The organism is Streptomyces sp. NPDC048295 (assembly GCF_040652135.1).
Taxonomy (GTDB): domain Bacteria; phylum Actinomycetota; class Actinomycetes; order Streptomycetales; family Streptomycetaceae; genus Streptomyces.
The window spans coordinates 113,624-169,455 of record NZ_JBEZLL010000007.1; the positions used below are offsets into that span (position 1 = coordinate 113,624).

The 55,832-nt window shown below is 72.2% G+C and carries 53 protein-coding genes (2 of these 53 running past the window's edge); 33 read left to right on the forward strand and 20 right to left on the reverse strand.

All coding sequences use genetic code 11. The features are described from left to right. On the reverse strand, positions 1-855 hold the 5' portion of the coding sequence (gene glnA / locus AB0D53_RS12715) for a type I glutamate--ammonia ligase (protein WP_072483343.1). 507 nt of this gene lie to the left of the window's left edge; only the first 855 of its 1,362 coding nucleotides appear in the window; the start codon lies at positions 853-855; the stop codon falls past the left edge of the window. Positions 856-1,143: 288 nt separating this feature from the next. On the opposite strand from glnA, the gene AB0D53_RS12720 reads away from it, so the two are divergent. The 6 genes from AB0D53_RS12720 (at position 1,144) to AB0D53_RS12745 (ending at position 7,006) form a co-directional block, all read left to right on the forward strand. After that, positions 1,144-1,827, forward strand: coding sequence for a DUF3105 domain-containing protein (locus AB0D53_RS12720; protein WP_362444191.1), 684 nt, complete (start codon positions 1,144-1,146; stop codon positions 1,825-1,827). A gap of 5 nt (positions 1,828-1,832) precedes the next feature. Next, positions 1,833-2,540, forward strand: coding sequence for a DUF305 domain-containing protein (locus AB0D53_RS12725; RefSeq protein ID WP_362444194.1), 708 nt, complete (start codon positions 1,833-1,835; stop codon positions 2,538-2,540). 127 nt (positions 2,541-2,667) lie between these two features. Continuing rightward, positions 2,668-3,093 (forward strand): CBS domain-containing protein, encoded by a 426-nt coding sequence (locus AB0D53_RS12730; protein ID WP_362444197.1) that lies wholly within the window; start codon positions 2,668-2,670, stop codon positions 3,091-3,093. Positions 3,094-3,254: 161 nt separating this feature from the next. After that, a complete protein-coding gene (locus tag AB0D53_RS12735; protein WP_362444200.1) occupies positions 3,255-3,425 on the forward strand; it encodes a hypothetical protein in 171 nt (56 codons plus the stop codon). A 67-nt stretch (positions 3,426-3,492) separates the two neighbouring features. After that, positions 3,493-5,160, forward strand: coding sequence for a multicopper oxidase family protein (locus tag AB0D53_RS12740; protein ID WP_362444203.1), 1,668 nt, complete (start codon positions 3,493-3,495; stop codon positions 5,158-5,160). Positions 5,161-5,251: 91 nt separating this feature from the next. Continuing rightward, positions 5,252-7,006, forward strand: coding sequence for an NAD+ synthase (locus AB0D53_RS12745; protein ID WP_362444206.1), 1,755 nt, complete (start codon positions 5,252-5,254; stop codon positions 7,004-7,006). A 51-nt stretch (positions 7,007-7,057) separates the two neighbouring features. Here AB0D53_RS12745 and AB0D53_RS12750 read toward each other — a convergent pair whose 3' ends face one another. The 4 genes from AB0D53_RS12750 to AB0D53_RS12765 all read right to left on the reverse strand — a co-directional run bounded on the left by AB0D53_RS12750 (position 7,058) and on the right by AB0D53_RS12765 (position 12,118). Beyond that, complete coding sequence (locus AB0D53_RS12750; protein WP_362444209.1) at positions 7,058-8,278, reverse strand: MFS transporter; 1,221 nt, start codon at positions 8,276-8,278, stop codon at positions 7,058-7,060. Between the two features lie 243 nt (positions 8,279-8,521). Next, on the reverse strand, positions 8,522-9,562 hold the full coding sequence (locus AB0D53_RS12755; protein WP_362444212.1) for an endonuclease/exonuclease/phosphatase family protein: 1,041 nt from the start codon (positions 9,560-9,562) through the stop codon (positions 8,522-8,524). A 235-nt stretch (positions 9,563-9,797) separates the two neighbouring features. After that, positions 9,798-10,448 carry a TetR/AcrR family transcriptional regulator gene (locus AB0D53_RS12760; protein WP_362444215.1) on the reverse strand — a complete coding sequence of 217 codons (651 nt, stop codon included), beginning with the start codon at positions 10,446-10,448 and terminating at the stop codon, positions 9,798-9,800. A 53-nt stretch (positions 10,449-10,501) separates the two neighbouring features. Continuing rightward, a complete protein-coding gene (locus AB0D53_RS12765; protein ID WP_362444218.1) occupies positions 10,502-12,118 on the reverse strand; it encodes an MFS transporter in 1,617 nt (538 codons plus the stop codon). Between the two features lie 193 nt (positions 12,119-12,311). Here AB0D53_RS12765 and panB point away from each other — a divergent pair, with 193 nt between their 5' ends. The 3 genes from panB (at position 12,312) to AB0D53_RS12780 (ending at position 15,196) form a co-directional block, all read left to right on the forward strand. Next, positions 12,312-13,199, forward strand: a complete 888-nt coding sequence (panB, locus tag AB0D53_RS12770; RefSeq protein WP_362444221.1) for a 3-methyl-2-oxobutanoate hydroxymethyltransferase — start codon at positions 12,312-12,314, stop codon at positions 13,197-13,199. 123 nt (positions 13,200-13,322) lie between these two features. Beyond that, positions 13,323-14,345, forward strand: coding sequence for an ATP-binding cassette domain-containing protein (locus AB0D53_RS12775; protein WP_362444228.1), 1,023 nt, complete (start codon positions 13,323-13,325; stop codon positions 14,343-14,345). Next, positions 14,342-15,196 carry an ABC transporter permease gene (locus tag AB0D53_RS12780; RefSeq protein ID WP_329816150.1) on the forward strand — a complete coding sequence of 285 codons (855 nt, stop codon included), beginning with the start codon at positions 14,342-14,344 and terminating at the stop codon, positions 15,194-15,196. Before AB0D53_RS12775 ends, AB0D53_RS12780 begins: the two co-directional genes overlap by 4 nt. A 9-nt stretch (positions 15,197-15,205) precedes the next feature. On the opposite strand, the gene AB0D53_RS12785 is transcribed toward AB0D53_RS12780, so the two are convergent. Next, entirely contained in the window at positions 15,206-18,514 is a 3,309-nt protein-coding gene (locus tag AB0D53_RS12785) for a BTAD domain-containing putative transcriptional regulator (RefSeq protein ID WP_362444232.1), read from the reverse strand. A 204-nt stretch (positions 18,515-18,718) separates the two neighbouring features. Here AB0D53_RS12785 and AB0D53_RS12790 point away from each other — a divergent pair, with 204 nt between their 5' ends. After that, complete coding sequence (locus tag AB0D53_RS12790; RefSeq protein WP_362444235.1) at positions 18,719-19,525, forward strand: site-2 protease family protein; 807 nt, start codon at positions 18,719-18,721, stop codon at positions 19,523-19,525. A 12-nt stretch (positions 19,526-19,537) separates the two neighbouring features. Here AB0D53_RS12790 and AB0D53_RS12795 read toward each other — a convergent pair whose 3' ends face one another. After that, entirely contained in the window at positions 19,538-19,711 is a 174-nt protein-coding gene (locus AB0D53_RS12795) for a hypothetical protein (protein WP_176729203.1), read from the reverse strand. 124 nt (positions 19,712-19,835) lie between these two features. Beyond that, positions 19,836-20,546 (reverse strand): NADPH-dependent F420 reductase, encoded by a 711-nt coding sequence (npdG, locus tag AB0D53_RS12800; protein ID WP_362444238.1) that lies wholly within the window; start codon positions 20,544-20,546, stop codon positions 19,836-19,838. A gap of 155 nt (positions 20,547-20,701) precedes the next feature. Here npdG and AB0D53_RS12805 point away from each other — a divergent pair, with 155 nt between their 5' ends. Beyond that, the gene (locus tag AB0D53_RS12805; protein WP_362444241.1) at positions 20,702-21,301 is read left to right on the forward strand and encodes a hypothetical protein; all 600 of its coding nucleotides are present in this window, start codon (positions 20,702-20,704) and stop codon (positions 21,299-21,301) included. A 69-nt stretch (positions 21,302-21,370) separates the two neighbouring features. Beyond that, entirely contained in the window at positions 21,371-22,672 is a 1,302-nt protein-coding gene (locus AB0D53_RS12810) for an MFS transporter (RefSeq protein ID WP_362444244.1), read from the forward strand. 46 nt (positions 22,673-22,718) lie between these two features. Here AB0D53_RS12810 and AB0D53_RS12815 read toward each other — a convergent pair whose 3' ends face one another. Continuing rightward, complete coding sequence (locus tag AB0D53_RS12815; protein ID WP_072483357.1) at positions 22,719-22,949, reverse strand: hypothetical protein; 231 nt, start codon at positions 22,947-22,949, stop codon at positions 22,719-22,721. A 58-nt stretch (positions 22,950-23,007) separates the two neighbouring features. Here AB0D53_RS12815 and map point away from each other — a divergent pair, with 58 nt between their 5' ends. Both map and AB0D53_RS12825 read left to right on the forward strand, forming a co-directional pair. After that, the gene (gene map / locus AB0D53_RS12820) at positions 23,008-23,865 is read left to right on the forward strand and encodes a type I methionyl aminopeptidase (protein ID WP_362444249.1); all 858 of its coding nucleotides are present in this window, start codon (positions 23,008-23,010) and stop codon (positions 23,863-23,865) included. Between the two features lie 278 nt (positions 23,866-24,143). Beyond that, entirely contained in the window at positions 24,144-24,809 is a 666-nt protein-coding gene (locus tag AB0D53_RS12825) for a biliverdin-producing heme oxygenase (protein ID WP_362444252.1), read from the forward strand. A gap of 15 nt (positions 24,810-24,824) precedes the next feature. Here AB0D53_RS12825 and AB0D53_RS12830 read toward each other — a convergent pair whose 3' ends face one another. The 3 genes from AB0D53_RS12830 to AB0D53_RS12840 all read right to left on the reverse strand — a co-directional run bounded on the left by AB0D53_RS12830 (position 24,825) and on the right by AB0D53_RS12840 (position 28,616). Further along, entirely contained in the window at positions 24,825-25,511 is a 687-nt protein-coding gene (locus tag AB0D53_RS12830) for a PhzF family phenazine biosynthesis protein (protein ID WP_362444255.1), read from the reverse strand. A gap of 78 nt (positions 25,512-25,589) precedes the next feature. Continuing rightward, the gene (locus tag AB0D53_RS12835) at positions 25,590-27,164 is read right to left on the reverse strand and encodes an HtaA domain-containing protein (RefSeq protein ID WP_362444258.1); all 1,575 of its coding nucleotides are present in this window, start codon (positions 27,162-27,164) and stop codon (positions 25,590-25,592) included. Positions 27,165-27,212: 48 nt separating this feature from the next. Next, a complete protein-coding gene (locus AB0D53_RS12840; RefSeq protein ID WP_362444261.1) occupies positions 27,213-28,616 on the reverse strand; it encodes an HtaA domain-containing protein in 1,404 nt (467 codons plus the stop codon). Between the two features lie 179 nt (positions 28,617-28,795). Here AB0D53_RS12840 and AB0D53_RS12845 point away from each other — a divergent pair, with 179 nt between their 5' ends. The 7 genes from AB0D53_RS12845 (at position 28,796) to AB0D53_RS12875 (ending at position 36,257) form a co-directional block, all read left to right on the forward strand. Next, a complete protein-coding gene (locus AB0D53_RS12845) occupies positions 28,796-29,830 on the forward strand; it encodes an ABC transporter substrate-binding protein (protein ID WP_362444816.1) in 1,035 nt (344 codons plus the stop codon). Positions 29,831-29,871: 41 nt separating this feature from the next. Continuing rightward, positions 29,872-30,924, forward strand: coding sequence for an iron ABC transporter permease (locus tag AB0D53_RS12850; RefSeq protein ID WP_362444819.1), 1,053 nt, complete (start codon positions 29,872-29,874; stop codon positions 30,922-30,924). Then, positions 30,921-31,763, forward strand: coding sequence for a heme ABC transporter ATP-binding protein (locus tag AB0D53_RS12855; protein WP_362444264.1), 843 nt, complete (start codon positions 30,921-30,923; stop codon positions 31,761-31,763). Before AB0D53_RS12850 ends, AB0D53_RS12855 begins: the two co-directional genes overlap by 4 nt. A gap of 190 nt (positions 31,764-31,953) precedes the next feature. Continuing rightward, a complete protein-coding gene (efeO, locus tag AB0D53_RS12860) occupies positions 31,954-33,090 on the forward strand; it encodes an iron uptake system protein EfeO (protein WP_362444267.1) in 1,137 nt (378 codons plus the stop codon). A 20-nt stretch (positions 33,091-33,110) separates the two neighbouring features. Further along, entirely contained in the window at positions 33,111-34,385 is a 1,275-nt protein-coding gene (efeB, locus tag AB0D53_RS12865; RefSeq protein WP_362444271.1) for an iron uptake transporter deferrochelatase/peroxidase subunit, read from the forward strand. 29 nt (positions 34,386-34,414) lie between these two features. After that, positions 34,415-35,386 carry an iron uptake transporter permease EfeU gene (gene efeU / locus AB0D53_RS12870; protein WP_329816166.1) on the forward strand — a complete coding sequence of 324 codons (972 nt, stop codon included), beginning with the start codon at positions 34,415-34,417 and terminating at the stop codon, positions 35,384-35,386. Further along, complete coding sequence (locus tag AB0D53_RS12875) at positions 35,286-36,257, forward strand: hypothetical protein (RefSeq protein WP_362444822.1); 972 nt, start codon at positions 35,286-35,288, stop codon at positions 36,255-36,257. The genes efeU and AB0D53_RS12875 overlap by 101 nt, the downstream gene beginning before the upstream one ends. Before the next feature lie 185 nt (positions 36,258-36,442). Here AB0D53_RS12875 and AB0D53_RS12880 read toward each other — a convergent pair whose 3' ends face one another. Continuing rightward, positions 36,443-37,189 (reverse strand): bifunctional DNA primase/polymerase, encoded by a 747-nt coding sequence (locus AB0D53_RS12880; RefSeq protein WP_362444274.1) that lies wholly within the window; start codon positions 37,187-37,189, stop codon positions 36,443-36,445. A gap of 143 nt (positions 37,190-37,332) precedes the next feature. Then, positions 37,333-37,947 (reverse strand): TetR/AcrR family transcriptional regulator, encoded by a 615-nt coding sequence (locus AB0D53_RS12885; protein WP_362444277.1) that lies wholly within the window; start codon positions 37,945-37,947, stop codon positions 37,333-37,335. Positions 37,948-38,072: 125 nt separating this feature from the next. Here AB0D53_RS12885 and ddaH point away from each other — a divergent pair, with 125 nt between their 5' ends. Further along, positions 38,073-38,930: a dimethylargininase gene (gene ddaH / locus AB0D53_RS12890; protein WP_362444280.1), complete on the forward strand. Its 858-nt coding sequence runs from the start codon at positions 38,073-38,075 to the stop codon at positions 38,928-38,930. A gap of 72 nt (positions 38,931-39,002) precedes the next feature. Here ddaH and AB0D53_RS12895 read toward each other — a convergent pair whose 3' ends face one another. Beyond that, a complete protein-coding gene (locus tag AB0D53_RS12895; protein ID WP_362444283.1) occupies positions 39,003-39,998 on the reverse strand; it encodes a small ribosomal subunit Rsm22 family protein in 996 nt (331 codons plus the stop codon). A gap of 141 nt (positions 39,999-40,139) precedes the next feature. Here AB0D53_RS12895 and AB0D53_RS12900 point away from each other — a divergent pair, with 141 nt between their 5' ends. Both AB0D53_RS12900 and AB0D53_RS12905 read left to right on the forward strand, forming a co-directional pair. After that, positions 40,140-41,447, forward strand: coding sequence for a hypothetical protein (locus tag AB0D53_RS12900; protein ID WP_362444286.1), 1,308 nt, complete (start codon positions 40,140-40,142; stop codon positions 41,445-41,447). 73 nt (positions 41,448-41,520) lie between these two features. Further along, positions 41,521-42,186, forward strand: a complete 666-nt coding sequence (locus AB0D53_RS12905) for a hypothetical protein (RefSeq protein ID WP_362444289.1) — start codon at positions 41,521-41,523, stop codon at positions 42,184-42,186. A 40-nt stretch (positions 42,187-42,226) separates the two neighbouring features. Here the strand turns inward: AB0D53_RS12905 and AB0D53_RS12910 are convergent, their stop codons facing one another. Beyond that, positions 42,227-43,546: a multidrug effflux MFS transporter gene (locus tag AB0D53_RS12910; RefSeq protein WP_362444292.1), complete on the reverse strand. Its 1,320-nt coding sequence runs from the start codon at positions 43,544-43,546 to the stop codon at positions 42,227-42,229. Between the two features lie 86 nt (positions 43,547-43,632). On the opposite strand from AB0D53_RS12910, the gene AB0D53_RS12915 reads away from it, so the two are divergent. Further along, positions 43,633-44,661 (forward strand): Gfo/Idh/MocA family oxidoreductase, encoded by a 1,029-nt coding sequence (locus AB0D53_RS12915; RefSeq protein ID WP_362444295.1) that lies wholly within the window; start codon positions 43,633-43,635, stop codon positions 44,659-44,661. Here AB0D53_RS12915 and AB0D53_RS12920 read toward each other — a convergent pair. After that, positions 44,648-46,276, reverse strand: a complete 1,629-nt coding sequence (locus AB0D53_RS12920; RefSeq protein WP_362444298.1) for an alkaline phosphatase D family protein — start codon at positions 46,274-46,276, stop codon at positions 44,648-44,650. The two genes, AB0D53_RS12915 and AB0D53_RS12920, sit on opposite strands and share 14 nt — an antisense overlap. 261 nt (positions 46,277-46,537) lie before the next feature. On the opposite strand from AB0D53_RS12920, the gene AB0D53_RS12925 reads away from it, so the two are divergent. The 6 genes from AB0D53_RS12925 to AB0D53_RS12950 all read left to right on the forward strand — a co-directional run bounded on the left by AB0D53_RS12925 (position 46,538) and on the right by AB0D53_RS12950 (position 50,703). Next, positions 46,538-47,311 (forward strand): SDR family oxidoreductase, encoded by a 774-nt coding sequence (locus AB0D53_RS12925; protein WP_362444301.1) that lies wholly within the window; start codon positions 46,538-46,540, stop codon positions 47,309-47,311. Positions 47,312-47,438: 127 nt separating this feature from the next. Then, entirely contained in the window at positions 47,439-47,906 is a 468-nt protein-coding gene (locus tag AB0D53_RS12930) for a lamin tail domain-containing protein (RefSeq protein WP_362444304.1), read from the forward strand. A 69-nt stretch (positions 47,907-47,975) separates the two neighbouring features. Continuing rightward, a complete protein-coding gene (locus AB0D53_RS12935) occupies positions 47,976-48,857 on the forward strand; it encodes a PhzF family phenazine biosynthesis isomerase (protein ID WP_362444307.1) in 882 nt (293 codons plus the stop codon). 23 nt (positions 48,858-48,880) lie between these two features. Continuing rightward, a complete protein-coding gene (locus AB0D53_RS12940) occupies positions 48,881-49,309 on the forward strand; it encodes a MazG-like family protein (protein ID WP_362444310.1) in 429 nt (142 codons plus the stop codon). A 65-nt stretch (positions 49,310-49,374) separates the two neighbouring features. Then, on the forward strand, positions 49,375-50,277 hold the full coding sequence (locus AB0D53_RS12945; protein ID WP_362444313.1) for a glycosyltransferase: 903 nt from the start codon (positions 49,375-49,377) through the stop codon (positions 50,275-50,277). 60 nt (positions 50,278-50,337) lie between these two features. Further along, entirely contained in the window at positions 50,338-50,703 is a 366-nt protein-coding gene (locus AB0D53_RS12950; RefSeq protein WP_362444316.1) for a VOC family protein, read from the forward strand. On the opposite strand, the gene AB0D53_RS12955 is transcribed toward AB0D53_RS12950, so the two are convergent. After that, positions 50,681-51,604 carry a metallophosphoesterase gene (locus tag AB0D53_RS12955; protein ID WP_362444319.1) on the reverse strand — a complete coding sequence of 308 codons (924 nt, stop codon included), beginning with the start codon at positions 51,602-51,604 and terminating at the stop codon, positions 50,681-50,683. The genes AB0D53_RS12950 and AB0D53_RS12955 overlap by 23 nt on opposite strands. 201 nt (positions 51,605-51,805) lie before the next feature. Between AB0D53_RS12955 and AB0D53_RS12960 the strand changes: the two genes are divergently transcribed. After that, positions 51,806-54,214 carry a SpoIIE family protein phosphatase gene (locus tag AB0D53_RS12960; RefSeq protein WP_362444322.1) on the forward strand — a complete coding sequence of 803 codons (2,409 nt, stop codon included), beginning with the start codon at positions 51,806-51,808 and terminating at the stop codon, positions 54,212-54,214. A 13-nt stretch (positions 54,215-54,227) separates the two neighbouring features. Here the strand turns inward: AB0D53_RS12960 and AB0D53_RS12965 are convergent, their stop codons facing one another. Continuing rightward, complete coding sequence (locus tag AB0D53_RS12965) at positions 54,228-55,034, reverse strand: SGNH/GDSL hydrolase family protein (RefSeq protein ID WP_362444325.1); 807 nt, start codon at positions 55,032-55,034, stop codon at positions 54,228-54,230. Continuing rightward, positions 55,021-55,590, reverse strand: a complete 570-nt coding sequence (locus tag AB0D53_RS12970; RefSeq protein ID WP_362444328.1) for a PadR family transcriptional regulator — start codon at positions 55,588-55,590, stop codon at positions 55,021-55,023. The genes AB0D53_RS12965 and AB0D53_RS12970 overlap by 14 nt, the downstream gene beginning before the upstream one ends. A gap of 124 nt (positions 55,591-55,714) precedes the next feature. Here AB0D53_RS12970 and AB0D53_RS12975 point away from each other — a divergent pair, with 124 nt between their 5' ends. After that, on the forward strand, positions 55,715-55,832 hold the 5' end (the start) of the coding sequence (locus tag AB0D53_RS12975; protein WP_362444825.1) for a nuclear transport factor 2 family protein. 320 nt of this gene lie beyond the right edge of the window; the window shows 118 of its 438 coding nt (coding positions 1-118); it begins with the start codon at positions 55,715-55,717; its stop codon lies off the right edge, out of view.

A 55,832-nucleotide genomic window follows, 5' to 3' on the forward strand; every position in this document is an offset into this window, starting at 1 on the left:
GGCGGAGATCTCCGCCGCGTGGGTGAGCAGGCCGGCGATGAAGGAGCGGCCGACCTTGGAGAGCTGGTACTCGGCCCCCGACTCGTAGAAGGCGTTGCGGTCGCCCTCGAAGAGGGAGAGATGGGTGTGCATGCCCGAGCCGGGGTACTCGGAGAACGGCTTCGGCATGAACGTGGCCTGCACGCCCTGTTCCAGCGCGACCTGCTTCATCACCAGGCGGAAGGTCATGATGTTGTCGGCGGTGGAGAGCGCGTCCGCGTACCGCAGGTCGATCTCCTGCTGGCCGGGGGCGCCCTCGTGGTGGCTGAACTCGACCGAGATGCCCATCGATTCGAGCATGGTGATCGCCTGGCGGCGGAAGTCCATGCCGACGTTCTGCGGGGTGTGGTCGAAGTAGCCGGAACTGTCGGCCGGGGTGGGGCGGCTGCCGTCCACCGGCTTGTCCTTCAGCAGAAAGAACTCGATCTCCGGGTGGGTGTAGAAGGTGAAGCCCAGGTCGGAGGTCTTGGCGAGGATGCGCTTGAGGACATAGCGCGGGTCCGCGAAGGACGGCGAGCCGTCGGGCATGAGGATGTCGCAGAACATCCGGGCCGTACCGGGGGCCTCCGCGCGCCAGGGGAGGATCTGGAACGTGCCGGGGTCCGGCTTGGCGATCATGTCGGATTCGTAGACCCGGGCGAAGCCCTCGATGGCCGAGCCGTCGAAGCCGATGCCCTCGTCAAAAGCCTGTTCCAGCTCGGCGGGGGCCACGGCGACGGATTTGAGGTAGCCGAGGACATCGGTGAACCACAGCCGTACGAAGCGGATGTCGCGCTCCTCAAGGGTCCTGAGGACGAATTCCTGCTGCTTGTCCATAGCCACATCCTTGCAGTTCAGACGGTCCGTGCACCACCGCCCGGGGTAGGGGAGAAGCTCCAGTATCACGACCCGGGATTTCACCCAGATTACGCACACGGAGTGGGATGGAGCACCCGGCCACCCACTACGATCGGCGCCCATGGCGCACCGGGGGTGGAGCGGCCTCGCGACGGCCCCGCGCACGCCGGTTCTCCCAGGGTCTCCCGTTCCGGTCCGGCCGGATCGCAACGACGGGCCCCGGCCTCCCGCCAGCCGTTCCCGCCCCTTCCCGAAGGACCTGACGACATGAGCTTCGACCCCAGGGCCCCCATGGCTCAGCAGCACGACGCCCACCGCGCGCGGCAGCGCCGCGACCGTGCCCTGGCCATAGGCCTGAGCGTGCTCGTCGTCGTGGGTCTGGCCGGCTTCGGCACCTACATGGTGCTGGAGACGTCCGAGGCGTCCGAGCCGAAGCAGGCCGCCCCGGCGGAGGACGCCAAAGCGCCCTCGGAGCGGCAGAAGCAGGAGAAGCCCGCCGACGGGTCGATCGCGGGGCTGCGGACGTGGGACGCGACGAAGCTGACCCGCAACCATGTCACCGGGACCGTCGCGTACCCGATGAAGCCTCCGGTCGGCGGTGACCACAACCCCGTATGGATGAACTGCGACGGCGAGGTGTACACCAAGGCCCTGCCCGATGTGAACGCCGTGCACTCGCTGGAGCACGGATCGGTGTGGGTGACGTACACGGACAAGGCCCCGGAGGCCGATGTGGCGAAGCTCGCCGAGCGGGTCGGCCGGACGCCGTACTCGCTGATGAGCCCGTACGAGGGCCAGTCGGGGGCGATCATGCTGACCGCCTGGGGCAAGCAGGTGACGGTGGACGGTGCCGACGACCCGCGGGTCGACGGGTTCTTCTCGCAGTTCGTGCAGGGGCCGCAGACGCCCGAGCCCGGTGCGCCCTGCACGGGCGGGCTGGGGGCGCAGTGACCGGTGTGGAACGTGTCCGGCGCGTGCGGTGGGCGGCCGGCTCCGCCGTGGCGCTCGCGCTGCTGCTCGCGGGCGTGGCGACGGTCGCCTCCGCGCGCGAGGACGGGGGCGGGGCGGACCGCGGCGCCGCCGCGCCGCGCACGCCCGCGGTGGAATCGGCGGACGCCGGGTTCGCCCGCGACATGGCGGTCCACCACCAGCAGGCCGTGGAGATGTCCTTCATCGTCCGGGACCGCACGAAGGACGAGGAGGTGCGCCGGCTCGCGTACGACATCGCCAATACGCAGGCCAATCAGCGCGGCATGCTGCTCGGCTGGCTGGATCTGTGGGAGCTGCCGAAGGTGGCCGCCGGGCAGGAGCCGATGGACTGGATGAGGGCCGGGCACCCGGGGCACTCGATGAAGGGCATGGACGGGACGGACGGCATGGCGGCCGGCCACCGGGCCCATGACGGCTCCCTCATGCCCGGCATGGCCACCAGGTCCGAGCTGGACCGGCTCCGTTCGGCGAGCGGCAGGGCGGCCGAGGTTCTGTACCTCCGGCTGATGACCGCACACCACAAGGGCGGCATCGACATGGCCCGCGGCTGCGCAGGGCTGTGCACCGTGCCGGCGGAGAAGCGGCTCGCCCGCACCATGGTCGAGGCCCAGCAGTCGGAGCTGGACGCGATGGCCGGCATGCTGGCGGCGCGAGGCGCGGGGCCCCGGTCCTGAAAGATTCCCCCCGGGCCGCAGTTGCACCCGAACGGGTGATAGCGGTCGCGTCCCCCGAACGGGCCCATGACGATGGGTTCGCTCGGGGTCGTACAGCATGCCCATCGGCACGCAGGAGGAATCCCCCATGACCACCGCCAAGGACATCATGCACACCGGGGCCACGTGGATCCCCGCGCACGAAACGCTCGACCGGGCCGCGCAGCTGATGCGCGACCACAAGGTCGGTGCACTGCCCATCTCGGCCAATGGCGAGCAGGACCGGATGATCGGCATCCTCACGGACCGGGACATCGTGGTCGGCTGTGTGGCCATGGGCCACGACCCGTCGAAGATGACGGCGGGCGACCTCGCCCACGGCACCCCTCGCTGGATCGACTCGGAAGCCGATGTGGAGATGGTGCTGGAGGAGATGCAGACCCATCGCATCCGCCGGCTTCCGGTGATCGAGAACAAGATGCTGATCGGCATGATCAGCGAAGCCGACCTGGCACAGCACCTCACCGAGGAGCAGATCGCCGGCTGGGCGGAGCAGGTCTACGCGCGCGGCTGACCGCCCGCGCCGACCCGGCCCGCAGTCCTGCGCCGATGGCCCGGTGCCCCCTGTCCGAGGGGTGCCGGGCCATTGCGTCGCCCGCCCCCGCCGGAGCCCGTACCGCTGTGGCGAAACGTCTCCGCGCGCGCCGGATACCCGGCGGGGGTAGGGTGCTCGGCATGACCCTGAGTGGATGTGCGACATACGGACAGTTGCTGCTGTGTGTCTCGCTGCTCGTCGGGATCCTCCACCTTCTCAGGGGCGTCGCGGTCCGGGTCGCTCCCCTGCCGGGGCCGGGGCCCCGGCAGGACGGCGTCGGTCCCGCCCCGTTGTCGGTGCTGCGCATATAGAAGGGGGCGCGCCTCCCCCTCTCCCAGCAGACCGAAATACCGACAACACCCCGAGGTGCACTCCGCCATGCGCACTCCACCCACCCGACGCGCCGTGCTCGGCGCCGCTTTCGCCACCGCCGGCACGGCGGTACTGGCCGCCTGCTCCGACGCATCCGACACCGGCCACGGCCACGGCGGCAAGAAGACCGGCAGCGAGAACGCCGGTGGTACGAGCCACGGCGGCGTGAACCACGGGACCCCGCCCCGCAGGAAGTCCGATGACGGGTACGTCTCCCCCGACGGGGAGGAGGTCGCGGCGGCCGAGGCCGAGCGGGGCTCCGGCCCCGTACGGAAGATCGACCTCGTCGCCACCCCGTCCCGGCTCGATCTGGGCGACGGGCTCACCGTCGGCTCCTGGGCGTACGACGCCCGGCTGCCCGGCAAGGAGCTGCGGGTCACGATGGGCGACACCCTGGCCGTCAACTTCGCCAACCACCTGCCTGCGGAAACGACTCTGCACTGGCACGGGCTCAATGTGCGCAACGACATGGACGGGGTGCCCGATCTGACCCAGGCGCCCATCAGACCCGGCGCGGACTACGCCTACCGGTTCAAGGTCCCGCACGCGGGGACGTACTGGTTCCACCCGCACACGGGCGTCCAGCAGGACCGCGGACTGTACGCGCCGCTGATCGTCGACGACCCCAGGGAGCCCCTCAAGTACGACAAGGAGTGGGTCGTCGTCCTGGACGACTGGGTCGACGGGGTGGACGGCTCGACGCCCGACTCGGTGCTCCACGAGCTCAGCGGGGGCAGGGGCGGCATGGACCACGGCAGCGGCACGCACGGGGCCCCCGCCAAGCCCGCCAAGGGCCGCTCCGGACCCTCGCGGCTGACGAGAAACTCCTACAGCGAACTGCTCGAAAGCCACGGGGGCGATGTCGCCTATCCGTACTACCTGATCAACGGCCGCACCGCGAAGTCCCCCACCTCCTTCGCCGCCAAGCCCGGCGACCGGATCCGGCTGCGCATCATCAACGCGGGCGGCGACACCGCCTTCCGGGTGGCGCTCGGCGGCCACCGGATGACGATCACCCACACCGACGGCTACCCGGTCCGGCACAGAACGACGGACGCCCTGCTGATGGGCATGGGCGAGCGGTACGACGTGATGGTCACCGCCGGCGACGGGGTGTTCCCTCTGACCGCGCTCGCGGAGGGCAAGAGGGCCTCGGCGATGGCCCTGCTCCGTACCGGCCAGGGCAAGGCGCCCACCGCGTCCGTACGCCCCCGGGAGCTGGACGGAGAGCTGGTGGAGGCGTACGGACTGATGCCGGACGAGTCCGTGAAGCTGTCCTCGCGCGAGCCCGACCGGACCATCCGGTTCAGGATGACCGGCAACATGAAGGCGTACGACTGGGCCTTCGACCACGAGCCCTACAACCCCCACCAGCGCCATCCGGTGCGGGCGGGCGAGCGGGTCAGGCTGGAGTTCTTCAACGTCACGGAGATGTGGCACCCCATCCATCTGCACGGGCACTCGTTCGGCCTGGTGGGACCGGCGGGGCCGCGCCACCGGGCCACCCGGCGGGGCTCGGTCGACTGGGCGCGCAAGGACACCGCGATCATCCGGCCGGACAGCTCCCTGGCCGTCGAGTTCGACGCGACCAACCCGGGGCTGTGGATGCTCCACTGCCACAACATCTACCACTCGGACGTGGGCATGATGACGGTCCTGGGCTACCGCCGCTGAGGGCTGCCCCGACCCGGTTCCCGGCGGGCCGCTGCCCCGGTTCCGCGGCCCGCCAGGACATTGCGTCAGTCAGACGATTACACTGGTGCGCGTGCCTCAACTACGTCTCGCACTGAATCAGATCGACTCGACCGTCGGTGATCTCTCCGGCAACTCCGAGGCGATCGTCCACTGGACCCGCCACTCCGCCGAACAGGGCGCCCATCTGGTGGCGTTCCCGGAGATGGTGCTGACCGGCTACCCCGTCGAGGACCTGGCGCTGCGCCCGTCCTTCGTCGAGGCCTCGCGGCAGGCGCTGCGCGCGCTCGCCGCCCGGCTCGACGAGGAGGGCTTCGGGGAGCTGCCGGTCGTGGTCGGCTACCTCGACCGCTCCGAGACGGCCCAGCCGCGCTACGGCCAGCCCGTCGGCTCCCCGCAGAACGCCGCGGCGGTGCTGCACCGCGGGCAGGTCGCGCTGACCTTCGCCAAGCACCACCTCCCCAACTACGGCGTCTTCGACGAGTTCCGGTACTTCGTGCCGGGCGACTCGATGCCGGTCGTACGGGTCCACGGCGTGGACGTGGCGCTCGCGATCTGCGAGGACCTCTGGCAGGACGGCGGCCGGGTGCCGGCCGCGCGGGCCGCCGGCGCGGGGCTGCTGCTGTCGATCAACGCCTCCCCCTACGAGCGGGACAAGGACGACACCCGGCTGGAACTGGTCCGCAAGCGGGCCCAGGAGGCGGGCTGCACCACCGCGTACCTGGCGATGATCGGCGGCCAGGACGAGCTGGTCTTCGACGGCGACTCGATCGTGGTCGACCGGGACGGCGAAGTGATCGCCCGTGCCCCGCAGTTCGCCGAGGGCAGCGTCGTACTCGACCTGGAACTGCCGGCGGCCGCCGCCGAGCCGCCGTCCGGTGTCGTCAACGACGGGCTGCGGATCGACCACGTGGTGCTCTCCGAGGAGCCCCTCGCGGCATACCCGGCGGAGCTGGCCGGCGGGTACGCGGAGCGGCTGGACGACGACGAGGAGCTGTACTCGGCGCTGGTCGTGGGCCTGCGGGCGTACGCCGCCAAGAACGGCTTCAGCAGTGTGCTGATCGGGCTCTCCGGCGGGATCGACTCGGCGCTGGTCGCGGCGATCGCCTGCGACGCGCTGGGCGCGCAGAACGTGTACGGCATCTCGATGCCGTCGAAGTACTCCTCGGACCACTCCAAGGGCGACGCGGCCGAGCTGGCCCGCCGCACCGGGCTGAACTTCCGCACCGTACCGATCGAGCCGATGTTCGACGCGTACATGGGCTCGCTGGGGCTCACCGGTCTCGCCGAGGAGAACCTCCAGGCGCGGCTGCGCGGCACGACGCTGATGGCCGTCTCCAACCAGGAGGGCCAGATCGTCCTCGCCCCGGGCAACAAGTCCGAGCTGGCGGTCGGCTACTCGACGCTGTACGGCGACGCGGTCGGGGCGTACGGCCCGATCAAGGACGTCTACAAGACGTCGGTCTTCCGCCTGGCGAAGTGGCGCAACCGGGCCGCCGAGGAACGCGGGCAGACGCCGCCGATCCCGGAGGCGTCCATCACCAAGCCGCCCAGCGCCGAGCTGCGCCCGGGGCAGGTCGACACGGACTCGCTGCCCGACTACGACGTACTGGACCGGATCCTGGAGCTCTACGTCGACCGGGACCAGGGGCTGGACGAGATCGTCGCGGCCGGGTTCGACAAGGCCCTCGTCGCGAAGACGCTGCGGATGGTCGACACCGCGGAGTACAAGCGGCGGCAGTACCCGCCGGGCACGAAGATCTCCCCGAAGGGCTTCGGCAAGGACCGCCGCCTCCCGATCACCAACCGGTGGCGCGAGTCGGGCTGAGCGGGGCGTGGGCGCGGTGACCGGGCGGACCGGTCACCGCGCCCTCGCGTTTCAGCGCGCGTCCGCCGGGGCGTCGTCCCGCGCGGGCCGCGCCTGCGCGCGGGCCACCACCCTCGACGCCCCCGGTGTGCGTTCCCGGTCCAGCAGACCGGCCGCGACCGCCACCGCGAGGCCCACGACCGCGAGGGCCGCGCCGACCGGGGCCGGGGAGGTCCATCCCCAGCCCGCCGCGATCGCGGCGCCGCCCAGCCACGCTCCGCCCGCGTTGGCGAGGTTGAACGCGGAATGGTTGGAGGCGGACGCCAGGGTCGGGGCGTCCTTGGCCTTGTTCATGACCAGCATCTGGAGCGGTGTGGTCGTCATGAAGCCGACCCCGCCCAGCAGCACCACCAGCACCAGCGCGGCCCACCGCACATGGACGACGAACGGGAACACCGCGAGAACGACGGCGAGCGCGCCGAGCGATCCGTACAGCGTCGGCCGCAGCGCCCGGTCCGTGAGCGGCCCCGCGGCGAGTGCGCCGAGGGTCATGCCGATGCCGAAGAGCGCGAGCACCGGCGTCACGGCGGACTCGCCGAAGCCCATCGCCTCGGTCGTCATGGCCGAGAGGTAGGAGTACACGGCGAAGACCCCGGCGAAGCCGAAGACGGCGGTGAGCAGACCGAGCAGCACCTGGCGGTCGCCGAGGGCGCGCAGCTCCCGGCCCAGGCCCCGGTGGGCGTCGAGGGGCACCTGCGGTACGAGCCGGGCGAGCGCAGCCAGCGCGCAGAGCCCGATCGCGGCGACGACCAGGAAGGTGGCCCGCCAGCCGAGGTGCTGGCCGAGCAGGGTGGCCGCCGGGACGCCGACGACATTGGCGACGGTGAGCCCGAGGAACATGGTGGCCACGGCCCGTGCCCGGCGCCCCTCGGGGACCAGCCGGGCCGCGACGACCGCGCCGACGCCGAAGAACGCCCCGTGCGGCAGCCCGGCCAGGAACCGGCCGCCGAGAAGCCAGCCGAAGCCGGGGGCGCAGGCGGAGGCGAGGTTGCCGACGGTGAAGAGGGTCATCAGCAGCAGGAGCATCCGCTTGCGCGGGATCCGGGAGCCGACGGCGGTGAGCAGCGGGGCTCCCACCACCACACCGATCGCGTACGCCGAGACGAGACGGCCGGCGGTGGGTACGGAGGTGCCCAGGTCGTCCGCGACATCGGGCAGCAGGCCCATCATCACGAACTCCGTGGTGCCGATGCCGAAGGCGCTCACCGCGAGTGCGAGCAGGGCCAGGGGCATGAGAAGAGACCTTTCCGCGGGAAGCCCGGCCCGCCCCGGCCGGACAGGGCGGACCGGTGGGCGGGAGGCGAGGAGGAAACCGGGCGGGCCGGTGCGCGGCCTGTCCGGCGCCGTCGCCGGATGCCCTTGGTTCCCGAACGGAACAAATTCTCTCAGACGCTCTGTTCCAGCGGGTGAACGGACCGTTTCGTCAGCGTTCGAAGCCGGTGGCGGAACGACTCACCGCGTCACGGGTGTCACGCGTCACAGCTCCACCCGCGCCACGATCGGCAGGTGGTCGCTCTCCGTCGCGCCGAGCGTCCACGAGGACATCGGCTCGACGCCCTTCACCAGGATCTGGTCGATCCGCGCCATCGGGAACGAGGCGGGCCAGCTGAAGCCGAAGCCGTCGCCGGCCGCGCCCTGGGTGGAGCGCAGCTGGGCGCTGACGCCGTTCAGCGCGCGGTCGTTCAGCGTGCCGTTGAGGTCGCCGAGCAGGATCACCTTGTCGAGCTTCTCGTGGGCGATGGCCTCGCCCAGGGCGTCCGCGCTGTCGTCGCGCTGGTTGGCGGTGAATCCGGCGTGCAGTTTGACCCGTACGGACGGCAGGTGGGCCACGTAGACGGCGACCTCGCCCTTCGGGGTCGTCACCGTGGAGCGCATCGCCCGGGTCCAGCCCATCTTGATGTCGACCGGCCTGGTGCCGCTCATCGGGTACTTGCTCCACAGGCCGACGGTGCCCTGCACCGAGTGGTACCGGTAGCGGTCGGCGAGGGCCTTCTCGTACGTCGCCACCTTGCCGCTCGGCAGCTCCTCCAGGGCGATGACGTCGGCGCCGGAGGCCGCGACCTTCCGGGCGGTGCCCGCGGGGTCGGGGTTGTCGGCGTTGACGTTGTGGGTGGCCACGGTGAGGTCGCCGCCGCTGCCGGACTTGTCGGTGAGCAGGCCGCCGAAGATGTTGAACCAGACCACGACCGGCAGCAGCAGGGCGATCAGCGCGGTCGCCGAGCGGCGCATCAGGCCGAGGACCAGCAGCAGCGGGACGAACACCCCGAACCACGGCAGGAACGTCTCGGAGAGGCTGCCCAGGTTGCCGATGGCGTTCGGGATCCTGGCGTGGAAGGCCATCACGAGGGTGAGCAGGACCGAGCAGAGGGCGAGGACGATGCCGCGCCGCCAGATACCCGGGTCGCCCGTCCACCTGTCGCGCAGCTCACGCAGGCGGGAGCCCGCCCCGGCGCGCTCCGGCTCCGGGCCCGGCTCCGCACGGTCGTTCCCGGTGTCCGCTCCGTACGCCTGCACCATCGCGCTGTCCTCACTGCCTTGCCGTGCATGTCGCCGCGTCCACGACCCTAGGCGATGGGCGACGGGTTTCCTGCCGTCGACGACGGCCGTACTGCCACGAGGACGAAGGGCGGGGTCCGGAGGGTTCCGGCCGGACGGGGTTCGCAGGGGCTTGTGACAGAACGATCACACTCGGGCGGGTCCGGTTCCGTTTCCGGAATTGTCGGGTGGCCGGGGGCCCGGGCGCACGGGTGTGTCAGGCGCTGTCGGCCGGGCGGGGCGCCAGGCCCTCGACCAGGATCCGCACGATGCGGTCGGCGAGGTCCTCGGGCAGCGGCGCGTCGGGCCGGTGGATGGTGCGTACGAGCATGGGCCCCAGGAACAGGTCGTCCATCAGCCCCACGTCCAGGTCCGCGCGGAGCTCCCCGGCGTCGACCGCACGCTGCACGGCGGCCAGCATGGCGACGCGGCGGGGCGCGATGACATTGCCGTGGTACTCCGCCCACAGCTTGGGGTGGCTCTTCATCTGCGCGAACACGTTGTGCAGCAGGACCGACGAGCGCTGGGCCAGGCCGCGCCTGCGCATCGAATCCAGCAGCAGCCGCAGGTCGTCGAGGCCGGCCGTGCCGGAGACGGCGGGCTCCGGCGGCTCCATGTCCTTCAGGACGTCGACGAAGAGTTCCTCCTTGCCGCTCCAGCGCCGGTAGATGGTCGCCTTGCCGACGCCGGCGGTACGGGCTATGCGCTCGATGGAGAGGCCCGCCAGGGGCTCACCGGCCTCCAGCAGTTCGACGACGGCGTCCAGGATCGCCCGCTCGGCCGCCGCACTGCGCGGCCGGCCCCGTCGCGGTTCCGGTTCCTCCCGGACCGCCCGGTTCCGGCCTTCCGCCTGTGCCTGTACCCGCACGTCGCTCCACTCCTCAATTCTCCCGGGCCGCCGGTCTCACCGGGCCGCCGGTCTCACCGGCCCGCCCCCGCCGCACGCACCGAGCGGTCGTCCTCGCCCGATCCGCCGGGCTCCCGACCGGCGGGCGGCTTCCCCGGCATGAACAGCGCGACGACGAGGGTGCCCACCAGGGCGACGCTCGCCGAACCGACGGCGGTGACGTGCATGGCCTTCAGGAACGCGTCGTTCGCCGAGGCGACCAGCGGGGCACCCGCCGGGCCCAGCTTGTCAGCAATGCCGAGCGTCGCCTCGATCGACTCCCCCGCCGCCTGTCTGGCGCCGGCCGGGACCGCGCCGAGGTGCCCCTCGATGTCGCCCCGGTAGACGGTGGAGAGCACCGAGCCGAGCACGGCGACCCCGAGCGCTCCGCCGACCTGCCGGAAGGTGTTGTTGACGGCCGATCCGGAACCGGCCTTCTCGCGGGGCAGCGCCTGCATCACCGAGACGGTGACCGGCGTCATCACATGGGCCATGCCCGTGCCCTGGACGAAGAAGAGCAGGCACAGCACCCAGACCGGTGTGGTGCCGTCGAACAGCGCGAACGAGGCCAGTCCGAGCGCGACCAGCAGCATGCCGCCGGTGCAGGTGGCGCGGGCGCCGAAGCGGTCGACGAGCAGCCGGGCCCGGGGGGCGAAGATCATCTGGGCGGCGGCCAGCGGCAGGAGCATCAGACCCGCCTGCAGCGCGCTCCAGCCGCGCACGCTCTGCATGTAGAAGGCGGAGAAGAAGGTCACTCCCATCAGCGCGAAGAAGACCAGCGCTATGGCGGCGACGGCCGCGGCGAACGACGGCTCCCTGAAGTACGAGATGTCGATGGCCGGGTGGCTGCTGCGCTTCTCGTGCCAGACGAACCAGGCCAGGACGAGCAGGCCGCCGAGGCTGGACAGCAGCACGACGGGGTCGGCGAAGTCGGCGAGCTGGCCGCCGCGGATGATGCCGTACACCAGCAGCACCAGGCCGACGATGGAGAGCGCGACGCCGAACGGGTCGGTCCGGCCCGGGTTCGGGTCCTTGGAGTCGGGGACCAGTAGCACCATCGCGGTCAGCGCCACGGCCACCACGGGCACATTGACCAGGAAGATCGAGCCCCACCAGAAGTGTTCGAGGAGCAGACCGCCGGTGATCGGGCCGATCGCGATGGCCACCCCGACGCTGCCCGCCCATATGCCGATGGCCCGGGGCTGTTCCTCGCGCTCGAAGACGTTCATCAGGACCGCGAGGGTGGCCGGCATGACGAACGCGGCGCCGAAGCCCATCAGGGCACGCCAGGTGATCAGCTGGGCGGGCGAGCCGGACATGGCGGCCAGCGCGGAGCCGACGCCGAACAGCAGGATGCCGAAGAGCAGCACCTTCTTGCGGCCGATGCGGTCGCCGAGCAGGCCCGCGGTGAACAGGAATCCGGCGAAGACGAGCGTGTAGGCGTTGATCGCCCACTCCAGCTCGCTCTGGGTGGCCCCGAGGCCCGTGGGTGCGGGGCTGGCGATGGTCTTGACCGCGACGTTCAGGATCGAGTTGTCCAGCACCACGATGAGCAGGCTGAACATCAGGACGACCAGGATCGCCCAGCGGCGGCGGTGGACCGCCTCCGGGATCTGGGGCACGGCAGCGCGAGCACCTGACGGCATCGACATGGCAAGGAGCTTATCCGATTTCGATACGGAACCGTCTCGTATTGGAAGGACGGGGCCGTTCGGGGTCGCCTTCCGGCCATGCCCGCACGGGCGTGTGCGGACCCACTTCCCGTGGAGCGCCGCGGGATGCCACCATGGAAGCGATCCGGGGACGCCGTCAGGGCGCCTCGAGATGATGAAGGAGCCGTTCGCAATGTCGCTTCAGGCTGCGCGGAATCAGTCCGCACCCTCCCCCGCGGGAGCCCCCGCCGACAGCAGCAAGGCGCTGTACGGAGGCAAGAGCACCCGCCGTGTCTCCATCCATGACATCGCCGCCGCCACCGAGCGCGGCGAGAAGTGGCCCATGCTCACCGCCTACGACGCGATGACCGCGTCCGTCTTCGACGAGGCCGGGATCCCGGTGATGCTCGTCGGCGACTCCATGGGCAACTGCCATCTGGGCTACGAGACCACCGTGCCCGTCACGATGGACGAGATCGCGATCCTCTCGGCCGCCGTCGTACGGGGCACCAGGCGTGCCCTGATCGTCGCCGACCTGCCCTTCGGGGCGTACCAGGAGGGCCCCGTCCAGGCCCTGCGCAACGCCACCCGGCTGATCAAGGAGTCCGGTGTCGGCGCGGTCAAGCTGGAGGGCGGCGAGCGCAGCCACGAGCAGATCAGGCTGCTGGTCGACGCCGGTATCCCGGTCATGGCCCATATCGGGCTGACCCCGCAGTCCGTCAACGCGATGGGCTACCGGGTGCAGGGCCGCGGCGAGGAGGCCGCCCAGCAGATGCTGCGCGACGCCAAGGCCGTGCAGGACGCGGGCGCTTTCGCCGTCGTCCTGGAGCTCGTGCCGGCCGAACTGGCCGCCGAGGTCACCCGCACCCTGCACATCCCGACCGTCGGCATCGGCGCCGGTCCCGACACCGACGCCCAGGTGCTGGTCTACACCGACATGGTCGGGCTGACCGGCGGCAAGGTGCCGCGCTTCACCAAGCAGTACGCGAACCTGCGCCAGGTGCTCGGCGACGCGGCGAAGGAGTTCGCGGAAGAGGTCGTCGGCGGGGCCTTCCCGGCCGCCGAGCACACCTTCCACTAGTTCCGCCGGTTCCGCCGGTTCGTTCCGCCTGAACCACTGCCCGCACCACCGACAGCCCGCCGACATCCCCCATCGGCGGGCTGTCGGCCCGCTGTCGGCGGACTGTCGGTGGCGTCTGGTCCCATGGTGGGCATGACGCGAATCGACAAGAACCCCAGGAGCGGCTCGAACGCCGTGGAGGTCCGGGGACTGGTCAAGCACTACGGCTCGACCAAGGCTCTGGACGGCGTGGACCTCGATGTCCGCGAAGGCACCGTGCTCGGTGTCCTCGGTCCCAACGGAGCAGGCAAGACCACGCTCGTACGCTGCCTGTCCACCCTGATCGTTCCCGACGCCGGACACGCCACCGTGGCGGGCTACGACGTGGTGAAGCAGCCCCGGCAGCTGCGCCGCACCATCGGCCTGACCGGGCAGTACGCCTCGGTCGACGAGAAGCTCTCCGGCTGGGAGAACCTCTACATGATCGGGCGGCTGCTCGATCTGCCCCGGAAGACCGCCCGGTCCCGGGCCGATGAGCTGCTGGAGCGGTTCTCGCTCACCGAAGCGGCCCGCAAGGCCGCGATGGACTACTCCGGCGGCATGCGGCGCCGGCTCGACCTGGCCGCCTCGATGATCGGCAGCCCGGCCGTGCTGTACCTGGACGAGCCGACGACGGGGCTCGACCCCCGGACCCGCAACGAGGTCTGGGACGAGGTGCAGCGGATGGTCGCGGAGGGGGCGACCGTGCTGCTCACCACCCAGTACATGGAAGAGGCCGAGCAGCTCGCCAGCGAGCTGACCGTCATCGACAAGGGGAAGATCATCGCCCGTGGCGGGGTCGACGAGCTGAAGGCGAAGGTCGGCGGCCGCACCCTGCAGATCCGGCCCTCGGACCCGGCGCAGCTGCCCGCGATGGCGCAGGCGATCCGCGAGGCGGGGCTCGACGGGGTCTCGGGTGCGCAGGCCGTCCCGGACGAGGGACTGCTGTACGTGCCGATCCTCAGCGACGAGCAGCTGACCGCCGTCATAGGCCTGCTCGGCACCCGGGGCTTCTCGCTGGCGCACGTCGCCACCGCGCTGCCCAGCCTGGACGAGGTCTTCCTGGCCATCACCGGCGAGAAGTCCGCTTCCGCCGCCGACACGATCCCCGAGGAGGTCGCGGCATGAGCACGGCGACTCTGACACCCACGCCCACGCCCGCCGAGTCCGCCCGGGCGAAGACGGTCCACGACGAGGGCCGGATAGGGCTGCGCAACAACCTGCGCCACATCGGGGCCCTGGTGCGGCGCAACATGCTCCAGATCAAGAAGGATCCGGAGTCGATGTTCGACGCGCTCCTGATGCCGGTCATCTTCACGCTGCTGTTCGTGTACGTCTTCGGCGGATCGGTCGGCGGCAGCATGGGCGGCGGCCGGCAGGAGTATCTGAACTACCTGATACCCGGGCTGATGGCGATGATGGGCATGAACATCGCCATGGCGGTCGGCTCCGGTGTCAACGACGACTTCCGCAAGGGCGTCATGGACCGGTTCCGGACGATGCCGATCGCCCGTTCCTCGGTGCTCATCGCGAAGATCGTGGTCGAGCTGGGCCGGATGATGGTCGCCACCCTCATCCTGCTGGCCATGGGCTTCGCGCTCGGCATGGAGCTCCAGGAGTCGGTGCTCGGGCTGATCGCGGCGATCGCGCTGTCGGCCGCGTTCGGCGCCGCCATCATGTGGATCTTCATCCTGCTCGGACTGACCATGAAGACGGCCCAGGCGGTTCAGGGGATGGGGATGCTGGTGCTGATGCCGCTCCAGTTCGGCTCCTCGATCTTCGCCCCGACGAAGACGATGCCCGGCTGGCTCCAGACGTTCACCGACTACAACCCGCTGTCCAATCTGGCCGATGCCGCGCGCGCCCTGATGATGGGCGGCCCGCTCGCCCACTCGGTCCTGGTGACGCTCGGCTGGACCGTGGTCATCACCGCGGTGATGGCGCCGCTCGCGGTCTCCAGGTTCCGCAAGAAGTCCTGACCGGCGGGGTCATTCCCGGTACGCGTCCACGAGGGCGGTGGCCTCCTCCAGGGAGAGGCCGCCGCCCTCGGCGTACGCGTTCGCGTAGGCCTGCGGGCCGAGCACGGCGACGGCGAGCTCCTCGGCCCTGGCCCAGTCGTCCCGCTCCATCGACGTCGGTACGTGCCCCCGGGGCAGCAGGTCCCGGCCCGCCCCCAGCAGCCGGGCCGCGGTGGTGGCCCGGCGCTCGCCGCCGATGCCGGCCAGCGAGCGGGCGAGGCAGACGAGATTGATGACGGACATCTGCGGCGCCACCAACTGCGACAGCCGGTCGTGGGACCGTTCCAGCGCCGCCAGGCCCTGGGGCAGGGCCTGCGCGTACAGCCCGTCCTGGTTGTCCAGCCAGGCCATCGCACCCAGCACGACCCCTTCGAAGATCGCCATGGTCTCGGAGTGGAACTCCCCGCGCAGCACGGCCAGTTGCTCGCGCGCCTCGCCGGTGCGGCCGGTGCGCCCCAGCCACATGGCGAGATGGAGCCGGGCGATGGACCTCGTGTCGTGCCGCCCGGCGATCACCTCGCGCAGGATCGCCTCGCCCTCGGCGCCGCGGTCCATCTCGGTGAGCACGGCCGCGTACCTGGTGCGCAGGACCGCCACCTGGGAGGGGGCTCCCAGCTTCTCCGCGTGGCCGATGGAGACCCGGAAGTCCTCGGCCGCGAGGGCGTACTCGCCCCGGCGTTCGTAGGCCTCGCCCCGTGCCGAGAGCGATTCGGCGACGCCCCAGTCGTCACGGATCCGGCTGAAGAGCTCCAGGCTCTCGTCGGCGTCCGTGCGCGCGTCGCCCGCCCACTCGGGCCGGTTGGCCAGCACATTGGCCCGCATCTGGAGGGCCGCGGCGAGCTCCCATTCGTAGCCGAACTCCCGGCAGGCGCGGACCGTTTCGTCCAGCAGCTCGCGCAGCCTCCCGGTCTCCCCGACGAGCATGACCGCGAAGAACCAGAGCGACGCCGGCACCCGGCAGGTCTGCGGCTGGCCGGCCCGGTAGGTGTCCGCGATGACCCGCAGCCGGGCCATGTTCGCCTCGTCCGTCCACCTCTCCGCGGCGTGGTCCATGCTGACCAGCCGGATCAGGCCCGCCTGGCGGCGTGCCTCCTGGAGCAGCTCGGGGCCCATCGGCGGCGGTGCGTCGGTGCAGCGTTCGTGGATGGAGGGCGCGGGTTCGGCGGGCGGGTCGAACGGGTCGGGGCCCAGCGCCGCGGCGGCGTCGGCCCAGTGCAGCGCGTCGCTGCTCAGATCGCGCATCTGCCAGTACCAGCACAGCGAGAGCACCATGCAGAGCGCCTCCTGCTCGTCGCGGGCGGCGACGGCGCTTCGCAGGGCGGTGCGGATGTTCTCGTACTCGCGCTGGAGGAGTTCGACGGCGGACCGCTGTCCGGCGCCGCGGAGCCGGGGTTCCGTGGTGCGGACCAGCTCCCGGAAGAACACCAGGTGGCGCCGGACCACGGGGCCGCGTTCCGCCGCCTCGTCGAGCCGGGCGGAGGTGTACTCGCCGACGGTCTCCAGCAGCCGGTAGCGCATCTCGCCGTCCTCGGTGGGCGCGGCGACAACGAGCGATTTGTCGACGAGGGAGCCGAGCAGCCCGGCGACCTCGCGCGCGCCCTGCGGCCCGTCCGCGCACACCGCCTCGGCCGCGGTCAGGGTGCAGCCGCCCGCGAAGACGGAGAGCCGGCGCAGCACGGCGCGTTCGGATTCGTCGAGCAGGTCCCAGGACCAGTCGACGACGGCGCGCAGGGTCTGCTGGCGGGGCAGTACGGTGCGGGCTCCGCTGGTGAGCAGGCGGAACCGGTCGTCGAGCCGGTCGGCGATCTGGCGCGGGCCGAGCATCCGCAGCCGGGCGGCGGCGAGTTCGATGGCGAGCGGCAGTCCGTCGAGGCGGCGGCAGATCTCCGCCGAGGCGGCCGCGGTCTCCTCGTCCGCGTCGGTCCGGAAGCCCGGCCGGGCGGCGGCGCCGCGTTCGGCGAACAGGCGCAGCGCCATCGGGTCGGGCAGCGGTTCGACGGGGCGGACGAACTCGCCCGGCACGCCGAGGGGTTCACGGCTGGTGGCGAGCACGGTGAGGTGCGGGCAGTGCGCGAGCAGGTGGTCGGCGAGCGCGGCGGCGGCCCCGACGAGGTGTTCGCAGTTGTCCAGGAGCAGCAGCATGCGGCGCCGGGAGCAGTGCTCGGTGAGGCGTGCGAGGGGGTCGTTCACGTTTCCCTCGGCGACCCTGAGCTCCTCGGCGCCGGCGCCGCGCAGCACGGTCTCGCGGGCGCCGAGCGCGGTCAGTACGGCCTCCGGCACCGCCTCGGGGTCGTCGACGGGGGCGAGTTCGGCCAGCCAGACGCCGTCCGGCCAGGCGGACGCGGCGGATTCGGCGGCCTCCTGCGAGAGCCGGGTCTTGCCCGCGCCGCCGGGGCCCAGGAGGGTGACGAGACGGGCGTGCGAGAGGTCCTCGCGCAGGCTCTCGATGTCGCCCTCGCGCCCGACGAAGCTGGTGAGCCGGGCCCGGAGGTTGCCCTGCCGTGCGGCGGGGGTGCCGGTGCGGGCCGGCGGCGCGGGCGGTGCGGGCGGGTGGGCCGGGTCCTGACGGAGCAGCTCGGCGTGGAGCGAGCGCAGTTCGGGGCCGGGGTCGGTGCCGAGGCGGTCGGCGAGCACGGTGCGGACCTCGTCGTAGGCGGCCAGTGCCTGTGCCGTGCGCCCGGCGTCGCGCAGGGCCCGCAGCCGCAGCGCCTGGAGGGGTTCGTCGATGGGGTGCTCGGCGCACAGGGCGACCAGTTCGGGCAGGGTCTCGTCCGCGCGGCCGAGCGCGAGGGCCGCGCGGAGCCTGTTGCGGCGGGCGTCCAGGTGCCGGGCCTCCCAGCGGGCCGCGACGGCGTCGCGGTCGGGCAGATCGGCCAGGACCGGCCCGCCCCACAGGCCGAGCGCGTCGTCGAGCACGGCCCCGGCCTTCGTCGCGTCGCCCTCCTCCAGCGCCCGCGCGCCCTCCCCGGCGAGCCGTTCGAAGCGGTGGAGGTCGACGGCGTCCGGCTCGGCGGCCAGCCGGTAGCCGCTGTCCGCGGAGATCACCGCGTCGTGGCCGACGGCGCGCCTGAGCCGGCCGACGAGCGCCTGCAGGGCGCCCACCCCGTCGGCGGGCGGCTCCCCGTCCCACACCTCGTCGACGAGCACGGCGGCGGGGACGGTGCGTCCGGGGCGCAGCGCGAGGACGGTGAGCAGGGCGCGCAGCCGCGCCCCGCCGAGGGCGACGGCCGTGCCGTCGTCGCGGAGTGCCCGGGTCGTTCCGAGAATGCAGTAGCGCACCGGCCTATTCTCCGTGACCGGGGCCGGGATGGGCACACATGTCCGGTCGCACCCCTGTGCGCCGTGTTCCGGGATCGCTCGTCATGCCCCCACCCTTTCCGGAACCACCGCCCCGGCGCGAGACGTTTGTGCCGTGTCGGCGGTACGGTCGGGCTCGCCGCCCTCCGCTCCGTCCCTTTCCGGCCGCCCGTCAGGAGTTCGCCGATGACCAGCGCAGCAGCCCGCAGCGACCGGCGGGTCAGCCCGGTCTTCCTCGTGATCGTCGCCGTGGCGGCGGTGTCGGGCTGGGCGGTGTGGACGAGTACCGGATACCCGTACGGTCTCGCGGCCTTCGTCTTCGTCACGGCCGCCTGGGTGGTCTCGCTCTGTCTCCACGAGTACGCGCACGCCCGTACCGCGCTGCACAGCGGGGACATCTCGGTCGGCGCGAAGGGGTATCTCACCCTCAATCCGCTCGCCTACACGCACGCCCTGCTCAGCATCGTGCTGCCGGTGCTGTTCGTGATCATGGGCGGGATCGGGCTGCCGGGCGGGGCCGTCTTCATCGAGCGGGGGCGGATCCGGGGGCGTTGGCGGCACAGTCTGATCTCGGCGGCGGGCCCACTGACGAATGTGCTGTTCGCGCTGGTGTGCACGGCGCCGTTCTGGCTGCATGCGCTGGACGGTGTGCCGAGGGAGTTCCGGTACGCGCTGGCGTTCCTGGCCCTGCTCCAGGTCACTGCGGCGATCCTGAACTTCCTGCCCGTCCCCGGGCTGGACGGGTACGGGGTGATCGAGCCCTGGCTGTCGTACCGGATCCGGCAGCAGGTGGCACCGTTCGCGCAGTTCGGACTGCTCGCGGTGTTCGCCGTGCTGTGGATCCCGGGGATCAACCATGTCTTCTTCGACCTGGTCCACGGGGTGCTGGGCTCGCTGGGCGTGAGCGGCCTGGAGACGGAGTGCGGCCGCGCCGCCTACCGGTTCTGGGCGAACTGGAACGAGGAGTATCCGGTCTGCGCGGTCGGCCCGTAGCGGCCGCCCGCCTCATTCGGCGGTCCGCGCCCGCTGCCGTCGCAGGTAGAACCACGCCATGTTGGACGAGAGCCCGGCCAGCAGCACCCAGACGATCCCGAGCAGGCTGCCCTGGACGAACGAGATCACGGCCGCGACGACCGCCAGGACACAGACGGCGATGGCGTAGAGAGCGAGTCGGGGCATGGCGGGCGGCTCCTGTCGGGGGTGATGCGCGGTCCCGTCCAGTGTCCCCCATGCCCCTTTTCGCTCGCCGCAGGGTGGGTCCGCGTCCGGGCCGGGCCCGGACGCGGACGGTCTCCGGTCCGGCTCAGACGTCGGTGGTACGGAGCCCGGCGTGCGCCTTGTAGCGGCGGTTGACCGAGATCAGGTTGGCGACCAGCGACTCGACCTGGTGCGCGTTGCGCAGCCGCCCGGCGAAGATGCCGCGCATGCCGGGGACCCGGCCCGCCAGCGCCTGTACGAGGTCGGTGTCGGCGCGGGCCTCGCCCAGCACCAGCACGTCGGTGTCGATCTCCTCGATGGTCTCGTCCTGGAGCAGCACCGCCGAGAGGTGGTGGAAGGCGGCGGTGACCCGCGACTCCGGGAGCAGAGCGGCGGCCTGCTCGGCGGCGCTGCCCTCCTCGGGCTTCAGCGCGTAGGCGCCCTTCTTGTCGAAGCCGAGCGGGTTGACGCAGTCGATGACGAGCTTGCCCGCGAGTTCGTCCCGCAGCGACTCCAGGGTCTTGGCGTGGCCGTCCCACGGCACGGCGACGATCACGATGTCGCTGCGGCGGGCGCACTCCGCGTTGTCCGCGCCCTCCACGCCGTGGCCGAGCTCCTCGGCGGCGCCCTTCGCACGGTCGGCGGCCCTGGAGCCGATGATCACCTGCTGCCCGGCGCGGGCGAAGCGGTAGGCGAGGCCGCGCCCCTGGGGTCCGGTGCCTCCGAGCACGCCGACGGTCAGCCCGGAGACGTCGGGAAGGTCCCAGGGGTCCTTGGCGGGGGGCTTGGCCGCGCTGTCACTGCCATTCGTAGTCATGGCTCCGACATTACTGCCCGCCACGGAGCGGGACCCGGTGTCACCCCGAGGTCTGTCCGCCCCCGGTCCGCCGGACGGTCCCCGGGTTCCCCGTTCGGCTGGTCCGCTGCCGATCTCCGGTGCCGGGCGGGGATTCTCGGGCATGATGCCGGGCCATGGATGCCGTACGCGTGGCCCTGCTCCGTGAAGTGCTCGCCGGGACCGAGTGGCCCGCCGCGACCCGGCGGTTCGCCGGGGCGCTGAGGTCCTCCGTCGTCCCGCACGGCGGCGGTCTGCTGCTGGTGGGAACGGCGGCGTACGAGCCGTGGCACCTGGCGGCCCATCTGGTCGACGAGTCCACCTGGTCGGGGCTGCCGGAGCTCGCCCCCACCCTGGTGCGCCACCGGGTGGAGCCGGGCCGCCCCGCGCATCTGGCCGTCGGTCTGGGCAGGATCGAGGCGGCCGGGCGGGGCGAGACGCTGCTGCTGGTGGCCCCGGAGCGGCCCGGAGCGGGGCTGCTGGAGCGGGTGCACGACGCGCGGCGCGCCGGGGCCACGGTGCTCTCGCTGAACGACGGCGACCCGGAGGTGCGCGGGCTCTCCCACGAGACGCTCGCGGTGACCGGCGACGACGTGGACCTGGACACCGTGCAGCATCTGGTGAGCGCGGCGGCCGGGGAGAACAGCGCCCCCGCGCCGCGCGGCGGCCGCGGCTTCCGGGACCGGCTCTCCCGGCTCGCCGACCTGCTGACGGCTCCGCCTCCCGCCCGCTGGTGACGGCCCGGGGCCGGCCCGCCGCGGAAATTCCGTTGCGGCGGCCCCCGTGGCGCCGGAGCATGGCCTTCCGTGACTTCTGCCCCGTCCCCGGCCGCCCGGCTGGCCGCCCTGCTGCCCGATCTCTCGCCCCTGCGCTCCTCCGCCGACTTCCGGCTGCTGTGGGTCCAGGGCCTGGTGACGTACTTCGGCAGCTTCATGGCGATGATCGCGCTGCCGCTCCAGATCAAGGAGCTGACGGGCTCGCCGCTGGCCGTCGGTGTGATGGGCGCGGTCGAGCTGGTGCCGCTGGTGGTCTTCGGCCTGTACGGCGGGGCGCTCGCGGACGCCGTGGACCGCCGCAAGGTGATCCTGGCCACCGAGGCGGGGCTGGGGCTGCTCGCCCTGGTGCTCCTGGTCAACGCGGCGATGCCCACCCCGATGCTCTGGCCGCTCTATGTGGTGGCGGCCGGGGTCTCCGCGCTCTCCGGGCTCCAGCGGCCCGCGCTGGACTCCCTGATGGCCCGGATCGTCCCGCACGAGCAGCTGACCGCGGCCGCCGCGCTGAACTCGCTGCGCTGGCAGTTCGGCGCGATCACCGGCCCGGCGGTGGCGGGGCTGGTGGTCGCCTACGCCGGGCACGCCACGGCGTACGCGGTCACGGTGGCCACCTTCGCCGTCTCCGTGCTCCTGTGTCTGCGTCTGGCGCCCGCGCCGCCCGCCCGGGACAGCGCGAAGCCGTCGCTGCGCGGCATCGTGGAGGGCGCGCGGTACGCCTGGAGCCGGCCGGTGCTGCTGGGGACGTACGCGGTCGACATGGCCGCGATGTTCTTCGCCTTCCCGAACGCGATCTTCCCCTTCCTGGCGGACGACCTGGGCGCCGACTGGTCGCTGGGCCTGATGTACGCCGCGGGCTCGGTCGGCTCACTGGTGCTGGGGCTGACCAGCGGCTGGACGTCGCGGGTGCGGCGGCACGGGCTGTTCGTGGTGTTCGGGGCCGCGGTCTGGGGGCTGGCGATCGCGGCGGCCGGGTGGTTCGGCAATGTGTGGCTGGTGCTGGTCTGCCTGGCGGTGGCGGGCGCGGGCGACATGCTCAGCGGTCTGGGCCGCTCCACGATCTGGAACCAGACGATCCCGGAGGAGCTGCGGGGCCGGCTGGCGGGCATCGAGGTGCTCTCGTACAGCGTCGGCCCGCAACTGGGTCAGGTGCGGGCCGGTGCGATGGCGGGCTGGACGGGGACCCGGGCGGCGATCTGGAGCGGCGGCGTGGCGTGCGTGGCCTCGGTCGCGCTGCTCGCGGCAGCGCTTCCGAAGCTGCTCACCTACGACTCCGAGACGGACGAGGACGCGCTGCGCAGGCGGGGGGCCAGGGAGTCCAGCCCGTCCGCGGCCTGAGGTACGGGCCCCCGGGAGGCGGGGGCCCGGGGGCGGGTGGCCCCGCTCAGGCCTCCGGGTCGCGCGGTGTGCCCCCGTCGTGCCACTTGGGGTCGTTCTCCCACTCCAGGTTCCGCTCCCGTGCGGTGTCCATGGCGTGCTGGGCCTCCTCGCGGGAGGTGTACGGCCCGAAACGGTCCTTGGCCGGGCACTCGGGGCCCTCCTCGACCTTGTGATGCTCCAGGCAGTAGTACCACTCGCCCGGCTTGCCGACCGTGCGCTTCTTGAACAGGGCCATCAGCGGCTCCTTCCCTCGGGGCCATGCTGCCCCAAGCGCGCTGGTTAGACTCGCTGACATGTCTGGCCAGTCGCTGCTCGCACCCGGGGAGATCACTCCCATCCGTTCCGTGCCCGGAAGGATCCGCCGCCCCGAATACGTGGGCAAGCCGGGCCCCACCCCGTACACCGGTCCGGAGATCCAGGACACCGACACCGTCGAGCGCATGCGCGTCGCGGGCCGGATCGCCGCGCAGGCGATGGCGGAGGCCGCGAAGCACATCGCCCCGGGCGTCACGACGGACGAACTCGACCGGGTCGCCCATGAGTTCATGTGCGACCACGGCGCGTACCCCTCGACGCTCGGCTACCGCGGCTTCCCCAAGTCGCTCTGCACCTCGCTCAACGAGGTGATCTGCCACGGCATCCCGGACTCCACGGTGCTGCGCGACGGCGACATCGTGAACCTCGACGTCACGGCGTACATCGACGGTGTGCACGGCGACAACAACGCCACGTATCTCTGCGGAGACGTGGACGAGGAGTCCCGGCTGCTGGTGGAGCGCACCCGGGAGTCGCTGAACCGGGCCATCAAGGCGGTCCGGCCGGGGCGGCAGATCAATGTGATCGGGCGGGTCATCGAGTCGTACGCCAAGCGCTTCGGCTACGGCGTGGTGCGGGACTTCACCGGGCACGGGATCAGTTCCTCGTTCCACTCCGGCCTGATCATCCCGCACTACGACAGCCCGCACGCGACCACCGTGATGCAGCCCGGAATGACGTTCACCATCGAGCCGATGCTGACGCTGGGCAGCCATGACTACGACATGTGGGACGACGGCTGGACCGTGGTCACGAAGGACCGCAAGCGCACCGCGCAATTCGAGCACACGCTGGTGGTGACGGAGACGGGTGCCGAGATCCTGACGCTCCCGTAACCCCCACCCGGACAGTTCCTCCCCGGAAGCGGCCGCCCCCACGGGCGGCCGTTTTCGCGTGCCCGGCCGCTTCTCCGCGCCCCTCTTCCCACGTGCCCGGCGCGGAGGCGGGACGAGGCGTATCGTTTTTACCGACAGAGCGTCGGGAAGATATTGACTTAGGTAAGCCTAAGTAGGAAGATCGGAGTTGTCGACAGCAATCGCCGCGATACGCGGTCGCTGCCGATATTTCTGTCTTTTCCAGGACTTTCCGTCCCCTCGGTCCCCGGAGGCCCGCCTTGGACGCAACCGCCGCCACCACGCCCTTCTCGACGCTCATCCGCACCGCGTCGCACGAGCAGCACACCGAGGCGGAGACCTCGACCTTCATGAGCGACCTGCTGGGCGGGCGGCTCGGAGTGGACGCGTACACGCGCTACACCGAGCAGCTGTGGTTCGTGTACCGGGCACTGGAGGACGGCGCGCAGGCGCTGCACGGCGATCCGGTCGCCGGTCCCTTCATCCGGCCCGAGCTGATGCGCACCGCCGAGCTGGAGCGCGACCTGGCCCATCTGCGGGGCGCCGACTGGCGCGAGGGCCTGGAGCCGCTCCCCGCCACCGCCGCGTACGCCGACCGGGTCGCCGAATGCGCCCGCAGCTGGCCCGCCGGCTATGTCGCGCACCACTACACCCGCTACCTCGGCGACCTCTCCGGCGGCCAGATCATCCGCGACCGGGCGGAGCGGGCCTGGGGCTTCGCGCGCAAGGGCGACGGGGTCCGGTTCTACGTCTTCGAGGAGATATCCAACCCCGCCTCGTTCAAGCGGGACTACCGCGAGCTGCTGGACGCGGTGGACGCGGACGACCTGGAGAAGCAGCGGATCGTCGACGAGTGCAAGCGCGCGTTCGCACTGAACACCGCGGTGTTCCGGGAGCTGGGCGAGGTGTTCCCGCTCAGCGCGTAGTGTCCGCGGCCCGGTTCAGTACCGGGCCCGGCCCGCGGCGAGTGCCACGCGGCCCCCGATCTCCACCGCGCCGTCGGGTGCGGGAGCGGTGAGGATCTGGGAGCCGCGTCCCTGCGTGATGTTGAGGGCGCGCCCCAGTTCCGCGCTGAGCAGCAGTGCCGCCGCGCCCGTCGCCTCGTCCTCCACGATGTTGTCGTCGCGCCGGGGGAAGGCGCGCGCCCTGACCCGGCCGGCCGACTCGTCCTCCCAGGCCCATACGTACAGCCAGCCCTCCCCCGGCGGCGGCCCGGTGAGCGCCTCGACCTCGGCGGCCGAGCCGTACCGCTCCAGCGTGCGCGGGGGCGCCCACTCGGGACGGGCGGTGATCCAGCTGAACTCGCCGTCCTGGCGGGCGAAGACCTCCCCGACCGGAAGCTCCAGGATCTCCAGGTCGAGCAGCCAGGCCGCCCCGACGAGCGGATGCCCGGCGAACGGGAGGCGCAGCCCCGGGGTGTAGATGTCGACGTGTCCGCGCTCGGGGTCGTCGACGAACACCGTCTCGCTGAAGCCCAGCCTGCGGGCCAACTCCTGCCGGGAGGCCCGGTCCGGGTACGTACGCCCGTCACGCACCACGCCGAGGGCGTTGCCGTGCCGGCCGTCGGGGCCGCAGAACACGCGCAGTACGTCGATGCCTGCGGGTACGTCGAAGTCGCTGTCGCTCACACGCGCATTCAAGCACCGCCCGGACGGCGGCCGTTCGGCCGGTCCGTCCGGGTGGTGGCGTCGTGGGACGCGGACGGGTCAGGCGGTACGGCGGCGGCGGGCCACGGCCACGGCTCCGGCGCCGGCCGCCACGATCACGCCCGAGGCGGCGAACAGGACGCCGGCCGGGAGGTCGGAGCCGGTGGCGGCGAGGGAACCCGCGCCGCCGACCGAACCGCCGACGGAACCGCCCGCCGAACCACCGACGGAGCCGCCGCCCACGCCGGCGCCACCGGTGGCCGTGGAGCCGCCCGCCTCGCCGGAACCGCCCGGGCCGCCCGGGAGTTCGGCGTCCTTGTCGAGGGCGACCGCGACGGTCAGCGCGTCGAGCTGCTCACCGGCCCGGTACATGCCGCCGAACGCCTTGGTTCCGTCGGCGGTGAGGGTCGCCGGGACGGCCGAGAGGTTCACCACGCCGTTCCTGGCGGCGAGCTGCCCCTTGGCCGGCTTCAGGTCCGCGAGGGCCAGGCCGGTGTACGTGGAGACCTTCTTGGTCTTGCGGTCCTTGGTGGAGACGTCCGCGATCAGGGTGCCCTTCGTGCCGTTCACCTGGATCTCCATGCCGGTCAGGGAGAGATCGAGGGTGTACGCCCCGTCCTCCTCGTGGCCCAGGAAGCGGACCTTGCCGTGGAATTCGGCGTTCAGGGTCTGCTTCGCGGCGTCGAAGCGGCCGGTCGCGTCGGGGAACCGGTAGCCGTCGCCGGACGCGGTGGCACCGGCCGTCGTCTCGACCTTGCCCTGGGCGATCGGGCCCGTGACGTACGAGCGGAAGGACTTCTTGACGCCCCAGTCCAGGGTGCCGTCGACGATCTCGCCCGGGGTGGCGGCCGGCTTGCCGGTGGCCGTGGCCGAGGGGGACGGGGACGCGGGCGTGGTGGGCTTCGTGCCGGGTTCGGTGGACGGGTTGCCGGTGGGCTCCGTGGACGGCGTGCCGGTCGGTTCGGTGCCGGGCTCCTCGGTGGGGTCGGTGGTCGGGGGCGTGACCGCCTTCACGGAGAGGGTGGCCGGGTCGAGCGCGTCGCCCTCCTTGTACTGGCCGTTGAAGGCCTCGGAGCCGTCCTTGGTCAGCGTCGCCGGAATGTCCTTGAAGACCATCGCACCGCCCTCGCCCTGGCCCGGCCGCACCGCCGAGAGGTCGAGGGAGGCGAACTTCACGTCGTCGCGGGTGCCCTGCGGGGTCGTCACATCGACGGTGATCGCGCCGCCGGTGCCGCTCGTGGCGAGCTTCACGTCGGAGAGGGTGATGTCGAGGACGCCGCCGTGGGCGTAGAAGTTGACGCCGCCGCCGAAGGCGGTGTCGGTGCCGTGCGTGGCCGTGTCGTACGTGCCCTTGCCGCCGGAGAAGGTGAACACTCCGTTGTCGGGCGCCTGGACGGCACCGTCCTCGACCGTGATCTTCCCGCCGGAGAACGACGAGGCGAGGTACTTGCGGAAGGACTCCTTGACGCCCCATTCCAGCGTGCCGTCCTTCAGCTCCAGCTTCGGCGCCGCGGCTCTCGTGCCGGCGGCGGTGCTGTCGGCGGCGAGTGCCGGAAGGGCGAACACGGTGGCGCCGAGAGCGGCCGCGGTGGCGACTGCGGCGGTGAGTGCTATGGGGCGGCGGGTGGCTGCCATGGTCGTTGGTCTCCTCATGAACAGGGGGTGAAACGGGGGGACGGGGGTCTAGTCGTTGTTCTGCGGGGTACGGCGGCGCCGGGCGAGGTACAGCGCGCCCGCCGCGACGGCGAGGACGCCCGCGCCGCCGAGGACCGGGTACAGGGCACTGCCGGAGCCGGCCGCCGCCGCGGGGGTGGCGCCCGCCGTGGCCGGCGCGGACGCGGTGGCCGACGGCTCCGACGACGGGCCGGGGACGCTGCCCAGGTCGGGCAGGGCGGGGAGTTCGGCCCCGGCCTCGACGGCGACGGCCAGCGAGACCGGGTCCATCGCGGTGCCCGCCCGGTAGAGCGAGCCGAACGCCTCGGCGCCGGCGGCGGTGAGGGTGGCGGGGGCTTCGGTGAGGACGGCCAGGCCGTTCTTCGGTGCGAGGTCCTTCGCGGTGAAGGTGACGAGCGGGACGGCCCTGCGCCGGTCGCCGTCGCTGTGGACGTCGGCCAGGAGCGTGCCCTTGCCCGCCTTCACCCGGACCGCGACGCCCGACAGTTCCAGATCGAGCCCGTCGGCACCGGTGAACCGGACGCTGCCCGCGAAGCCGGCGTCCAGGGTCTTCTTCACCGGGTCGTACGTGCCCTTGCCGCGTGGGAAGCGGAAGAGCGCTCCGCCGTCCTGGGCACCGCCGGCGAGGGTCCACTTCCCCTTGCCGATGGAGCCGGTGACGTATTCGCGGAAGGTCCGGCGGACGCCCCAGTCGACGGCGGCGTCCTCGAAGCGCCCGGCGGCCGCCGCGGTCTTCTTCGACTGCGGCTTCTTCCCGGGGGACTTGGAGGCGGCCGGCTTCCCGGCCGGGGCGGAGGTGTCCACGGAGAGGCTGACCGGGTCGAGCGGGGTGCCGGCCGTGTAGTAGCCGGCGAAGGCCTTCGCGCCCTGCGGGGTCAGCGTCGCCGGGATGTTGCGCAGGGCGACGGGGGTGGTACCGCCCCGCATGTCGATCCCGGACAGGCCGAGCGTAGCGAGCGGCACCTGGGCGGCCGAGGTCACCCGGCCGCTCCCCCGGTCCTTGCTGACCATGTCGGCGTACAGGGTGCCGCTGCCGCCCGCGATGCGGACGGTGGGGCGGCTGATGGTGAGGTCCAGTTCGTGGCTGCCGTCGGACTTGCGGTGGCCGAGGAAGTGGACCCCGCCGCTGAAGCCAGAGGCGAAGGCGCCGGTCGCCGGGTCGTAGGAACCGGTGGCGGAGTGGAAGCGGAACTGGCTGCCGCCGACCGTGGCGGCGCCGCCGGTCAGGCTCCAACTCCCGTTCGCGATCGGCCCGGTGACATAGCTCTGGAAGGAGGACTTGATGCCCCAGTCCAGCCTGCCGCCCTGCACCGTACGGCCCGCGGCCTGCGCGGCGGTGGCCGGGAGCAGGGCTCCCAGCACCGCCGTGAGGAGCGCGACGGCGAGTGCGCGGGCAGGTCTGGACGGCAGCATGGAACCCCTCCGAGGTCTGGAAACTGAGGTAAGGCTAACCTAAGGCGTGCAGGTCTTGTGGAGGACCCCCCTTCCGCCACATCGCTCGCGAACCATGACCAACTGCCCACGCTGAACGACAGGACGGTGCCCCAGTGCGCTTCTCGCAGGACTTCGCCCCACCGGACCAGGGCGGCCGGCTGCCGGGGCGCGGGCGGGCCGGGACCCGTGGACCGCTCGGCGCCCTGACGGCCGCTCTCGCGCTGGCGCTCGTCCTGACGGGCTGCGGCGGCGGTACGGAGGCGAAGGCTCCCGCCGCCGCGGCCGAGGCCGCCGCCGACCGGATCGAGCCCCTCGCCACCGCGCCGGAGCCCGAACTGCCCGTCACCGTGAAGTCGGCGGACGGCGCCGAGGTCACCGTCGCCTCGACGGACCGGATCGTTCCGCTGACCGGCGGTCTGAGCGAGATCGTCTTCACGCTCGGCCTCGGCAAGCAGGTCGTGGCCCGCGACATCACCGCCACCTTCGAACAGGCGGCGGAACTCCCCGTGGTGACCCGGGCCCATGACGTCTCGGCGGAGAGCGTGCTGTCGCTGAAGCCGACCGTCGTGCTCGCCGAGACCACGACCGGCCCGGCGGAGGCCATCGACCAGATCCGGGATGCCGGCATCCCGCTCGTCGTCGTCGCACCGGCCCGGCAGCTCTCCGACGTCGGCCGCAGGATCGGCACCGTGGCAGCGGCCCTGGGCGTGCCGGACTCGGGCACCGAACTGAAGGCGCGCACCCGGTCACGTATCGACGCCGTACGCGAGTCCGTGCCCGCCCCGGCGGACGGGCACGAGAAGCCCCGGGTCGCCTTCCTCTATCTGCGCGGATCGGCCTCGGTGTATCTGCTGGGCGGCCGGGAGTCCGGCGCGAGTTCGCTCCTCGAAGCAGCGGGCGCCGTCGACGCGGGCAAGGCGTCCGGGCTGAAGAAGGACTTCACCGCCATCACCAGCGAGGCGCTCGCCAAGGCCGCCCCCGACGCCATCCTGGTGATGAGCAAGGGGCTCGAATCGGTGGGCGGCGTCGACGGGCTGGTGAAGATCCCGGGCGTCGCCGAGACCCCGGCCGGGATGGACCGGCGGATCGTCTCCGTCGACGACGGGGTGCTGCTGAACTACGGACCGCGCACGGACCGGGTGCTGGCCGAACTGATCGCCCAGCTCTACCCCGGGGACGGGGCGGACAAGTGACCGCCATCTCCCCGGAACGCGACCGGGCCGGCGCCGGCCCGGTGCCGGCGCCGCCGAGGCCCCGGCGCTTCTCCTCGTCCTTCGCGCTGACCGCCGGGCTGCTCGCCGCCCTGCTGGTGTGCTGTCTGCTCTCCGCCGGGCTCGGCGCGTACAGCATCCCGCTCGGCGACGTCCTCGCCTCCGTCCAGCACCGGCTCGGCCTCGGCGGGGCCGCGCTGGACCGGGTCGGCGAGAGCGTGCTGTGGAACGTACGGCTGCCGAGGGTCGTCCTCGCGCTGCTGGTCGGGGCGTCGCTGGGCTGCGCGGGCGCCCTGATGCAGGGGGTGTTCGGCAATCCGCTCGCCGAGCCCGGGGTGATCGGGATCTCCTCCGGCGCCGCGGTCGGCGCGGTCGCCTCGATCGCGCTCGGGCTCAACTTCCTCGGCAACTGGACCGTCACCGTCTGCGCGTTCGCCGCCGGGCTCGCGACCGTGCTGCTGGTGTACGCGCTGTCGCGGTCGGGCGGCCGGACCGAGGTGGTGACACTGATCCTCACCGGGATCGCGGTCAACGCCTTCGCGGGCGCGCTGATCGGGCTGTTCATCTTCTTCGCGGACAACGCGCAGATCTCGCAGATCACCTTCTGGCAGCTGGGCTCGCTGGCCCAGGCGACCTGGCCCAAGGTACTCGCGGTGCTGCCGTGCGCGGTGCTCGGGCTGCTCGTCGCGCCGTTCCACGCCCGGAAGCTGGACCTGCTCGCGCTCGGCGAGCGCCCCGCCCGGCATCTGGGGGTCGATGTCGAACGGCTCCGGGTCGTGCTGGTGCTCGTCGTGGCGCTGCTGACCGCCGCCGCGGTGGCGGTCGCCGGGATCATCTCGTTCGTGGGGCTGCTGGTGCCGCATCTGCTGCGGATGGCGAACGGTCCCGGCCACCGCTTCCTCGTCCCCGGCAGTGCGCTCGGCGGCGCCCTGGTCCTGGTGGTGGGCGATCTCGCGGCCCGGACCGTCGCCGACCCCGCCGAGCTGCCGCTCGGCGTGCTGACCGCGCTCTTCGGCAGCCCGTTCTTCTTCTGGCTGCTGCGCAGGACCCGTCGTAGGCAAGGTGGTTGGGCATGAGGTCCCTGAAGAATCCGTTCCGGGTACGCGTACGGCGCCTGCTGCCCGCTCCCGCCGCCCCCGGCTCCCCCGTCGCCGAGGCGCGCGGGCTGCGGATGCTGCGGGGGCAGCGGCCGGTGCTCGACTCCATCGATCTGACCGCGCACGCGGGCGAGGTGCTGGCCCTGGTGGGTCCCAACGGGGCGGGCAAGTCGACCCTGTTGGCGGCGCTCGCCGCCGATCTGCCCGCGGCCGGCGGCGGGATCCGGATCGACGGGCGCCCGGCCGGCGACTGGTCGGCCGCCGAACTGGCGCTGCGCCGGTCCGTGCTGCCGCAGTCCGCCCCCCTGTCGTTCCCGTTCCCGGTGGAGGACGTCGTACGGATGGGGCGGGCGCCGTGGGCCGGTACGGAGCGGGCGGACGAGGACGATCCCGCGGTCGCCACGGCGATGGCTGCGACCGAGGTCACCGGATTCGCCGCGCGCCCCTTCTCCGCCCTGTCCGGCGGGGAGCGGGCCCGGGTCGCGCTGGCCAGGGTGCTGGCGCAGCGCGCCCCGCTGCTGCTGCTCGACGAGCCGACGGCCGCACTCGATCTGCGCCACCAGGAACTGGTGCTGCGGATCTGCCGGGAGCGGGCCTCCGCCGGGGACGCGGTCGTCGTGGTGCTGCACGATCTGGGTCTCGCGGCGGCGTACGCGGACCGGGTGGCCGTGCTGCACGACGGGCGGATCGCGGTGGCGGGGCCGCCCGCCGAGGTGTTCACCGGCGAGCTGCTCGGCGAGGTCTACCGGCAGCCGGTCGAGGTGTTCCCGCATCCGCGGACCGGGGTGCCGCTCGTCATGCCGGAACGAAGGGCTTGACCATCGCTTGACCATTTGGTGGGGCACCCATGGGTTGCCCGTGATCACCCCGTTCCCGGGCGTCCGGGATGAGAGCTGAATCACTGCACGGGTGGGTATTGCTGAGGTAAGCCTCGGTTAAGTTAGGTCCGCCTCACCTGTCTTTGTCCGATCTTCACCCGCTTCTCCTTCGTCCTCATGTGGAGCCCGTATGCGAGCCGTTCGTTTCTCCGTCGTCACCGCTGCCGCCACGGTGGCCGCCCTGACCGCCGTCACGGGCTGCGCAGAGAAGAGCGACGGCAAGGGCGACGGTGCCGTGCAGGTCGTCGCGAAGGACGACTCCTGCGAGGTGTCGAAGAAGAAGCTCCCGGCCGGTCACATCGAACTGGCCGTGCAGAACAAGGGCTCCAAGGTCACCGAGGTCTACGTGCTCTTCCCGGACGACCGCATCGTCGCCGAGCGCGAGAACATCGGCCCCGGCACCAAGGCCACCATCACGGCCGAGATCAAGGCCGGTTCGTACGAGGTCGCCTGCAAGCCCGGCATGAAGGGCCACGGCATCCGGCAGAAGCTGGAGATCACCGGCGCCAACGCGGCCAAGCGCAGCCCCGAGATGGACAAGGCCGTCGCGGAGTACCGCACCTACGTCCAGGCCCAGGCCGACGAGACGCTGCCGAAGGCCAAGAAGTTCACGGACGCGGTCGCCGCCGGTGACATCGAGGCCGCCAAGAAGATCTACGCCGACTCCCGCCTCGGCTGGGAGCGCACCGAGCCGGTCGCCGAGTCCTTCGGCGACATCGACCCGAAGGTCGACATCCGCGAGGACGGCCTGGAGGACGGCCAGAAGTGGACCGGCTGGCACCGCCTGGAGAAGGCGCTGTGGCAGGACAAGAAGCTGGGCGCCGAGGAGAAGGCCCTCGCCCCGGCGCTCTACAAGGACCTGCTCGACTGGCAGAAGCGGGTCGGCACGGCGGAGATCACGCCGACCTCGATGGCCAACGGCGCCAAGGAGCTCCTCGACGAGGTCGCCACCGGCAAGGTCACCGGTGAGGAGGAGCGCTACAGCCACACCGACCTGGTCGACTTCAAGGGCAATGTCGAGGGCGCCGAGAAGTCCTACGAGCTGCTGAAGCCGATCGCCTCGAAGAACGACGCGGCGCTGACCGCCACCCTGGACAAGCGGTTCGCGGAGCTGAACACGCTGCTGGACAAGTACCGCAAGGACAAGGGCTCCTACGAGTTCACCTCGTACGAGAAGGTCGGCAAGGCGGACCGCAAGGAGCTGTCGGACGCGGTCAACGCGCTGGCCGAGCCGCTGTCCCGGCTCGCCGCCGCGGTGACGAAGTAACGGGCGGGAGGGCTTCGGTCATGTCCGATCAGACACAGGCCGGCGAGACTTCGCAGGAGAGCGCCGGTTCCGCCCCGTCCCGCCGGGCCCTGCTCGGCTGGGGCGGCGCGGGGCTCGCGCTGGGCGCCGTCGCGGCCGGCGGCGCGGCCGCCGCGGTGCGCACGGGCAGCGACCCGGTGCCGGCCGCGGACAGCGGAGCGGCCGTGCCGTTCCACGGTGCGCACCAGGCCGGGATCGCCACCGCCGTACAGGACAGGCTGCACTTCGCCGCGTTCGACGTGACGACGAAGGACCGCGGTGAGCTGATCGCGCTGCTCAAGGAGTGGACGCGGGCGGCGGAGCGGATGACGGCCGGTCACGCGGTCGGCGACGGGGCGTACGGCGGTCTCGCCGAGGCCCCGCCGGACGACACCGGCGAGGCGCTGGGGCTGAAGCCGTCCCGGCTCACCCTGACCATCGGCTTCGGGCCCTCGCTCTTCGCCAAGGGCCGGTTCGGCCTGGAGGACAAGCGGCCCGAGGCGCTCGTCGATCTGCCGAAGTTCCCCGGCGACAACCTCGACGCGGCCCGCAGCGGCGGCGATCTCTGCGTCCAGGCGTGTGCGGACGACCCGCAGGTCGCGGTGCACGCCATCCGCAACCTGGCCAGGATCGGCATGGGCCGTACCGCGATCCGCTGGTCCCAGCTGGGCTTCGGCAAGACGTCCTCGACGACGCCGGACGCCCAGACCCCGCGCAACATGATGGGCTTCAAGGACGGCACCCGGAACATCTCCGGCACCGACACCGCCGCCCTGGACAAGCATGTGTGGGTCGGCGGGAAGGACGGCGCGGGCTGGATGACCGGGGGTTCGTACCTGGTGGCCCGCCGCATCCGGATGCACATCGAGACCTGGGACCGCGCCCCGCTCCAGGAGCAGGAGGACGTCTTCGGCCGCGACAAGGGCGAGGGCGCCCCGGTCGGCAAGTCCAAGGAGCGCGACGAGCCGTTCCTGAAGGCGATGCTGCCCACCGCGCACGTCCGCCTCGCCCACCCGGACAGCAACGGCGGTGCGACGATCCTGCGCCGCGGCTACTCCTTCACCGACGGCACGGACGGCCTCGGCCGGCTCGACGCCGGGCTGTTCTTCATCGCCTACCAGCGCGACGTCCGCAAGGCGTTCATCCCGCTCCAGCGGCGCCTGGCGGCGCACGACGCGCTCAACGAGTACATCCAGCACGTGGGTTCGGCGCACTTCGCCGTCCCGCCGGGCGTCCGCGACAAGGACGACTGGTGGGGCCGGGCACTGTTCTCGTAACGGGCCGAAGCGGAAAAGGAGAACGAGACATGTTCAGCAACTTCCTGATCGGCCTGCGTGAGGGCCTTGAGGCCAGCCTGGTCGTCTGCATCCTCATCGCCTATCTGGTGAAGACCGGCAACAAGAACAAACTGGTGCCGATCTGGACCGGCGTCGGGATCGCGATCGTCGTCAGCCTGGCGTTCGGCGCCGGGCTCGAATTCGGTTCGCAGGAGATGACGTTCAAGGCCCAGGAGGCGCTTGGCGGTTCGCTGTCGATCGTCTCCGTCGGCCTGGTCACCTGGATGGTCTTCTGGATGCGGCGCACCGCGCGGCACCTGAAGACGGAGCTGCACGGCAAGCTCGACGCGGCGCTCGCGATGGGCACCGGCGCACTGGTCGCCACGGCGCTCCTGGCGGTGGGCCGGGAGGGCCTGGAGACCTCGCTGTTCGTGTGGCGCGCGGTGCACGCGGCGGACGACGGCTGGCACCCGATGATCGGCGCGCTGCTCGGCATCGCCTCCGCCGTCGTGCTGGGCTGGCTGTTCTACCGGGGCGCCCTGAAGATCAACCTGTCGAAGTTCTTCACCTGGACCGGCGGCATGCTGGTGGTCGTCGCCGCGGGCGTGCTCGCGTACGGCGTCCACGACCTCCAGGAAGCGGAGTTCATCGGCGGTCTCCACAACCAGGCGTTCGACATCAGCGCCACGATTCCGCCGGACAGCTGGTACGGAACGCTGCTGAAGGGCACGTTCAACTTCCAGCCCGACCCGACCGTTCTCCAGATCACGGTGTGGGCGCTGTATCTGATCCCCACCCTCGCACTGTTCCTCGCCCCGGTAGGGTTCGGACGGTCAGTGGGGGCGACGGATCGGAAGGCGCGGAAAGCAGCGGATGAGAAGCCTGAGGCCGGTTCGGCTGATGACGGGGCTCGCGACGGCGACGGTGCTGTCCATGACGGCGAGCGGCTGCGTGACGGTGCACGGCGAGCTGGAAGTGGTGCCGGGGGCAACCAGGTCTGAGGCCGCGAAGGCCCTGGCCGACTTCACCGCCGCGTACAACGCGGCGGACAAGGCCTACGACCCGGCCCTGGACGCGGACCGGGTCACCGGCTCGCTCGGCGCGATCAACCAGGCCGGGCTGAAGGCACGGCAGAAGAGCCATCCGGACGGCAACCCGGCCCACTCGCCGCTGGAGCTGACCGACGCCGAATTCGTCATCCCGAAGAAGGCCGGCTGGCCGCGGTGGTTCCTCGCGGACACCGACTCCAACCGCGACCAGGACAGCGGGAAGCTGGACACCCGCTGGCTGGTCGTCTTCGTCAAGTCCGGGCCCGACGCCGGGTGGAAGGCCTCCTACCTCTCGGTCGTCGCGCCCTCACAGATGCCCGCCCTCGCGAAGGACGGCGACGGCACGGCCAGGCCGGTGGCCGTCGACAGCACGGAACTGGCCGTGGCCCCGGAGGACTTGAGCACCCAGTACACGCAGTACCTGCAGAAGGGCACCCCGGACGTCTTCGCCCCCGGCTCCACCACCTCGGGCTGGCGGGAGGCGCGCCGGACCACCCGGCGGGCGGGGTTCTCGTACCAGTACATCGACCAGCCGCTGGACAGCGGTTCGTTCGGCCCGCTCGGCCTGGAGACGGAGGACGGCGGGGCGCTGGTCTTCTTCAGCAGCAAGCACTTCGAGCGGCAGACCGCGGCGAAGGGGCTGCGCCCGTCGGTCGACCAGGACGTGGAGGCGCTGCTGACCGGTGAGGTGCGGTCCACCCTCACCAAGGAGCGGATCTCCAGCGAGATGGTGTACGTCCCGAAGAAGGGCTCGGCGAAGGACGGCGGCAAGGTGGTCGTGCTGAACCGGCTGCCGGGGCTGACGGCGGCGAAGGGCTCGTGACGGAACCGGGGCCGCCCCGCGTGCGGGGAACGGCCCCGGTCATGATCCGCCGGCCCAGGGCCTCTTGTTCGGACCGTGCCGGGCTCGCGGGGCCCGGTGCGCACGCTCGCCGCGTCGTCGTCACCCGCCAGGGCTCCGCCCCGACAGGTCCCGCTCCCTGATCCGGCCCGATCCGGACGAAAACCTCAACGGCTCAGCGGCCAGGCCACCGAGTCGTGGTCGAGATCGCTCTGGTCCGCCTCGTCCGCGTACTGCGCGCACGCGTCGGTGAGCGTCTCCAGCAGGGTCAGGGGGTCGGGCAGCGGGTTCTCCGGCCCGCGCACCCACCGCACGTCCAGTTCGCCGGGGAGCCGGGCCGGCGGCAGCAGCACATAGCTGCCGCGGCAGTGCCACCGCAGGCCCGGATGCTCGTCCATGGTCTCGGGGTGGCAGTCGAGCTCGCACGGCCACCACTCGTCCTCGTCCTCGGGCGTGCCCCGGGTGGCGGTGAAGAAGAGCATCCGGTCGTCGCCGGACCGGGCGACCGGGCCGACGTCGACACCGGCGGCGAGGAGCCGTTCCAGTGCCTGGGTGCCCGCGGACAGCGGCACGTCGAGCACGTCGTGGATCATGCCGGTCGCGGTGATGAAGTTGGCCTGCGGCTGGCTGCGGGCCCAGCGCTCGATCTGGGCCCGGTCGGTGGTGGACTGCGTCTGCCAGGCGAAGGAGATCGGGTGCCGGGCGGGGGTGGGACAGCCGATGCGTTCGCACGAACATCGGTATCCGATCGGATGCGCGGCCGGGGCGATCGGCATTCCGGCCTCGGCGACGGCCAGGAGCAGCGCCTCCCGGGCGGTGTCGTCGACCTCGCTCTGGTGCGGTTTGGGTCGGCGGCGAAGCCATTGGGAAAATTTGCTCTCTGAGCCGCGATAACGGCCGAAATCGGCGCCCATCTATCCCCTTACCTCAGCGTTGCCTCCACCCATGGTCCCACCATCCTGCGCCTCGGGTGGCCGGAGTCCGGAAGCGGGGTACGGGCGACGATGCCGTGAGCTGGGCACTATGCCATTTCTTGTCATGAAATGACGGGTGCGTCTCAGGGGGCCAGCCCGCGCAGGGCGTGGTCGACGATCGCATCCGCGTACTCATGGGTGAGCGGGAGGGTACGCAGCAGCCAGCGGTGGGTGAGCGGTCCGACGAGGAGCTCCGTGGCGATCCGCGGGTCGACGCCGGCGCGGACCCGGCCCGCCTCCTGGGCGGCGCGCAGCCGCGCCACGTACAGCTGGAGCCCGGGTTCCAGCAGCTTCTGGACGAATTCGGCGCCGAGCTCCGGGTCGACGATCCCCTCGGCGGCGAGCGCCCTGGTCGGCCCCTCGAAGGCGGGGTCGTTCAGCTCGTCGACGGTGGCCCGCAGGACGGCCTTGAGGTCGGCCGCGAGATCGCCGGTGTCCAGGATCCCCTGCGCCCCGTCCGCGCCGTTCTGCTCGGCGGCGCGCTCACCGAGGCCCACGAAGGCCTCCAGGAGGACGGCCGCCTTGGAGGGCCACCAGCGGTAGATCGTCTGCTTGCCGACACCGGCCCGCGCGGCGATGGCCTCGATGGTGGTCCTGGGGTAGCCCACCTCCGCGACCAGGGCGAGCGCCGCGTCGTGGATCGCGCGGCGCGAGCGCTCGCTGCGGCGGCTGGCGTCGGGCGACCGGTTCTCTGCCATGCCGGCCAATCTAGCAGCGGGACGAGGCGATACGTATCGTCTCCCGGTCGCGCGGAACCACCCGATCGGATCACTGCGCGCGGGCTCCGCAGAGCGGACCATGGGCTCACGCACACACCCGTGCGATGTCCCGGCAGGCAACCCCTGCCTTTCGTGAGGAGCCTTCGTTGCCTCGTGAAGCCACACCCCGCCGCTACCTGATGTGCGCGCCCACGCACTTCAGGGTGACGTACTCCATCAACCCCTGGATGGACCCCAGCAAGCCCGTTGACCTCCCCCTGGCCCAGACCCAGTGGGAGGACCTGCGCGACCGGTACCGCGCCCTCGGGCACACCGTGGAGCTGATCGCCCCCCGCCCCGAGCTGCCCGACATGGTGTTCGCCGCCAACGGCGCCACCGTCATCGACGGCCGGGTGCTGGGGGCCCGCTTCGCGTACCGGGAGCGGTACGAGGAGGCCGGGGCCCATCGTGACTGGTTCCGGGCGAACGGCTTCACCGAGATCCATGAACCGGACCATGTCAACGAGGGCGAGGGCGACTTCGCGGTGACCGCCTCCTACGTCCTGGCCGGGCGGGGCTTCCGGTCCAGTCCGCTCTCGCACGGCGAGGCGCAGGAGTTCTTCGGGCGGCCGGTGATCGGGCTCGATCTGGTCGACCCGCGCTACTACCACCTGGACACGGCGCTGTCGGTGCTCGACGACGCGGGCGACGAGATCATGTACTACCCGGGCGCCTTCTCGCCGGGCAGCCGGTCGGTGCTGGCCCGGCTCTTCCCCGGTGCGCTGATCGCCGAGGAGGCGGACGCCGCGGCGCTCGGTCTGAACGCGGTGAGCGACGGCCTCCACGTCCTGCTGCCGCAGGCCGCGACGGGGCTCTTCGACCCGCTGCGGGCGCGGGGCTTCGCACCGGTGCCGATGGACCTGGGCGAGCTGCTCAAGGGCGGCGGCAGTGTGAAGTGCTGCACGCAGGAGCTGCGGGGGTGAGCGGACCGGCCGCCCTCGGGGCCTGCCGGGCGGCCGCCCTCGGGGCCTGCCGGGCGGTCGCCCGACAGGCCTTCAGGCGTTCTCGCCGGGCGGCCACTCGTCGCCCCACGCGACGTCCCGGGCGGCCCGGTACAGCTCGCCGTGCCGCTTGGTGACCGTGGCCCGCCGCAGGGCCTCGTCGCGGGTGCACAGGTCCAGCAGCACCAGCCCCTTGCGGATCTGCGGCTTGCGGGTGACCCGTGCCGAGACGGGCTCCGTCGCGAAGCGGGTCGCCACGACATAGCTGAACTTCTCGTCCTCGTACGGCAGCGAGCCGCCCTTGACCTTCCGGTGCAGCGAGGAGCGGCTGACCCGGGCCGAGAAGTGGCACCAGTCCGTGCCCGGCTCGATCGGGCAGGCCTCGCTGTGCGGGCAGGGCGCGGCGACCCGCAGCCCGGCGGCGATCAGCCGGTCGCGGGCCTCGATGATCCGGGCGTAGCCGTCGGGGGTGCCGGGTTCGACGACCACGACCGCCTGCGCCGCGGCCGCGGCGGTGTCGACGAGGGCGGCGCGGACGTCCGCCGTCAGTTCCTTGAGCACGTAGGAGACGGTGATCAGGTCGGTGGGGGCGAGTTCCTGGCCCGCGCCGATCCGGGCCCGGCGCCACTCGGCGGCGCGCAGGGCGGGGCTGCCGGAGAGCTCCGCCAGTTCACGGCCGAGGGCGAGTGCGGGCTCGGCCCAGTCCAGCACGGTGGTGCGCGGCCCCTCCCAGGTCCCCGCCACGGCCCAGCTCGCCGCTCCGGTGCCGCCGCCGATGTCGGTGTGCGTGACGGGCGCCCAGTCCGGGGCGGCCTCCTGGAGCGCGGCGAGGGCGGCCCGTACCGCTTCGAAGGTGGCCGGCATGCGGTACGCGGCGTACGCGGCGACGTCGGAGCGGTCGCGGAGCACCGGTGCGTCGGTCGGGGTGGTCCCGCGGTAGTTGGCGATGAGCCGGTCGACGGCCTGGGCGGCCTGCTTGGGCGGCAGCCCGTCGAGCAGTCCGGCCAGCGCCGCGCGCAGGTCTTCCGCGGTGGGGAGGGTGGCGTTCACCGACGAATTGTAGGCAAAGGCGGACCACCTGCTTCCGCCCCGGCTTCGGCACCGAACCGCAACCCGTCCGAACTGCCCCGGCACCTGCGCAAGTTGCTACGCTGACCGCCGCGAGGTCGGGATCGCCCATCGAGGGAAACCATGAGACAGAAGATCGTGCGCCTGGTTCTGGTCGGCGGAGTGCTCGTGCTTGTCATGCTTCTTCTGCTCGCCACCTGCGGCAGCGGTGAGAAGCACAAGGACGAGCCCGAGAAGCAGACCGGAAAGAACCCGACCCGGGTGACTCAGCTCACCGTTCCCTCCGCGTACGCGACGGAGCACGGCTGGGAGCTCATCGGGACCTCGCCCGACTATGCGATCTCCCGGACGACGGGCCGTCTCGCCTATCTGGTGCGGGAGTCGGAGACCAAGTACCAGCTGCGGACCATCGACGCCAAGACGGGGCGGGAGGGCTGGCACGGCGAGAGCTGGCGCCCCCCGTCCCCGCACCAGTTCCCCAAGCTCCTCCAGGTCACCGTCGACGACCACGAGTACTTCGTGACGTGGGCGTACGGGAAGGTCGGCGAGAACGCGCTGACCCCCGCCGACACGATCGTCTCGCTGGACGTCTACGACGTGGAGGACGGCTCCCGGCGGCGCGTCGAGGTGCCGTGGAACTCCGTGCCCACGGTCTCGACGACCGGCCCCGGCATCCTCATCAGCGACGGCCGGACGAACAGCGCGGTGGTCGACCCGGTGACCGGCCGGGTGTCGAAGGTCGAGGCCTCCACGCTCAAGTACCCGAAGAACTGCAAGACCTGCAAGCAGCTCACCGAGGTGCGCGGGCTGACGCAGAAGGGCCTGCTGGTCAGCGGGTCCAAGGAGTTCTGGGTGCAGGGCGGCTGGTTCAGCCGCGATGTCGCTCCCAAGGGCACGGACAGGCTCAGCGGGATCCCGACGTCGGTGATCCCGGGGCTGATCCTGGCGAAGTGGCAGCTCGCGAAGAACGCCAAGCGCGCCACCACCCACGACATGTGGGCGGTGCAGGACGCGGAGACGGGCAAGACCCTGGCTTCGGTGGAGTGCAGCAAGCCCGCGATAAAGCCGGGCCAGTACCCGCAGCTGGTCTCCGCGCCCTCGGGCTCCTACCTGGTGGCCGGGCCGCTCGCCTTCGACCTGGCCACGAAGCGGGGCTTCTGCTTCGAGGGCGCGGACGGCACGAAGCCGCTGACCCTGGCCTCCGTGAACGACGAGGGCACCGCGTACGGCGCGGCGAGCGCCCGTAACGCGGCGGACGTCCTGGCCGGCGGCGGTGCTCCGGTCGCGGTCGCCGTCAGAAGCGGTTCGACGGGCGCCCTGCCCTCGAACGTCCGGGTTCCGGGCATGGAGACCGCCGACGGTGTGGGCCTGTTCCGCTGGACGGACGAGAAGGACCGCCCGCACCTGATCGGCTACCCGAGGTCGTCGTAGCGGCGCGGGCCCGGAGCGGGGCGTCGGGGAAACCCGTTCGCCCCGCTCCGGGCCCCGCTGTTACAAGAGGGGCATGGGAATCTGGACCGACGCCTTCATCGCGCCTCCCGAGCCGGCTCTCCTGCGGCCGGAGGCGTTCGGCCGTCTCGTGGTCGAGCTGGCGCGTGAGCGTGTGGTCCGGACGCCGTGGGCGCTCGTCGCGGGGAAGCTCTGCGTCAACGCCTGCCTGAACTGGGGCAGCGTCAGCGGGCAGGCCCGCTGGGACCGGCCCCCCGTCGGCACGTCGCTGCGGACCGAGGAGCGCCCCGAAGACCTGCGGGACGACGATCCGCCGCCCTGGGGGGATTCCCACGAGGAGGCCCGGCTGCTCGCCTCCGGGGACGCGGTCCTGGACGTACTGCCGGCGCTGCGGGCCGCCCCGTACGGCGACGAGGACGTCGCCGTGGTCTTCGACCGCATGGACTTCGGCAACCGGGCGGTCAAGGACTACTTCCGGTTCGAGGACCACCGCACGATGCTGGTCTGCTTCGCCCTGGCGCGCCCGCAGCACCGGCCCCTGTACGCCAACGACTGCGACGAACCCGGCGGGCCGACGCATCCGGTGCAGACCTGTGTGGTCCACACCTTCAAACACGCGCTGGGCAACCTCGGCCTGGAGGGCGGCCCGGTACCGGCGCTCGCCTCCGTCACCTCCGGCTGCTTCGGACCGGACCAGGTCAGCGGCAAGACCCGGGGCTGAACCCGTCCGGCTCGCCCCGCCCGGCGTCACGGGGCCCGCGTCACGCCGTCCGCCGCCAGGGCCGGCACAGGCCGAGGAAGCAGGCCATCGCGCCGACCGCGCAGACCAGCTGGACGACGGCCATCGGGACGGCCGTGTCCTCGCCCGCGATCCCGACGAGGGGCGAGGCGATGGCGCCGATCAGGAAGGACGAGGTGCCGAGCAGCGCGGAGGCGGAGCCGGCGGCGTGCTTCGTGCGCATCAGTGCCTGCGCGTTCGTGTTCGGCATCGCCATGCCCATCGCCGACATCAGCACGAACAGCCCGGCGGCGACCGGGGCCAGGCCCACCTCGCCGAAGACGCCGGTCGTCATCAGCAGCAGCGCGAGCGCGGCGAGCGTGATGACACAGAGCCCGAAGGCGAGCGCCTTGTCCAGGCTGACCCGGCCGACCAGCACCTTGCCGTTGATCTGGCCGACGACGATCATGCCGACCGAGTTGAGGCCGAAGAGCAGGCTGAACGTCTGCGGCGATGCCCCGTAGATCTCCTGCACGACGAACGGCGAGGCGCTCACGTACGAGAAGAGGGTGGCGAAGGCGAGGCTGCCCGCGATCATGTAGCCGGTGAAGACCCGGTCGGCGAGCAGTCCGCGCATGGTGCGCAGCGCGTCGCCGAGGCCGCCGGTGTGCCGGTCCTGCGGGGGCAGGGTCTCGCCCAGCCACTTCCAGACGACGAGGGTGAGCACCAGACCGACGACGGTGAGGACGGCGAAGATTCCGCGCCAGTCGGTGAACCGCAGCACCTGGCCGCCGATCAGCGGGGCGACGATCGGCGCGACACCGGAGATGAGCATCAGGGTGGAGAAGAACCTGGCCATCTCCACGCCGTCGTACATGTCGCGCACCACGGCACGGGCGATGACGATGCCCGCCGCACCGGCCAGGCCCTGGAGCAGACGGAAGCCGATGAGGAGCCCGGTGGTGGGCGCGAAGACGCACATCGCGGTGGCGACGACGTAGATCATCATGCCGATGAGCAGCGGCCTGCGCCTCCCCCACCGGTCGCTCAGCGGTCCGACGACGACCTGTCCGAGCGCCAGGCCGGTCAGGCATGCGGTGAGGGTGAGCTGCACGGTGGCGGCGGGCGTGTGCAGGGACTCGGTGACCGCGGGCAGGGCGGGGAGGTACATGTCCATGGAGAGCGGCGGAACCGCGGTGAGGCCGCCGAGGACGAGGGTGACGAGAAGTCCGGTGCGCCGGACCGCCGGGGCGGCCGGTGCTCGGGGTGGGGTGCCGGTGGTTCCGGGCTCCGTGGCCCCGGTTCCGGCGGTCGGTATGTGTGTGCGTTCCTGCTGGGCCCGGCTTGCGCCGCTCTCCGGCATTCTCATCTCCATGTCGTTGAATCCGCATCTATGCTCTCAGCTCAGCCGGACTGGTCGAGACCTCTTGGGGAGCAGGCATGACAGGCATGAGCGGCACTGTGCGGTGGGGTGTGCTGGCGACCGGCGGTATCGCCGCGGCGTTCACCGAGGATCTCCGGTCGATGCCGGACATGGAAGTGGTGGCCGTCGCATCTCGGACAGAGGCCTCGGCCCGGGCGTTCGCCGAACGGTTCGGGATACCCCGGGCGTACGGCAACTGGGCCGCTCTCGCCGCCGACGACGAGGTCGATGTGGTGTACGTCGCGACGCCGCACTCGGCGCACCGGGAGGCGGCGGCGCTCTGTCTGGAGGCCGGGAAGCACGTGCTGTGCGAGAAGGCGTTCACGCTCAACGCGCGGGAGGCGGACGAGCTGGTGAAGCTCGCCCGGGACCGGGGCCTCTTCCTGATGGAGGCGATGTGGACGTACTGCAACCCGGTGATCCGGCGCATGACGGAGCTGGTGCGGGACGGCGCCATCGGCGAGATCCGCACCGTGCAGGCCGACTTCGGGCTCGCGGGCCCCTTCGGCCCCGGACACCGGCTGCGCGACCGGGCGCTGGGCGGCGGCGCGCTGCTGGACCTCGGGGTCTATCCGGTGTCGTTCGCGCAACTGCTGCTGGGTGAGCCGGACCGGGTGCAGGCCGACGCGGTGCTCTCCCCCGAGGGCGTCGACCTGCACACGGCGATGCTGCTGGGCTGGTCGGAGGCGGGCGCCTCGGCGCTGCTGAACTGCTCGATCGTCGCGGACACCCCGCAGACCGCGGCGGTCACGGGCTCCAAGGGCCGGATCGAGTTCCCGCGCGGCTTCTTCTACCCGGAGCGGTTCGTGCTGCACCGGCCCGGCCACGAGCCCGAGGAGTTCACCGCCGGAACCGCCGGAACGGCCGGAACCGGCGGCGGCGCACTGCACGGCCTGCAGTTCGAGCAGGCCGAGGTGGCGCGGGCGCTGCGGGCGGGCGAGACGGAGTCGCCGCTGGTGCCGCTGGACGGCTCGCTCGCCGTGATGCGGACGCTCGACGCGGTACGGGACCGCATCGGCGTCCACTACCCGGCGGACGGCCTCACGCGGGGGTGAGGCCCTGGTTCCCGACCTCGGTGACGAACGACGCGGCCGTCGCCAGGGGCGCGCCGGGCCTGGTGACGGCGGACACCGTGCGGTAGTCGGCGCGCGCCCGCTCCCGGCCCAGCGTGACGACGGCGTATCCGCGCCGGCCGTTGAAGAACTTCATGTGCGGGTTGGCCCGCATCTGGTTGTTCCAGCTGCCGGGCTTGTCCGAGCCGTCCTTGCCGCTGGTGATGGAGGTGGCGACGATCTCCGTGCCGACGGTGCGGGAGGCGGGGTCGTCGAAGTCCTTCTTCAGGTCGAAGCCGTAGCCGACGTGCACATCGCCGGTCAGCACCATCAGGTTGTCGACCCCGGCGGCCTCGGCGCCCTTCAGGATGCGGGCGCGGGAGGCGGGGTAGCCGTCCCACGCGTCCATGGACAGCTTGAAGGCGTCGGTGGGCACGTCGCGCCGCTGGGCGAAGGTGACCTGCTGCGGCACGACGTTCCAGGTGGCCCGCGAGGTGCGCCAGCCGTCGATCAGCCAGCGCTCCTGGGTGGCGCCGGTCATGGTGCGCGACGGGTCCTGGGACTCCGGTCCGGGCGTCTGCCAGCCGTCGCCGTACGCCTGGTCGCTGCGGTACTGGCGGGTGTCGAGGATGTCGAACTGGGCGAGCCGGCCGAAGTGCAGGCGCCGGTAGAGCCTCATGTCCGGGCCGGTGGGGCGCTGCGGGGCGCGCAGCGGCTGGTTCTCCCAGTACGCGCGGTACGCGGCGGCGCGGCGCAGCAGGAACTCCTGCGGCGGGACGTCGTTCTCCGGGATCTCGCCCGCGTAGTTGTTCTCGGTCTCGTGGTCGTCCCAGGTGACGACGAAGGGGTGCGCGGCGTGGGCGGCGCGCAGATCGGGGTCGGACTTGTAGAGGGCGTACCGCAGCCGGTAGTCCTCCAGCGTGACCGTCTCCCGGTTGAAGTGGGCGGGGAGTCTGCGGTCGGTGTAGCCGCGGGCGCCGCCGGTCGCGTCGACGGCGTACTCGTAGAGGTAGTCGCCGAGGTGGAAGACGACGTCGACGTCCTCCTGGGCGAGGTGCTTGTACGCGGTGAAGTAGCCGTCGTGGTACGCCTGGCAGGAGACGGCGGCCAGGCTCAGCGAGCTGTTGCGGGCGCCGCGGGCGGGTGCGGTGCGGGTCCGGCCGACGGGGCTGGTCCAGCTTCCGGCGCGGAAGCGGTAGTAGAGGACCCGGTCGGCTTCGAGGCCCTTGACCTCGGCGCGGACGCTGTGGTCGAACTCCGGGTGGGCGGTGACCGATCCGCGCCGTACGACGCGGGAGAAGCGCTCGTCGCGGGCGAGTTCCCAGCGCACCTGCACCCGGGCCCGGGGCAGTCCGCCGCCGGGCTCGTAGGGGCGCGGTGCGAGTCTCGTCCACAGCAGGACCGAGTCGGGAAGCGGGTCGCCGGAGGCGACGCCGAGGGTGAACGGGTCGTCGCCGATCTTCTTCGCGTCCAGCTCGGCGGCGCTCGCGGTGCCCGCGGCGGGCAGGTTGACCGAGAAGGCGAGCGCGGCGGCGGCGCCGGTGACGGTGAGGAAACGGCGCCGCCCGATCTGCTTGGCGGCGTCGCGCATCTCCTGCTGGTGCGATGAGTCTGTCATCTGACCCTCCCCTGGCTGGTGGTGTACGGGCAGTTCACCGGCTCAGCACATCGAGCGGCTGTCGTGTTCGCGTCGCTGGGGCGTCGCGTGGATGAGAAATGCGGCAGCAATGGGTTCGCGGGGACAAAGCGCGCATCCACGACGGGGCAATGATCATCTTCTGCGGCCGGCCGGGGCGCGAACGCGCCGCCCCGCACGCCGCCTTGACCCCCATGTGGCCTCACGCGCACCCCGGCGGGGAAGGGCGTACGCTGCGGCCCCATGAGCAACAAAGTGTTGAATTCCGCCGCGAAGACGGCGGTCGTGACGGGCGCGGGCTCCGGGATCGGCCGCGCGGTGGCGCTCGCCCTGACCGGCGCCGGCTGGTCGGTGGCGCTCGCGGGCCGGCGCCCGGAACCGCTCGCCGAGACCGCCTCGCTGGCCGGGGAGCACGCCCGGGTGATCACCGTCCCCGCCGATGTGTCCCGCCCCGACGACGTGACCGCGTTGTTCTCCTCGGTACGGGAGTGCTTCGGCCGCCTCGACCTGCTCTTCAACAACGCCGGTACGTTCGGCCCGCGTTCCGTCCCGGTGGAGGAACTCCCGGTGGCGGAGTGGCGCTCGGTGGTGGATGTGAACGTGACGGGCGCGTTCCTGTGCGCGCAGGCGGCGTACCGGCTGATGAAGGACCAGGACCCGCAGGGCGGCCGGATCATCAACAACGGCTCGATCTCCGCCCACGCGCCGCGCCCCCACTCGGTCGCCTACACCACGACCAAGCACGCGATGACGGGACTGACGAAGTCCCTCTCGCTGGACGGGCGTCCGTACCGGATCGCCTGCGGGCAGATCGACATCGGCAACGCGGCCACGGACATGACCGAGCAGATGCGGACCGGCATCCTCCAGGCCAATGGCGAACTCGCGGCCGAGCCGGTGATGGCGGCGGCGGACGTGGCCCGGACGGTGCTCCACATGGCGGAGCTGCCGCTGGAGGCGAACATGCAGTTCGCGACGGTCCTGGCGACGGCGATGCCGTACGTGGGACGCGGCTGACGGGGCGCGGCAGGACGGACGTCGCGACGAGCACCCCGGCGCGGGCGGTCACCCCCGCGTGCCGGGGCGCGGCGCGCTGCCCCTATGCTGACGCTCCTTCACCGGAACTCCACAGAAGGAACACGGCATGCGCATACGCATCGCGGCTCCCCTCGCCCTGGCAGCGGCCACCGCCCTGGCCGGGCCGCTGCTCGTCGCGGCCCCCGCCTCGGCCGCCCCGCACCAGGGCGGGCTGCACCTCGGCAGGATCCAGTACGACAGCCCCGGCAAGGACACCCGGAGCAACTCGTCCCTGAACGCCGAGTGGGTGGACATCCACAACAACAGCAAGTCGAAGCTCCAGCTCAAGGGCTACAAGCTCAAGGACAACACCGGCTACACATACACCTTCGGCAGCTACACGATCGGCGCCGGAAAGACCGTCAAGGTCCACACCGGCCGGGGCAGGAACGCTTCGGGCAACGTGTACTGGAACCGCGGCTCGTACGTCTGGAACAACACCGGCGACAAGGCCCGGCTGATCAAGCCCAACGGCAAGCTCCAGGACTCCTGCTCCTGGACGAAGTCGGACAAGGGCACCAAGAACTGCCACTGAGCCGGGCGGCCGCGGCCCGGACGGACCCTGGGGGGAATGCCCCGGGCCGCGGCAGGGTTGACCTGCGGCATGAGCCAGATCCCAGATATCGAGGTCCTGCGGTACACGGCGTTCTCCACCGACCCGGAGGGCGGCAATCCGGCCGGGGTCGTCCTCGACGCGTCCGGTCTCGACGACGCCGCCATGCTCGCCGTCGCGGCGGAGCTGGGCTACAGCGAGTCGGCGTTCCTGACCGGGCGGGGAGAGCCGGGCGGCGCGGGGGCACCGGATGCCCGGGAGTACACCGTGCGCTACTTCAGCCCGAAGGCCGAGGTCCCGTTCTGCGGTCACGCCACCGTCGCCACGGCCCTGGCGCTCGCCGAGCGCGACGGCCCCGGAGACCTGGTGTTCGGCACGCGCGCGGGCACGGTCCCGGTCACCGTCACCCGGGAGGGCGGCGAACTGCGCGCCACGCTCACCAGCGTCGAGCCGGACGTCCTGGACATCGCCCCCGAGGACCTGGCGGAGGCGCTCGCCGCCCTGGACTGGCCGGCCGCCGACCTCGACCCGGCCCTGCCGCCCCGGATCGCCTTCGCGGGCGCCCGCCATCTGGTGGTGGCCGCCGCGACCCGGGAGCGCCTGGCCGACCTCCGGTACGACTTCGCGCGCCTCGAAGCCCTCATGCAGCGACTGGACCTGACGACCCTTCAGCTGGTGTGGCGGGCGGCGCCGGACGTCTTCCACGTCCGCGACCCGTTCCCGGTCGGAGGTGTCGTGGAGGACCCCGCCACCGGCGCGGCGGCGGCCGCCTTCGGCGCCTATCTGCGCGCCGGGGGCCTCGTCCCCGACACCGCGGTCCTCACCCTCCACCAGGGCGAGGACATGGGCCGCCCCGGCACCCTCACGGTCGAACTGCGGGCGGACGACGCCCGGGTGCGGGTGAGCGGGACCGGAACCCGCATCGGGGGCTGACGGACCCTGGCAGGCTGGGGGCCATGGACCAGCGCGGCACCCACGGCCACGAGGATCAGGACCACGGCACCTGGCGGACGATCGACGAGCTGCACGGCTGGCTCGACGCGGAGACCGGCATCCCGCCCGAGCAGGATCTGCTGCTGCGGATGCTGAAGCTGTCGGAGGAGGTCGGCGAGGTCGCCCAGGCCGTCATCGGGGCGACCGGCCAGAACCCGCGCAAGGGCGCCACCCATTCCTGGCAGGACGTGGAGGGTGAGCTCTGCGACGTCATCGTGACGGCGATGGTCGCGCTGCGCACCCTCACCCCCGACGCGGCGGCCGTCTTCGACCGGCACGTACGGCGCCTCGCGGCACGCCCGCGCACCCCGCTCGCCCCGCCCCCGCAGGCGCCCGGCACGGCGCCCCGGACGAGAACCACGGGGCACGGCGGGTCAACAACGGGTGGCTGAACAACGGGCGACCATCGCTTGCGGCTACGATCACGGGCACCGCAGCGAGACCAGGAGTGCCGACCGTGTCCGAACCGCGCATCGCCGTTTCCATCGTCACCATGGGCGATCGCCCGCAGGAGGTCGAGGCCCTGCTGGCCTCGGTGGCCGGGCAGGACGTCCGCCCGGCCCGCCTCGTCGTCGTGGGCAACGGATCACCCCTCCCGAACTTCGCCGCGTTTCCGGGCCTGTCCGATCTGTCCGGCGGTGTGACGACGATCGAGCTGCCGGAGAACCTGGGCTGCCCCGGGGGCCGCAACGTCGCCCTCGCCAAGCTGGCGGAATTCGGCGACGTGGACGTCGTCATCGAGCTCGACGACGACGGACTCCTGGTCGACAACGGGGTGTTCCGCAAGGTCCGGGAGCTGTTCGCCGCCGACCCGCGGCTCGGCATCATCGGTTTCCGGATCGCCGACGAGCGCGGCGAGACCCAGCGCCGTCACGTACCGCGGCTGCGCGCCGGCGACCCGATGCGGCGCGGACCGGTCACCGCGTTCCTGGGCGGCGGCCACGCCTTCTCCATGAAGATGCTCGCCCAGACGGGGCCCTGGCCCGCGGAGTTCTTCTTCACCCACGAGGAGACGGACCTCTCCTGGCGGGCGCTCGACGCGGGCTGGAAGATCCTCTACGAGCCCGATCTGCTGCTCCAGCACCCCAAGACCTCCCCGGCCAGGCACTCCGTCTACTACCGGATGACGGCCCGCAACCGGGTCTGGCTGGCCCGCCGGAACCTTCCCCTCCCCCTGGTCCCGGCCTACTTGGGCACCTGGACCCTGCTCACCGTGGCCCGCACCCGCTCGGCGACGGGTCTGCGCGCCTGGGCCGGCGGTTTCGCCGAGGGCGTCCGTACCCCGTGCGGGCGAAGGCAGCCGATGCGCTGGCGCACGGTGTGGCGGATGACCAGACTGGGACGGCCGCCGGTCATCTGACCCGCGCCGGGTCCGGCGACGACGGGTGGCACGGAGTCAGTCCCGTGACAGGAGTTGCCGATGTCCGTCCGCAGAATCGTCCCCAACATCCGGACCGCGGGCGGCCCGGCCGCCGGAGGGATGGAGCGGAGCGCGGAGTTCTACGGTCTGCTGGGCCTGGAGGAGGTCATGAACCACGGCTGGATCATGACGCTGGCCTCCTCCTCCCACCCCTCGGTCCAGCTCAGCGTCATGGGGGCCGACGCGACCGCCCCGGTGGCACCGGACCTGAGCATCGAGGTCGAGGACGTGGACGCCGCGCACACGGCCATGCGGGAGAGCGGCGCGGAGATCGTGTACCCGTTGCGCGACGAGGAATGGGGCGTACGCCGCTTCTTCGTCCGCGACCCGAACGGACGCGTCGTCAATGTGCTGGGCCACCGCTGACGGCCCCCTCCCGGCCGGCCCCGCCGCCGTTCCCCTCGCCGCCGCCGTCGCCGTCGTACGGAAGGATCTGCCGCAGCAGGCCCCTGGGGTGGCCGCGCTTGCGCCACTCCCTCGGGTAACCGATGGAGACCTCTTCGAAGCGCACCCCGTCGTACCAGGTCGTACGGGGGATGTGCAGATGGCCGTAGACCACGGCCGCCACATTGAAGCGTCGGTGCCAGTCGGCGGTGAGCCGCGTACCGCACCACTGGGCGAACTCCGGGTACCACAGGACGTCCATCGGTTCGCGCACCAGCGGCCAGTGGCCGACGACGACCAGCGGGATCTCCGGATCGTGTGCCGCCAGGCGCCGTTCGGTCTCCGCCACCCGCGCCCGGCACCAGGCGTCGCGGCTCGGGTACGGGTCGGGGTGCAGCAGGAACTCGTCGGTGCACACCACCCCCGTCCGGCGCGCGTACTCCAGGGACTCCTCCTTGGTCGCCGTGCCCGGCGCCCGGAAGCTGTAGTCGTACAGCACGAACACGGGCGCCACGGCCACCGGCCCGCCGGGCCCGGACCACAGGGGGTACGGATCCTCCGGGGTGCTCACCCCGAGGCTCCGGCACAGCTCGACCAGATGCTCGTAGCGCTCCTGGCCCCGCAACCGGACCGGATCGCGCTCGGGCGTCCACAACTCGTGGTTCCCCGGGGCCCAGACCACCCGCCTGAAGCGGCCCGCGAGCAGCCGCAGCGCCCACTCCACGTCCGCCATCCGTTCGGCGACATCACCGGCGACGATGAGCCAGTCCTCGTCCGATCCGGGCCGCAGGGACTCGATGAGGGGGCGGTTGTCCGCCATCCCCACATGAAGGTCACTCACCGCCAGCAGGGCGCCGGGGCTTCCATCGGTTCGCTCGGGCATCCAGAACCTTCCCGCGGGTCGACTGAACGAAATAGTGCCTCACCGCGGACCGTCCCGGTCGAGGACGGCCGGATCCGGGCCCGCGACCGGCTCGCCGGGACTGGCGGGCACAACGAGCGGAGGGATGATGGAGACGTCCGTGGACGCGGCGCGGGAACGTCGGCAGGGCCGTGAAAGGGAGCTGAGAACGAGGTGGACGGCATGACCCTCCCGGGCGCACCCGGGCACAGCGGGCTCCCGTTCGCGGACAGCGCGGCCGGGGCCCTGCTCGATGTGGACGGACTGATCATCGGCTGGACACCCGCGGCGGAGGAACTGTTCGGACTGTCGGCCGAGCAGGTCTGCGGCAGTCCCGCCCTGGAACTGCTCGCGGACCCGGCCGCCGGTCCCGAACCGCCGGCCGGATACGAGGGGACCGCCTGGTCCGGCGAGGCCGTGGTGCGCACCGGCCGGGGCGAGGACATGGGCATCGTCTTCCACGCTCTGCCGCTGGCGGCCGCCGGCGGTGCGGTCGGGTACCTCGTGCTCTGGGCCCCCGTCGGGACGGTCGACCGCTGGCGCCAGGACCAGGCGTTCACCCGGGAGCTCTTCCTCCAGGACCGGCTGGGTCTCGCCGTGTTCGACGCGGAGCTGCGGCTGGTCAGGACCAACACCCACCTGCTGCCGTACACCGGCCTCCTGCCGGATCTGCGCGGCCTGCGCCTGAAGGACTTCCTGGAGGCCGAGGGCGCCGCTGCGGTCGAGGGCCGGCTGCGCGAGGTGCTGCGGACCGGCCGGCCGCTGATCCTGGCGGAGGAGACGGTACGGACCATCGAGGACCCGGGCGGCGGGGTGGTGATGGCCGTGTCGGCGTTCCGGCTCCAGGCGCCGGACGGGCAGGTCTTCGGCGTCACCGCGCTGTTCACGGACGTCACCGAGCAGCGCCGCTCGGACGAGCGGCTGGCGATTCTGCACCACGCCACGGCGGGCGTCGGCGGATCGCTGTCCGTCTCCGGCACCGGCGAGGAACTGGCCGCCGTGCTGGTGCCCGGACTGGCCGATGCCGCCGTGGTGGAGATCGCGGACGCGGTGTTCACGGGCGAGGAACCGGCTCCCGGCGAGGACGGGCTGCTGCCGCTGCGCCGGACCGCGACGGCCGGTGGGAGCGCGGCGGATCCGCCGGCCGGCACCGTGGTCCCGGCCGATGCCGACTGCGCCCCGGCCCTCGGCCGCTCCCCCGCGTCGATGACCGCCCCGCTGCGGGCCCGGGGCATCTTCCTCGGCCGGGTGACCGTCCGGCGCGGCCCCGGCCGGCCCGGCTACGCGCCGGCCGACCTGGACCTGCTCTGCGAGATCGCCGCCCGCGCGGCCCTCGCACTGGACAACGCCCGCCGCTACACCCGCGAACACCGGGCCGCCGTCGGCCTGCAACGCAGCCTGCTGCCGCCCTCGCAGGCCGAGACCGTCGCCGTGACCACCTCGGGTTTCTATCTCCCGGCCGACACCGCCACCGGCGTCGGCGGCGACTGGTTCGACGTGATCCCGCTGTCCTCCGCCCGGGTCGCCCTGGTCGCCGGGGACGTGGTGGGCCACGGGCTGGCGGCCACCGCCACCATGGGCCGGCTCCGCACCGCCGTCCGTACCCTCGCCGACCTCGAACTCGAACCGGACGAGCTGATGGTCCATCTCGACGACCTGGTCTCCCAGCTCCGTGACGAGCCCAACGAGCCCGACGAGCCCGACGGACCCGGCCGGCCGGGCGGACCCGTTCGGCCCAGCCGCCTCACCCGGGCGGGCGAAGGCGGGGCGGACGGCGGACGGCGGGCCGACCCGGTCGGCGCCACCTGTCTGTACGCGGTCTACGACCCGGTCTCCCGGTGCTGCGCGATGGTCTCCGCCGGACACCCGCCGCCCGCCGTCGCGGATCCGGACGGAACCGTCTCGTACGTCCCCCTGAACCCCGGCCCGCCGCTGGGTGTCAACGGCCTGCCCTTCGAGGTGACCGAGGTCGAACTGGCGCCCGACAGCCTCCTCGTGCTCTACACCGACGGGCTGATCGAGGGACGTGACAGCGACCTCGACGAGGGCATGGCCGAACTGCGCCGCCGGCTGGCCCGGCCCGGCGCCGCCACCGCGCCGCTGAGCGAACTGGGCCAGGAGATCATCTCCGCCCGTCCTGCGCACCAACTCGCCGACGACGTCACGCTGTTGCTCGCCCGCACCCATGCGGTGCCGTCCGGGAACACCGCGGTCTGGCCGGTGGACGCCGACCCGGTCGCCGTCGCACAGGTCCGGCAGGAAGCGGCCCGGCAGTTGCGCGAGTGGGGGCTCGAGGAGCTCGTCTTCACCACCGAACTGGTGCTGAGCGAACTGGTCACCAATGCCATCCGTCATGCCGGCGGCCCGGTCGAGGTACGGCTGATCCGCGCCGCACAGCTGACCTGCGAGGTCTCCGACCCCAGCGCCACGCAGCCCCGCATGCGCCGGGCCCTGCTCACCGACGAGGGCGGCCGCGGCCTCTATCTGGTCGCCCAGCTCACCAGCCGCTGGGGCAGCCGCTACACCCGGCGCGGCAAGACGATCTGGGCCGAGCAGCCGCTCCCGGACACCCCGCACGCCCGGAGCGGCTGATCCGCCCGTGCCCTCATCGGCCGCGGTCCGGCGGTGTGCGGACCGGCAGGAGGTCGGGGCGTTTCGCGGTGCGGCCGTCGCCGGAGGAGTGGCCGCCGAGCCGCCTCAGGAGCCAGGGGCCGAGGAACGAGGCGGCCCAGCGCAGTTCCGCGGCGGCCATGCGCAGGCCGGCCGGGGCGGGGACCGCCGGTGGCGGCAGTGGCCGGGTCCAGGCGTCGTCGCTGTCGGGGAGGGCGAGCGCGTGGGCGAGGGCGTCGGCGATGCGCCGGTGGCCGAGCGGGGAGGCGTGGAGGCGGTCGGGACTCCACAGGCGGGGATCGGTGACGACTTCGTGGTGGCCGGTCTCGGCGACGGTGACGCCGTGGCGGTGGGCGGCGGCGCGGACGCGTGCGTTGAGGGCCGCGATACGGGGCGCCAGGGGGCGGGCCAGCGGGATCACGCGCGCCATGTCGGGGAAGGTGAGCGTGGCGACCCGGGCCCCTTGGGCGGTGAGGGCGGCGAACATCGCCTCCAGGTGGCCGGCCACCTCGTCCGCGTCGAAGCGCGGCCGGAGCAGATCGTTGACGCCGGCGACCACGGTGACCAGGTCGGGGCGGAACGCGAGTGCGGGGGCGAGCTGTTCGGCGCGTACCTGGTGGGCGAGGCGGCCCCGCACGGCGAGGTTGGCGTAGCGCAGGTCCGGGTTGTGCCGGGCCAAGTGTTCGGCGAGGCGGTCGGCGAAACCGCGCAGGCCGGTGGCGTCGTCGCCGTCACCGAGGCCCTCGCTCTGGCTGTCGCCCAGGGCCACGAAGCGCTCGTAGCGCGGGTCAGTGCCGGGCACGGGCCCGCTCCCTCTCCCGCAGGACCCCGGCCGCGCGCTCGCACCAGTCGCGGTTGCCCTCCTCGAAGGCCAGGCCGCGGGTGCAGGTCAGATAGGGGCCGACACGGTCGCCGTGGAGCAGGAACTCCTCCTCCGTGCGGTCGCCCCGCATGGTGCGCAGCAGGTTCCCGAACAGGTCGATCCTGGCCCGGGCTGCGGCGGCCCGCTCGGTGAGCCGCGCGATCAGGGCCCGGGTGTCGACGTGGTCGGCGGCCTGGACCTTGACGAGCAGGTCGTCGCGGATGAAGGAGGGCTTCGCGACGGCGGCGGTGAAACTCTCCAGTTCCGCGAGTCCGGCGTCCGTCACCCTGAACAGGCGTTTGTTGGGGCGGGATTCCTGCACGATCTCCCGGCCCTCGACGAGTCCGTCCTCCTCCAGCCGCTTCAGCTCGGCGTAGAGCTGCTGCGGCTGGGCGTGCCAGAAGTTCGCCACGCCCAGGTCGAACGCCTTGGCCAACTGGTAGCCGCTGAGCTCCCCTTCGAGCAGTGCTGCCAGCGCGGCATGCCGTAGCGCCATCGGATGCCTCCTCCTGCCTCTGTCGTCGAGTCCACCGGCCATGATAGTCAAGAAACTGACTAGTCACATTCATGACTACGAAGGAGTGGGACATGAAAAGGAGTGGGACATGAACGAGCGGGACCTGACCACCGCCGACCGCTTCCGCGCCGCCGTCGACAGCCGCGACCTGACGGCTCTCGACGAGCTGTTCACCGAGGACGTCCGCCTCTACAGCCCGGTGAAGTTCACGCCGTTCGAGG

Excerpts from the sequence above, each read along its gene's own strand:
- AB0D53_RS12935 (WP_362444307.1), top strand. The coding sequence starts at position 47,976 with ATGAGCCAGATCCCAGATATCGAGGTCCTGCGGTACACGGCGTTCTCC.
- AB0D53_RS12910 (WP_362444292.1), bottom strand. The coding sequence starts at position 43,546 with ATGCCGGAGAGCGGCGCAAGCCGGGCCCAGCAGGAACGCACACACATA.
- AB0D53_RS12925 (WP_362444301.1), top strand. The coding sequence starts at position 46,538 with ATGAGCAACAAAGTGTTGAATTCCGCCGCGAAGACGGCGGTCGTGACG.
- AB0D53_RS12950 (WP_362444316.1), top strand. The coding sequence starts at position 50,338 with ATGTCCGTCCGCAGAATCGTCCCCAACATCCGGACCGCGGGCGGCCCG.
- AB0D53_RS12735 (WP_362444200.1), top strand. The coding sequence starts at position 3,255 with ATGACCCTGAGTGGATGTGCGACATACGGACAGTTGCTGCTGTGTGTC.
- AB0D53_RS12915 (WP_362444295.1), top strand. The coding sequence starts at position 43,633 with ATGAGCGGCACTGTGCGGTGGGGTGTGCTGGCGACCGGCGGTATCGCC.
- AB0D53_RS12955 (WP_362444319.1), bottom strand. The coding sequence starts at position 51,604 with ATGCCCGAGCGAACCGATGGAAGCCCCGGCGCCCTGCTGGCGGTGAGT.
- AB0D53_RS12795 (WP_176729203.1), bottom strand. The coding sequence starts at position 19,711 with ATGCCCCGACTCGCTCTCTACGCCATCGCCGTCTGTGTCCTGGCGGTC.
- AB0D53_RS12815 (WP_072483357.1), bottom strand. The coding sequence starts at position 22,949 with ATGGCCCTGTTCAAGAAGCGCACGGTCGGCAAGCCGGGCGAGTGGTAC.
- npdG (WP_362444238.1), bottom strand. The coding sequence starts at position 20,546 with ATGACTACGAATGGCAGTGACAGCGCGGCCAAGCCCCCCGCCAAGGAC.
- AB0D53_RS12750 (WP_362444209.1), bottom strand. The coding sequence starts at position 8,278 with ATGCCCCTGGCCCTGCTCGCACTCGCGGTGAGCGCCTTCGGCATCGGC.
- map (WP_362444249.1), top strand. The coding sequence starts at position 23,008 with ATGTCTGGCCAGTCGCTGCTCGCACCCGGGGAGATCACTCCCATCCGT.
- AB0D53_RS12855 (WP_362444264.1), top strand. The coding sequence starts at position 30,921 with ATGAGGTCCCTGAAGAATCCGTTCCGGGTACGCGTACGGCGCCTGCTG.
- AB0D53_RS12880 (WP_362444274.1), bottom strand. The coding sequence starts at position 37,189 with ATGGGCGCCGATTTCGGCCGTTATCGCGGCTCAGAGAGCAAATTTTCC.
- AB0D53_RS12805 (WP_362444241.1), top strand. The coding sequence starts at position 20,702 with ATGGATGCCGTACGCGTGGCCCTGCTCCGTGAAGTGCTCGCCGGGACC.
- AB0D53_RS12790 (WP_362444235.1), top strand. The coding sequence starts at position 18,719 with ATGACCAGCGCAGCAGCCCGCAGCGACCGGCGGGTCAGCCCGGTCTTC.
- efeB (WP_362444271.1), top strand. The coding sequence starts at position 33,111 with ATGTCCGATCAGACACAGGCCGGCGAGACTTCGCAGGAGAGCGCCGGT.
- efeU (WP_329816166.1), top strand. The coding sequence starts at position 34,415 with ATGTTCAGCAACTTCCTGATCGGCCTGCGTGAGGGCCTTGAGGCCAGC.
- AB0D53_RS12905 (WP_362444289.1), top strand. The coding sequence starts at position 41,521 with ATGGGAATCTGGACCGACGCCTTCATCGCGCCTCCCGAGCCGGCTCTC.
- AB0D53_RS12720 (WP_362444191.1), top strand. The coding sequence starts at position 1,144 with ATGAGCTTCGACCCCAGGGCCCCCATGGCTCAGCAGCACGACGCCCAC.
- panB (WP_362444221.1), top strand. The coding sequence starts at position 12,312 with ATGTCGCTTCAGGCTGCGCGGAATCAGTCCGCACCCTCCCCCGCGGGA.
- AB0D53_RS12920 (WP_362444298.1), bottom strand. The coding sequence starts at position 46,276 with ATGACAGACTCATCGCACCAGCAGGAGATGCGCGACGCCGCCAAGCAG.
- AB0D53_RS12900 (WP_362444286.1), top strand. The coding sequence starts at position 40,140 with ATGAGACAGAAGATCGTGCGCCTGGTTCTGGTCGGCGGAGTGCTCGTG.
- AB0D53_RS12780 (WP_329816150.1), top strand. The coding sequence starts at position 14,342 with ATGAGCACGGCGACTCTGACACCCACGCCCACGCCCGCCGAGTCCGCC.
- efeO (WP_362444267.1), top strand. The coding sequence starts at position 31,954 with ATGCGAGCCGTTCGTTTCTCCGTCGTCACCGCTGCCGCCACGGTGGCC.
- AB0D53_RS12775 (WP_362444228.1), top strand. The coding sequence starts at position 13,323 with ATGGTGGGCATGACGCGAATCGACAAGAACCCCAGGAGCGGCTCGAAC.
- AB0D53_RS12930 (WP_362444304.1), top strand. The coding sequence starts at position 47,439 with ATGCGCATACGCATCGCGGCTCCCCTCGCCCTGGCAGCGGCCACCGCC.
- AB0D53_RS12875 (WP_362444822.1), top strand. The coding sequence starts at position 35,286 with ATGACGGGGCTCGCGACGGCGACGGTGCTGTCCATGACGGCGAGCGGC.
- AB0D53_RS12755 (WP_362444212.1), bottom strand. The coding sequence starts at position 9,562 with ATGGTGCAGGCGTACGGAGCGGACACCGGGAACGACCGTGCGGAGCCG.
- AB0D53_RS12730 (WP_362444197.1), top strand. The coding sequence starts at position 2,668 with ATGACCACCGCCAAGGACATCATGCACACCGGGGCCACGTGGATCCCC.
- AB0D53_RS12740 (WP_362444203.1), top strand. The coding sequence starts at position 3,493 with ATGCGCACTCCACCCACCCGACGCGCCGTGCTCGGCGCCGCTTTCGCC.
- AB0D53_RS12765 (WP_362444218.1), bottom strand. The coding sequence starts at position 12,118 with ATGTCGATGCCGTCAGGTGCTCGCGCTGCCGTGCCCCAGATCCCGGAG.
- AB0D53_RS12840 (WP_362444261.1), bottom strand. The coding sequence starts at position 28,616 with ATGCTGCCGTCCAGACCTGCCCGCGCACTCGCCGTCGCGCTCCTCACG.
- AB0D53_RS12960 (WP_362444322.1), top strand. The coding sequence starts at position 51,806 with ATGACCCTCCCGGGCGCACCCGGGCACAGCGGGCTCCCGTTCGCGGAC.
- AB0D53_RS12970 (WP_362444328.1), bottom strand. The coding sequence starts at position 55,590 with ATGGCGCTACGGCATGCCGCGCTGGCAGCACTGCTCGAAGGGGAGCTC.
- ddaH (WP_362444280.1), top strand. The coding sequence starts at position 38,073 with ATGTCCCGGCAGGCAACCCCTGCCTTTCGTGAGGAGCCTTCGTTGCCT.
- AB0D53_RS12835 (WP_362444258.1), bottom strand. The coding sequence starts at position 27,164 with ATGGCAGCCACCCGCCGCCCCATAGCACTCACCGCCGCAGTCGCCACC.
- AB0D53_RS12885 (WP_362444277.1), bottom strand. The coding sequence starts at position 37,947 with ATGGCAGAGAACCGGTCGCCCGACGCCAGCCGCCGCAGCGAGCGCTCG.
- AB0D53_RS12940 (WP_362444310.1), top strand. The coding sequence starts at position 48,881 with ATGGACCAGCGCGGCACCCACGGCCACGAGGATCAGGACCACGGCACC.